53 protein-coding genes and 1 other RNA gene (1 of these 54 running past the window's edge) are annotated in these 57,671 nt (G+C 59.1%); 20 read left to right on the top strand and 34 right to left on the bottom strand.

The window, feature by feature from the left end; all coding sequences use genetic code 11:
• From ALP40_RS00470 to ALP40_RS00500, 7 genes are all read left to right on the top strand, one after another.
• Positions 1-510: hypothetical protein (locus tag ALP40_RS00470; RefSeq protein WP_259640663.1), on the top strand; the 510-nt coding region annotated here is incomplete at its 5' end.
• Positions 511-865: 355 nt separating this feature from the next.
• Positions 866-1,579, top strand: coding sequence for a hypothetical protein (locus ALP40_RS00475; protein ID WP_310887062.1), 714 nt, complete (start codon positions 866-868; stop codon positions 1,577-1,579).
• 103 nt (positions 1,580-1,682) lie between these two features.
• Positions 1,683-3,110, top strand: a complete 1,428-nt coding sequence (locus ALP40_RS00480) for a di-heme oxidoredictase family protein (protein WP_122206371.1) — start codon at positions 1,683-1,685, stop codon at positions 3,108-3,110.
• Positions 3,111-3,143: 33 nt separating this feature from the next.
• On the top strand, positions 3,144-4,208 hold the full coding sequence (locus ALP40_RS00485; protein WP_122206372.1) for an imelysin family protein: 1,065 nt from the start codon (positions 3,144-3,146) through the stop codon (positions 4,206-4,208).
• A gap of 16 nt (positions 4,209-4,224) precedes the next feature.
• Entirely contained in the window at positions 4,225-5,328 is a 1,104-nt protein-coding gene (locus ALP40_RS00490; RefSeq protein WP_122206373.1) for a DUF1513 domain-containing protein, read from the top strand.
• Between the two features lie 262 nt (positions 5,329-5,590).
• The gene (locus tag ALP40_RS00495) at positions 5,591-6,742 is read left to right on the top strand and encodes an efflux RND transporter periplasmic adaptor subunit (RefSeq protein ID WP_122206374.1); all 1,152 of its coding nucleotides are present in this window, start codon (positions 5,591-5,593) and stop codon (positions 6,740-6,742) included.
• Between the two features lie 13 nt (positions 6,743-6,755).
• On the top strand, positions 6,756-9,800 hold the full coding sequence (locus tag ALP40_RS00500) for a multidrug efflux RND transporter permease subunit (RefSeq protein ID WP_122206375.1): 3,045 nt from the start codon (positions 6,756-6,758) through the stop codon (positions 9,798-9,800).
• A gap of 67 nt (positions 9,801-9,867) precedes the next feature.
• On the opposite strand, the gene ALP40_RS00505 is transcribed toward ALP40_RS00500, so the two are convergent.
• The 5 genes from ALP40_RS00505 to colR all read right to left on the bottom strand — a co-directional run bounded on the left by ALP40_RS00505 (position 9,868) and on the right by colR (position 13,644).
• Positions 9,868-10,095 carry a hypothetical protein gene (locus ALP40_RS00505; RefSeq protein ID WP_122206376.1) on the bottom strand — a complete coding sequence of 76 codons (228 nt, stop codon included), beginning with the start codon at positions 10,093-10,095 and terminating at the stop codon, positions 9,868-9,870.
• On the bottom strand, positions 10,092-10,811 hold the full coding sequence (locus tag ALP40_RS00510; protein ID WP_122206377.1) for a lipopolysaccharide kinase InaA family protein: 720 nt from the start codon (positions 10,809-10,811) through the stop codon (positions 10,092-10,094). The genes ALP40_RS00505 and ALP40_RS00510 overlap by 4 nt, the downstream gene beginning before the upstream one ends.
• A gap of 4 nt (positions 10,812-10,815) precedes the next feature.
• Complete coding sequence (locus tag ALP40_RS00515; RefSeq protein ID WP_122206378.1) at positions 10,816-11,496, bottom strand: class I SAM-dependent methyltransferase; 681 nt, start codon at positions 11,494-11,496, stop codon at positions 10,816-10,818.
• A 185-nt stretch (positions 11,497-11,681) separates the two neighbouring features.
• Entirely contained in the window at positions 11,682-12,971 is a 1,290-nt protein-coding gene (locus ALP40_RS00520) for a HAMP domain-containing sensor histidine kinase (RefSeq protein WP_122206379.1), read from the bottom strand.
• Complete coding sequence (colR, locus tag ALP40_RS00525; RefSeq protein WP_004881475.1) at positions 12,961-13,644, bottom strand: two-component system response regulator ColR; 684 nt, start codon at positions 13,642-13,644, stop codon at positions 12,961-12,963. The genes ALP40_RS00520 and colR overlap by 11 nt, the downstream gene beginning before the upstream one ends.
• A 178-nt stretch (positions 13,645-13,822) precedes the next feature.
• Here colR and ALP40_RS00530 point away from each other — a divergent pair, with 178 nt between their 5' ends.
• On the top strand, positions 13,823-14,554 hold the full coding sequence (locus ALP40_RS00530) for a phosphatase PAP2 family protein (RefSeq protein WP_122206380.1): 732 nt from the start codon (positions 13,823-13,825) through the stop codon (positions 14,552-14,554).
• A gap of 278 nt (positions 14,555-14,832) precedes the next feature.
• Here the strand turns inward: ALP40_RS00530 and groL are convergent, their stop codons facing one another.
• From groL to ALP40_RS00545, 3 genes are all read right to left on the bottom strand, one after another.
• A complete protein-coding gene (gene groL / locus ALP40_RS00535; RefSeq protein ID WP_004881478.1) occupies positions 14,833-16,476 on the bottom strand; it encodes a chaperonin GroEL in 1,644 nt (547 codons plus the stop codon).
• A gap of 49 nt (positions 16,477-16,525) precedes the next feature.
• Positions 16,526-16,819 (bottom strand): co-chaperone GroES, encoded by a 294-nt coding sequence (locus ALP40_RS00540; RefSeq protein ID WP_004881479.1) that lies wholly within the window; start codon positions 16,817-16,819, stop codon positions 16,526-16,528.
• A 255-nt stretch (positions 16,820-17,074) separates the two neighbouring features.
• The gene (locus ALP40_RS00545) at positions 17,075-17,569 is read right to left on the bottom strand and encodes an FxsA family protein (protein WP_122206381.1); all 495 of its coding nucleotides are present in this window, start codon (positions 17,567-17,569) and stop codon (positions 17,075-17,077) included.
• A 367-nt stretch (positions 17,570-17,936) separates the two neighbouring features.
• Here ALP40_RS00545 and ALP40_RS00550 point away from each other — a divergent pair, with 367 nt between their 5' ends.
• On the top strand, positions 17,937-18,695 hold the full coding sequence (locus tag ALP40_RS00550) for an SDR family oxidoreductase (protein ID WP_122206382.1): 759 nt from the start codon (positions 17,937-17,939) through the stop codon (positions 18,693-18,695).
• 57 nt (positions 18,696-18,752) lie between these two features.
• Here ALP40_RS00550 and ALP40_RS00555 read toward each other — a convergent pair whose 3' ends face one another.
• Positions 18,753-19,760, bottom strand: a complete 1,008-nt coding sequence (locus ALP40_RS00555; RefSeq protein ID WP_122206383.1) for a DUF481 domain-containing protein — start codon at positions 19,758-19,760, stop codon at positions 18,753-18,755.
• 161 nt (positions 19,761-19,921) lie between these two features.
• Between ALP40_RS00555 and ALP40_RS00560 the strand changes: the two genes are divergently transcribed.
• The 3 genes from ALP40_RS00560 to ALP40_RS00570 all read left to right on the top strand — a co-directional run bounded on the left by ALP40_RS00560 (position 19,922) and on the right by ALP40_RS00570 (position 22,267).
• Positions 19,922-20,290 carry an MGMT family protein gene (locus ALP40_RS00560; protein WP_122206384.1) on the top strand — a complete coding sequence of 123 codons (369 nt, stop codon included), beginning with the start codon at positions 19,922-19,924 and terminating at the stop codon, positions 20,288-20,290.
• Between the two features lie 42 nt (positions 20,291-20,332).
• A complete protein-coding gene (locus ALP40_RS00565) occupies positions 20,333-21,883 on the top strand; it encodes an AmpG family muropeptide MFS transporter (protein WP_122206385.1) in 1,551 nt (516 codons plus the stop codon).
• 72 nt (positions 21,884-21,955) lie between these two features.
• On the top strand, positions 21,956-22,267 hold the full coding sequence (locus ALP40_RS00570) for a hypothetical protein (RefSeq protein WP_122206386.1): 312 nt from the start codon (positions 21,956-21,958) through the stop codon (positions 22,265-22,267).
• A gap of 80 nt (positions 22,268-22,347) precedes the next feature.
• On the opposite strand, the gene ALP40_RS00575 is transcribed toward ALP40_RS00570, so the two are convergent.
• Together ALP40_RS00575 and ALP40_RS00580 are read right to left on the bottom strand one after the other, a co-directional pair.
• Positions 22,348-23,178 (bottom strand): mechanosensitive ion channel family protein, encoded by an 831-nt coding sequence (locus tag ALP40_RS00575; protein WP_122206387.1) that lies wholly within the window; start codon positions 23,176-23,178, stop codon positions 22,348-22,350.
• A gap of 119 nt (positions 23,179-23,297) precedes the next feature.
• Entirely contained in the window at positions 23,298-23,777 is a 480-nt protein-coding gene (locus ALP40_RS00580; protein ID WP_004881488.1) for a YajQ family cyclic di-GMP-binding protein, read from the bottom strand.
• A gap of 171 nt (positions 23,778-23,948) precedes the next feature.
• On the opposite strand from ALP40_RS00580, the gene ALP40_RS00585 reads away from it, so the two are divergent.
• Genes ALP40_RS00585 through ALP40_RS00595 form a run of 3 tightly spaced genes read left to right on the top strand, consistent with a single transcriptional unit; the run spans position 23,949 to position 27,544 of the window.
• A complete protein-coding gene (locus ALP40_RS00585; protein ID WP_122206388.1) occupies positions 23,949-24,869 on the top strand; it encodes a putative 2-dehydropantoate 2-reductase in 921 nt (306 codons plus the stop codon).
• A 44-nt stretch (positions 24,870-24,913) separates the two neighbouring features.
• Positions 24,914-26,950, top strand: a complete 2,037-nt coding sequence (locus ALP40_RS00590) for an ATP-binding protein (RefSeq protein WP_122206389.1) — start codon at positions 24,914-24,916, stop codon at positions 26,948-26,950.
• A 15-nt stretch (positions 26,951-26,965) separates the two neighbouring features.
• On the top strand, positions 26,966-27,544 hold the full coding sequence (locus tag ALP40_RS00595) for a cob(I)yrinic acid a,c-diamide adenosyltransferase (protein WP_122206390.1): 579 nt from the start codon (positions 26,966-26,968) through the stop codon (positions 27,542-27,544).
• Between the two features lie 199 nt (positions 27,545-27,743).
• Here the strand turns inward: ALP40_RS00595 and ALP40_RS00600 are convergent, their stop codons facing one another.
• From ALP40_RS00600 to secA, 4 genes are all read right to left on the bottom strand, one after another.
• Positions 27,744-28,691, bottom strand: a complete 948-nt coding sequence (locus tag ALP40_RS00600; protein ID WP_122206391.1) for a Nudix family hydrolase — start codon at positions 28,689-28,691, stop codon at positions 27,744-27,746.
• Between the two features lie 2 nt (positions 28,692-28,693).
• The gene (locus ALP40_RS00605; protein WP_122206392.1) at positions 28,694-29,320 is read right to left on the bottom strand and encodes a glutathione S-transferase family protein; all 627 of its coding nucleotides are present in this window, start codon (positions 29,318-29,320) and stop codon (positions 28,694-28,696) included.
• Between the two features lie 50 nt (positions 29,321-29,370).
• Positions 29,371-30,588: a bifunctional glutamate N-acetyltransferase/amino-acid acetyltransferase ArgJ gene (gene argJ, locus ALP40_RS00610; protein WP_122206393.1), complete on the bottom strand. Its 1,218-nt coding sequence runs from the start codon at positions 30,586-30,588 to the stop codon at positions 29,371-29,373.
• 109 nt (positions 30,589-30,697) lie between these two features.
• A complete protein-coding gene (gene secA / locus ALP40_RS00615; RefSeq protein ID WP_122206394.1) occupies positions 30,698-33,436 on the bottom strand; it encodes a preprotein translocase subunit SecA in 2,739 nt (912 codons plus the stop codon).
• 305 nt (positions 33,437-33,741) lie between these two features.
• Between secA and ALP40_RS00620 the strand changes: the two genes are divergently transcribed.
• Positions 33,742-34,197 carry a DUF721 domain-containing protein gene (locus ALP40_RS00620; protein WP_181114194.1) on the top strand — a complete coding sequence of 152 codons (456 nt, stop codon included), beginning with the start codon at positions 33,742-33,744 and terminating at the stop codon, positions 34,195-34,197.
• A 93-nt stretch (positions 34,198-34,290) separates the two neighbouring features.
• On the opposite strand, the gene lpxC is transcribed toward ALP40_RS00620, so the two are convergent.
• The 18 genes from lpxC to rsmI form a co-directional block, all read right to left on the bottom strand.
• Positions 34,291-35,202, bottom strand: coding sequence for a UDP-3-O-acyl-N-acetylglucosamine deacetylase (lpxC, locus tag ALP40_RS00625; RefSeq protein WP_122206396.1), 912 nt, complete (start codon positions 35,200-35,202; stop codon positions 34,291-34,293).
• A gap of 112 nt (positions 35,203-35,314) precedes the next feature.
• Positions 35,315-36,502 (bottom strand): cell division protein FtsZ, encoded by a 1,188-nt coding sequence (gene ftsZ, locus ALP40_RS00630; protein WP_024687125.1) that lies wholly within the window; start codon positions 36,500-36,502, stop codon positions 35,315-35,317.
• A 70-nt stretch (positions 36,503-36,572) separates the two neighbouring features.
• On the bottom strand, positions 36,573-37,829 hold the full coding sequence (gene ftsA / locus ALP40_RS00635; protein ID WP_004881500.1) for a cell division protein FtsA: 1,257 nt from the start codon (positions 37,827-37,829) through the stop codon (positions 36,573-36,575).
• Between the two features lie 14 nt (positions 37,830-37,843).
• Complete coding sequence (locus ALP40_RS00640; RefSeq protein ID WP_122206397.1) at positions 37,844-38,707, bottom strand: cell division protein FtsQ/DivIB; 864 nt, start codon at positions 38,705-38,707, stop codon at positions 37,844-37,846.
• A 3-nt stretch (positions 38,708-38,710) separates the two neighbouring features.
• Positions 38,711-39,670: a D-alanine--D-alanine ligase gene (locus tag ALP40_RS00645; RefSeq protein WP_122206398.1), complete on the bottom strand. Its 960-nt coding sequence runs from the start codon at positions 39,668-39,670 to the stop codon at positions 38,711-38,713.
• Positions 39,667-41,127, bottom strand: coding sequence for a UDP-N-acetylmuramate--L-alanine ligase (gene murC, locus ALP40_RS00650; RefSeq protein ID WP_122206399.1), 1,461 nt, complete (start codon positions 41,125-41,127; stop codon positions 39,667-39,669). Before murC ends, ALP40_RS00645 begins: the two co-directional genes overlap by 4 nt.
• Positions 41,120-42,190, bottom strand: a complete 1,071-nt coding sequence (murG, locus tag ALP40_RS00655) for an undecaprenyldiphospho-muramoylpentapeptide beta-N-acetylglucosaminyltransferase (RefSeq protein WP_122206400.1) — start codon at positions 42,188-42,190, stop codon at positions 41,120-41,122. Before murG ends, murC begins: the two co-directional genes overlap by 8 nt.
• Positions 42,180-43,394 (bottom strand): putative lipid II flippase FtsW, encoded by a 1,215-nt coding sequence (gene ftsW / locus ALP40_RS00660; protein WP_122206401.1) that lies wholly within the window; start codon positions 43,392-43,394, stop codon positions 42,180-42,182. The genes murG and ftsW overlap by 11 nt, the downstream gene beginning before the upstream one ends.
• Positions 43,391-44,737 carry a UDP-N-acetylmuramoyl-L-alanine--D-glutamate ligase gene (gene murD / locus ALP40_RS00665; protein ID WP_122206402.1) on the bottom strand — a complete coding sequence of 449 codons (1,347 nt, stop codon included), beginning with the start codon at positions 44,735-44,737 and terminating at the stop codon, positions 43,391-43,393. Before murD ends, ftsW begins: the two co-directional genes overlap by 4 nt.
• A gap of 5 nt (positions 44,738-44,742) precedes the next feature.
• On the bottom strand, positions 44,743-45,825 hold the full coding sequence (mraY, locus tag ALP40_RS00670; protein ID WP_122206403.1) for a phospho-N-acetylmuramoyl-pentapeptide-transferase: 1,083 nt from the start codon (positions 45,823-45,825) through the stop codon (positions 44,743-44,745).
• Complete coding sequence (murF, locus tag ALP40_RS00675; RefSeq protein ID WP_122206404.1) at positions 45,825-47,195, bottom strand: UDP-N-acetylmuramoyl-tripeptide--D-alanyl-D-alanine ligase; 1,371 nt, start codon at positions 47,193-47,195, stop codon at positions 45,825-45,827. The genes mraY and murF overlap by 1 nt, the downstream gene beginning before the upstream one ends.
• Positions 47,188-48,651 (bottom strand): UDP-N-acetylmuramoyl-L-alanyl-D-glutamate--2,6-diaminopimelate ligase, encoded by a 1,464-nt coding sequence (locus tag ALP40_RS00680; protein WP_122206405.1) that lies wholly within the window; start codon positions 48,649-48,651, stop codon positions 47,188-47,190. The genes murF and ALP40_RS00680 overlap by 8 nt, the downstream gene beginning before the upstream one ends.
• Complete coding sequence (locus ALP40_RS00685) at positions 48,651-50,378, bottom strand: penicillin-binding protein 2 (RefSeq protein ID WP_181114267.1); 1,728 nt, start codon at positions 50,376-50,378, stop codon at positions 48,651-48,653. The genes ALP40_RS00680 and ALP40_RS00685 overlap by 1 nt, the downstream gene beginning before the upstream one ends.
• Positions 50,378-50,671 carry a cell division protein FtsL gene (gene ftsL, locus ALP40_RS00690; protein WP_004881511.1) on the bottom strand — a complete coding sequence of 98 codons (294 nt, stop codon included), beginning with the start codon at positions 50,669-50,671 and terminating at the stop codon, positions 50,378-50,380. The genes ALP40_RS00685 and ftsL overlap by 1 nt, the downstream gene beginning before the upstream one ends.
• Positions 50,668-51,609 (bottom strand): 16S rRNA (cytosine(1402)-N(4))-methyltransferase RsmH, encoded by a 942-nt coding sequence (gene rsmH, locus ALP40_RS00695; RefSeq protein WP_122206407.1) that lies wholly within the window; start codon positions 51,607-51,609, stop codon positions 50,668-50,670. The genes ftsL and rsmH overlap by 4 nt, the downstream gene beginning before the upstream one ends.
• A gap of 2 nt (positions 51,610-51,611) precedes the next feature.
• Positions 51,612-52,067, bottom strand: coding sequence for a division/cell wall cluster transcriptional repressor MraZ (gene mraZ / locus ALP40_RS00700; RefSeq protein ID WP_004881513.1), 456 nt, complete (start codon positions 52,065-52,067; stop codon positions 51,612-51,614).
• Positions 52,068-52,373: 306 nt separating this feature from the next.
• An RNA gene (gene rnpB / locus ALP40_RS00705) (RNase P RNA component class A) lies at positions 52,374-52,731 on the bottom strand.
• An 88-nt stretch (positions 52,732-52,819) separates the two neighbouring features.
• Complete coding sequence (gene rsmI / locus ALP40_RS00710) at positions 52,820-53,689, bottom strand: 16S rRNA (cytidine(1402)-2'-O)-methyltransferase (protein WP_122206408.1); 870 nt, start codon at positions 53,687-53,689, stop codon at positions 52,820-52,822.
• A gap of 270 nt (positions 53,690-53,959) precedes the next feature.
• On the opposite strand from rsmI, the gene ALP40_RS00715 reads away from it, so the two are divergent.
• From ALP40_RS00715 to ALP40_RS00730, 4 genes are all read left to right on the top strand, one after another.
• Complete coding sequence (locus tag ALP40_RS00715) at positions 53,960-55,774, top strand: penicillin-binding protein activator (RefSeq protein ID WP_122206409.1); 1,815 nt, start codon at positions 53,960-53,962, stop codon at positions 55,772-55,774.
• Positions 55,771-56,145, top strand: a complete 375-nt coding sequence (locus tag ALP40_RS00720) for a YraN family protein (protein ID WP_122206410.1) — start codon at positions 55,771-55,773, stop codon at positions 56,143-56,145. The genes ALP40_RS00715 and ALP40_RS00720 overlap by 4 nt, the downstream gene beginning before the upstream one ends.
• Before the next feature lie 121 nt (positions 56,146-56,266).
• Entirely contained in the window at positions 56,267-56,860 is a 594-nt protein-coding gene (locus ALP40_RS00725) for a phosphoheptose isomerase (protein ID WP_083182593.1), read from the top strand.
• Entirely contained in the window at positions 56,857-57,435 is a 579-nt protein-coding gene (locus ALP40_RS00730; RefSeq protein ID WP_122206411.1) for a BON domain-containing protein, read from the top strand. Before ALP40_RS00725 ends, ALP40_RS00730 begins: the two co-directional genes overlap by 4 nt.
• A gap of 49 nt (positions 57,436-57,484) precedes the next feature.
• Here ALP40_RS00730 and ALP40_RS00735 read toward each other — a convergent pair whose 3' ends face one another.
• On the bottom strand, positions 57,485-57,671 hold the 3' end of the coding sequence (locus tag ALP40_RS00735) for a ClpXP protease specificity-enhancing factor (RefSeq protein ID WP_122206412.1). Its footprint extends 230 nt past the window's final position; 187 of the gene's 417 nt are visible here — the last part of the coding sequence; its start codon lies beyond the right edge, outside the window; the stop codon is at positions 57,485-57,487.

The following is a 57,671-nucleotide window of genomic DNA, read 5'->3' on the forward strand; positions in this document are numbered from 1 at the left end:
CAACAGAAGTTTGCACTGATGATCGGCCTGCGGGACGCATCAGACGGGCAGGTCGTATGGCTGACCGTACCGAGCTACACCCTCGGCATGGCGGTCGGTGAGTGGGAGGCGATTCGCGCCTACATGGAAGAAGGCCCCAGCGCACTGCCGTTGCCGATGATGGGCGAGAACATGGAAGAAGGCACCGTCGAGTTCTTCCACATGTGCCGCAAGGGCTACCGCTACGATCATGGGTATCTACGTTACTTGCTCGGCTTTCTGCTCATCCGGTTCTGCAGCGGCTGGACCCTGCCCTGTCGCATCGCCGCCTGGGTCGAGCGCCTGCCGAAGAAGGCTTTTCCCAAAGCAGTGCTTGACTGGTCAAAACCCTTACCGCCCGAGCAATGGCAACACCCCAGCGACGAGCTGATTGAACAGAGCAAGGCGGTGCGCAAGACGCTTCGTAAAGGACTGACGGTGTTCGATCACTTCGACTGGGTTGAAAAAAACAAGGTCAGCGAAAATGCCTGAGAACAAGTACGACCGACTGCCAACAGTGGGTGATACAGAAAACGAATCTGGCACTGAGGTTTTCTACCTTGCACCACGACCGGTGCCAACGGGTTTTGCAGCCTTCAGCTCACGCAGCCTTCATCAGCATGCCAGTGAAGTTTACTTGGACTTTGGACTAAGCTGCGCAACAGTAGAGTTTGCAGTCCGCGTTAGCATTGGTTCCGTAATCTCTATTGTTATTTTCTTTATACTTGCCTCCATAGCACTGGGGATTGATGATCATTTCAGATATGGAGCGCCTGTTTTTGAAATCTTTGTGACTTTGCTTCTGCCAAATTATTATCTCTGGGGGTTCGCGGGTGGTCTGGCACTCATGTATTTCTGCTGCTTCGTCCACGCCGTCTACCCCCACTCCAACATTCCCCCCACCCGCTTCAACCGCCAGCGCCGAGAAGTCGCCTACGTCGCCAAACGCGGCGAACCTGCCCGCTTCATCCCGTGGGAAGACGTCATCGCCTGCGTCAGCAGCAGCATGGTCGCGACCGAGTACGGCACTCAACAGAAGTTTGCACTGATGATCGGCCTGCGGGACGCATCAGACGGGCAGGTCGTATGGCTGACCGTACCGAGCTACACCCTCGGCATGGCGGTCGGTGAGTGGGAGGCAATTCGCGCCTACATGGAAGAAGGCCCCAGCGCACTGCCGTTGCCGATGATGGGCGAGAACATGGAGGAAGGCACCGTCGAGTTCTTCCACATGTGCCGCAAGGGCTACCGCTACGATCACGGGTATCTACGTTACCTGTTCGGCTTTCTGCTCATCCAGTTCTGCAGCGGCTGGACCCTGCCCTGTCGCATCGCCGCCTGGGTCGAGCGCCTGCCGAAGAAGGCCTTTCCCAAGGCAGTGCTCGACTGGTCAAAACCCTTGCCGCCCGAGCAATGGCAACACCCCAGCGACGAGCTGATTGAACAGAGCGAAGCCGTGCGCAAGACCCTCAATAAAGGGCTGACGGTGTTCGATCATTTCCGTCTTCAGACGGAAAGTGACGAGATCAAACACCTCATCACTGACCCGGAGAATTCGTAACAACACATTGCCTCAACGACGGCAAACGATAATCCCTCTTATTCAAACTGCACGAGGCTGATAAGCTTGCACGCCCTGATTTTCGGCTCTTTGCAGGATGTGTATGGCTACGCGGCTTCGTCTATCCCTTGCACTGCTCATGACGCTGGTCGTGAGCGGGTGCGATGACGCCCCGCGTTTCACCCACGCCGAACCGGGCGAAGCGCTGTCGGGCGGTAGCGCGACGGTCAGAAAGAGCGACCAGAATGCGTTTTCGATGCCGTCAGCCAATCTGTCTCCGGTGCGCCGCCTGGATTTCAGCGTGGGTAATAGTTTCTTCCGCAGCCCTTGGGTCATCGCGCCTTCGACGACGACGGCCCGGGACGGCTTGGGGCCGTTGTTCAATACCAATGCGTGTCAGAACTGCCACATCAAGGACGGCCGTGGTCACCCGCCTGAAGCCGGTGACACCAACGCTGTGTCGATGCTGGTCAGGTTGTCGATACCCGACAATCCTGAATTCGCCGACCTGATCCGGCGCAACGGTGTGTTGCCTGAGCCTGTCTACGGCGGACAACTGCAAGACATGTCCAACCCCGGCGTCGCGCCGGAGGGCAAGGTTCGGGTCGAGTACGACGCGATGAGCGTCAAGTTTCGTGACGGCACCGCTGTCGAGTTGCGCCAACCCACGTTGCGTATCACTCAATTGGGCTATGGCCCGCTGCATCCCGATACCCATGTTTCCGCGCGGATAGCCCCGCCCATGATCGGGCTCGGGCTGCTTGAAGCCATCCCCGACGAAGCGATTCTGGCCAACGCAGACCCGGATGACAAAGACGGTAACGGGATTTCGGGGCGCGCCAACTGGGTTTGGGACGATGCACAGCAAAAAGTGGTTATGGGACGCTTCGGTTGGAAGGCTGGACAGCCCAATCTGAATCAGCAAAACGTGCATGCGTTTTCCGGCGACATGGGATTGACCACCCGCCTGCGCCGCTTCGATGATTGCACCCCCGCTCAGACCGATTGCCTGGCAGCGCCAAACGGCAACGGCCCGGACGGCGAGCCCGAAGTCAGCGACAATATTTTGCGCCTCGTGGAGTTCTACACGCGTAATCTCGGCGTTCCAGCTCGCCGCAACGTGGAGGATCCACAGGTACTGGCAGGCAAGAACCTGTTTTTCCAGGCAGGCTGCCAACAATGTCACACGCCGACCTTCAAGACCCGGTCGGATGCTGCAGAGCCTGAGTTGGCCAATCAGCAGATTCGTCCCTACTCCGACCTGTTACTGCACGACATGGGTGAAGGGCTTGCCGATAATCGTACGGAATTCCAGGCGACCGGTCGTGAGTGGCGGACCCCGCCGCTCTGGGGGCTGGGTCTGACCGCTGCGGTCAATGGTCATACGCAACTGCTGCACGACGGTCGCGCACGCAATGCCCTTGAGGCGATACTGTGGCACGGCGGCGAAGCGCAGGCGGCGCAGCGACAGGTTCTGGCATTCAATGCCGAACAGCGCGAGGCACTGTTGGCCTTTCTGAATTCATTGTGAATCTTTTCCTTTTTCAAGCATAAGGAGCCGGACATGTTCCGACCCAAGTTGTTGCTGACCAGCCTTGCGGCGCTTGCGTTGGGAGCCTGCTCGCCAGCCGACCCTCAAGCCGTCACGTCTGCGGCCATCGCCAAACAGGTGATTCTGCCCACCTACAGCCGTTGGGTGGACGCCGACCGTCAATTGGCTAGCAGCGCGCTGGCGTTCTGTCAGGGCAAGACTGATCTGGCGACGGCGCGCGCCGACTTTCTGAAAGCGCAGAAGTCCTGGGCCGAACTGCAACCGCTGTTGATCGGGCCGCTGGCCGAGGGCAATCGCGCCTGGCAGGTGCAGTTCTGGCCGGACAAGAAAAATCTGGTAGGGCGTCAGGTGGAACAGCTGGTTACTGCGCAGCCGCAGATTAACGCCGAAGAGCTGTCCAAGGCCAGCGTCGTGGTACAGGGGTTGTCGGCTTACGAGTACATTTTGTTCGACGCCGAAATCGACATGGCCAATGCCGAACAAAAAGCCCGTTACTGCCCGCTGCTGATGGCCATCGGTGACCGCCAGAAAACCCTGGCCGAGGAAATCCTCAGCCGCTGGAACAGCAACGACGGCATGCTCGCGCAACTCAGTAAATTCCCGAACCAGCGCTACGCCGACTCCCACGAAGCCATTGCCGAGCTGTTGCGGGTTCAAGTAACGGCGCTGGACAGCCTCAAGAAAAAACTCGGCACTCCACTGGGTCGCCAGAGCAAGGGCCAGCCACAGCCGTTTCAGGCCGACGCGTGGCGCAGCAAATCCTCGCTCAGCAGCCTGGAAGCCAGTCTGGCCAGCGCAGAAACCGTGTGGGCCGGTGTCGACAACAAGGGCTTGCGTGGCCTGCTGCCCGCCGAGCAGAAACCGCTGGCTGACAAAATCGATACCGCCTACGCTGCCAGCCGCAAACAGCTGTCGGAGCTCAAACCGCCATTGGCTGATTTGCTGGCCACCGAAGCGGGACGCCAGCAACTCAATGCGTTCTACGACAGCCTGAACGTGGTTCATCGCCTGCACGAAGGCGAACTGGCCAAGGCGCTGGGTATTCAGTTGGGTTTCAACGCCAACGACGGCGATTGATCAAGAGGTAAGTGTGATGTTTCGACGTCAGATCATGGCCATTGGCAGTCTGTTGTTTAGCGCCTGTACGCTGGGCGGATGGACGCTGTTCAAGCACAAAGACCAAGGGCCATTGCTGCTCTCTGCCCGAGACGACGCCGAAGGCAGGCACTTCGCCGTGGGTTATCGGCTTGACGGCACGCAAGTGTTCGCCACCCAGGTGGGCCAGCGCTGCCACGACATCATCAACCACCCTTCCCTCCCGCTGGCGGTGTTCATTGCGCGCCGCCCCGGCACTGAAAGCTACCTGATCAACCTGAATGACGGCAGTCTGTTGCAGACCATCACCTCACGGCCAGACCGGCACTTCTACGGCCATGCCGTCATCCATCGCGATGGCGAATGGTTGTACGCCACCGAAAACGACACACGCGACCCCGGTCGCGGGTTGCTGGGCGTGTATCGATTCGTCGATAAGCGACTGGTGCATACAGCGGAGATTCCAACCCACGGCATTGGCCCGCATCAAGTGTCCTGGATGCCTGACGGAGAAACCCTTGTGGTTGCCAACGGTGGTATCCGTACCGAAGCGGAAAGCCGTGTCGAGATGAATCTCGATGCGATGCAACCCAGCCTGGTCCTGATGCAACGCGACGGTACATTGCTGAGCAAGGAAACCCTTACCCAGCAAATGAACAGCGTGCGCCATATGGGTATCGCCAGCGATGGGACCATCGTCTGCGGCCAGCAATACATGGGCGACTCGCACGAATTGTCCGAGTTGCTGGCCATCAAGCGACCGGGCCAGCCTTTTCAGCCCTTTCCTGTGGCCGAAGCGCAACTGCGTGCCATGAATCACTACACGGCCAGCGTAGCGGTACACAGTGACCTGCGCCTCGTCGCGCTCACCGCTCCCAGGGGCAATCGGTTTTTTATCTGGGATCTGGATAGCGGTGCCGTGAAACTGGACGCGCCCTTGCCTGACTGTGCGGGTGTCGGTGCCGTGACCGACGGTTTTATCGTGACCTCAGGCCAGGGCCGCTGCCGTTTCTACGATTGCCGCAAACCGGAACTGCTGGCCAAACCGCTGGATCTTCCGGCCGGGTTTTGGGATAACCATCTGCACCTTGCTCACGCTTAACCACCGCATGACGCCCTGTTTTAAGCGTTTCTGACTTGCTGTTATATAAATGGCTGCTAAACATACAAACAGCTATTTAAACGGCTGGTTATGCCAACTCAGCCAGGTTGAAAGTAGGAAACTTCCTGAAAAAAGTTGAGACCCTTCCGGTTCAATAGTTAGAGCTTTGCAAAACCTTGCAATACTCAATGAATTTGGAATACTGCGACTCACGCTGTGTTGGCGGAATCGTCCGCTTCAAACCTTCCCAAGGATGTGGAGTATGTTGCGTCGCCGCATGTTGATCATGCTGGGCGTTGTGTTGCTCGTGGTGCTTGCACTTGCGGGTTACAAAGCCTTTTCCGTTTATCAACAGATTCAGCAGTTCAGTGCACCCAAGCCGCCTGTCAGCGTCGCAGTGGTCACGGCGGTCGAGCAGCCGTGGCAAAGTCGGCTGCCCACCATCGGTACGTTGAAAGCGCTTCAAGGTGTAGACCTGAGCCTGGAAATTGCCGGCACGGTCAAAGCACTGCAGTTCGAATCCGGTCAAAAAGTGCGTGCAGGGCAGCCTTTGCTGCAGTTGGATAGCGACGTCGAACGGGCGCTGTTGGGCACAGCCGAGGCGGATCTGGGGCTGGCTCAGGTCGAGCATGGACGCGGCAGCAAGCTGGTCGGCGATCAGGCGATTTCCCGAGGCGACTTTGACAAGCTCGCGGCACAACTGAAGAAAGCCAGCGCCACGGTTGCCCAACTCAAGGCCTCGCTGGCGAAGAAACAGATTCTCGCGCCGTTCAGCGGCACCATCGGGATTCGACAGGTGGACGTCGGCGACTACTTGGCCAGCGGCACAGTGATTGCGACGTTGCAGGACCTGAGCAGCCTGTACGTCGACTTTTATGTGCCAGAACAGGCCGTGCCGAAGCTTGCCGTCGCGCAGCGTGTGCAAGTCAGTGTGTCCGCGTATCCGGGCCAGTCGTTCGATGCAATGGTCAGCGCGATCAACCCCAAGGTCGATGAAACCACACGCAATATTCTGATCAGGGCCACCCTCCCAAACCCCGAGAACACATTGTTGCCCGGCATGTTTGCCGACCTTCAGGTCATTCTGCCCGGCGCGCCTAGCCAGATCGTGGTTCCGGAAAGCGCGATCACTTACACCTTGTACGGCAACTCTGTGTATGTGGTGGTCCCCAAACGAACCGAGAAAGGCGAGCCCGAAAAGAATGCGCAGGGCGAACAGCAACTCATGGTAGAGCGCCGCTTTGTCGATACGGGCGAACATCGCGCAGGCAAGGTGGTGATCCGCAAGGGCATCAAGGCAGGCGATCAAGTAGTCAGCGGCGGTCAGTTGAAGCTGGCGAACGGTGCGCACGTTGCGGTCACACCGGATGCCACTCAGTCCGGCGACGCCAAAAGCCCAACACGCGCGGACTGATCAGGGAACCCTCATGGCCTTTACCGACCCGTTCATTCGCCGTCCGGTGCTTGCAACCGTCATCAGCCTGTTGATTGTGCTGCTGGGTGTTCAAGCGTTCAGCAAGCTGATCATTCGTCAGTATCCGCAGATGGAAAATGCCCTGATCACGGTGACCACCGCTTATCCCGGGGCCAACGCGGAAACCATACAGGGCTATATCACGCAGCCGTTGCAGCAGAGTCTGGCCAGCGCCGAGGGGATCGACTACATGACGTCGGTCAGTCGCCAGAACTTCTCGATCATTTCCATCTATGCACGAATAGGCGCCGACAGCGACCGGCTGTTCACCGAGTTGCTCGCCAAGGCCAACGAGGTCAAGAACAAGCTGCCCCAGGACGCTGAAGACCCGGTATTGAGCAAGGAAGCGGCAGATGCTTCCGCGCTGATGTACATCAGCTTCTACAGTTCGGAGCTGAACAACCCACAGATTACCGACTACCTGTCCCGGGTGATCCAGCCCAAGCTGGCGACGCTGCCGGGCATGGCCGAGGCTGAAATCCTCGGCAATCAAGTGTTCGCGATGCGTCTCTGGCTGGACCCGGTAAGACTCGCCGGCTTTGGCCTGACAGCCGCCGATGTCACCGACGCGGTACGTCGCTACAACTTTTTGTCTGCAGCGGGTGAGATCAAGGGCGAATACGTGGTCACCAGCATCAACGCGACCACCGAACTGAAGTCGGCCGAAGCCTTCGCGGCCATCCCGCTGAAAACCGACGGCGACAGCCGGGTCCTGCTGGGCGATGTGGCCCGGGTCGAAATGGGCGCAGAAAACTACAATTCGGTCAGCTCGTTCGACGGTATCCCTTCGGTATACATCGGCATCAAAGGCACGCCGAGCGCCAACCCGCTGGACGTCATCAAGGAGGTGCGCCGCATCATGCCGGAGCTGGAAAGCCAGCTACCGCCCAGCCTCAAAGTATCCATCGCTTATGACGCCACACTGTTCATCCAGGCATCGATTCATGAAGTCGTCAAGACGCTGGTCGAAGCCGTACTGATCGTGATTGTGGTGGTCTTCCTGTTTCTCGGCGCGCTGCGCTCGGTGCTGATTCCGGTCATCACCATTCCCCTTTCGATGATCGGCGTGCTGTTCTTCATGCAGTTGATGGGCTACTCGATCAACCTGCTGACACTGCTGGCGATGGTACTGGCCATCGGTCTGGTGGTGGACGATGCGATTGTGGTGGTCGAAAACATCCATCGGCACATAGAGGAAGGCAAGACGCCCTTCGACGCCGCCCTTGAAGGTGCCCGCGAGATCGCCATGCCCGTGGTGTCGATGACTATCACCCTGGCAGCGGTTTACGCGCCCATCGGCTTTCTGGAAGGGCTGACGGGCGCACTGTTCAAGGAGTTCGCCCTCACTCTGGCCGGCGCGGTGGTCATTTCCGGCATTGTGGCCCTGACGCTCTCGCCCATGATGTGTGCCCTGCTCTTGCGTCATGACCAGAACCCCAGCGGGCTGTCACACAAGCTCGACCATCTTTTCGGCGCGCTCAAAGTGCGTTATCAACGCGTACTGCATGCCACGCTGGACACGCGGCCGGTGGTTTTCGTCTTCGCCATCATTGTGTTGTGCCTGATCCCGATCCTGCTCACCTTCACCAAATCGGAGCTGGCACCGGATGAGGACCAAGGCATCATTTTCATGATGGCCACCTCGCCTCAACCCACTAATCTGAATTACATCAACACCTATACGGATCAGTTCGTGAAACTGTTTCGCGAGTTTCCCGAGTACTACTCATCGTTCCAGATCAACGGGTTCAATGGCGTGCAAACCGGCGTGGGGGGTTTTCTGCTCAAACCCTGGAATGAGCGCAGCCGGACGCAGATGGAGATCCTCCCGCACGTCCAGGCCAGGCTGGCTGACATCCCCGGTCTGCAGATCTTCGGTTTCAACTTGCCGTCGCTTCCCGGCACTGGCGAAGGCCTGCCGTTCCAGTTCGTGATCAACACCCCGAACGACTACGCGGCACTGCTGGAAGTGGCCGAACGGATCAAGACCCGCGCCACGGAGTCCGGTAAATTCGCGTTCATGGACATCGACCTGGCCTTCGACAAGCCGGAAGTGGTCGTCGACATTGATCGCGCCAAGGCGGCTCAGATGGGTGTCTCCATGCAGGACCTGGGCGGGACGCTGGCGACCCTGCTGGCCGAGGCAGAGATCAACCGGTTTACCCTCGAGGGCCGCAGCTACAAGGTGATCGCGCAGGTGGAGCGGCCCTATCGCGACAATCCGGGGTGGCTGAACAACTATTACGTCAAGAACAGCGAAGGCAAGTTGCTGGCGCTGTCGACGCTGATTACGGTCACTGATCGGGCACGACCGCGACAATTGAATCAATTCCAGCAGTTGAACTCAGCCATCATTCAGGGCTTTCCCATCGTCAGCATGGGCGAAGCGCTCGATACGGTCCGGCAGATTGCCAATGAAGAGGCACCGGAAGGTTTCGCCTACGACTACGCAGGCGCTTCGCGGCAATATGTGCAGGAAGGCAGCGCCCTGTGGGTAACGTTCGCGTTGGCGCTGGCGATCATCTTTCTGGTGCTGGCCGCACAGTTTGAAAGTTTCCGTGATCCGCTGGTCATTCTAGTGACGGTCCCACTGTCGATCTGCGGTGCCTTGATTCCGCTGTTTCTGGGGTTGTCGAGCATGAACATCTACACCCAGGTGGGACTGGTGACCTTGATCGGTCTGATCAGCAAGCACGGCATTCTGATCGTCGAGTTCGCCAACCAATTGCGCCGCGACAAAGGGTTGTCGGCAAGAGAGGCGGTTGAGGAAGCGGCGGCGACTCGCCTGCGTCCGGTCCTGATGACTACGGCCGCAATGGTATTCGGCATGGTGCCTTTGATAGTGGCAACCGGCGCCGGAGCGGTCAGCCGTTTCGATATCGGCACTGTAATCGCGACGGGGATGTCAGTCGGCACCCTGTTCACGCTTATCGTACTGCCGTGCGTCTATACGCTGCTGGCAACACCCGACAAAGCATTCATAAAGGTTCAGGGCTGATGCTTGCAGAATGATCCTTGCCCAACAAAAAAGGCCCCGACAGGGGCCTTTAAGATCAACGATGTGTTCAATTTTTCGATCCCGTGCCTTGGGCCAGGCTGTACATCAGGAGCAGCAGGTCGTGATCGGGCTTCACTGCCGCCTCACTTTTCGCCACACGGGGCAAAGGGCAATGCCCTTCACCATGCTGGGCACTAAGAATCTTGGTGCCCGGTTGTTCAAGCGCTGCCATAGCGACTGTTGCCGTCGCCAGCGCCGCAAACACGAACAAACCTCTAGCCATTTCGAGCTTCATGACTCTAAACCTTTGATAGAGCTGCCAAACGCCGCTTGATAAAAGTAGACCAATTTCTGCCAGTCTGCGGGGCTGAATGACGAATGGCGTTTTAGCTGCTTCATGTCATGTTGCGCAGCACCGTAAGCCGTCCAGCGGCGACGGCCCTTTTCGAGATCAAGCAGCGCGACTTCGGCCTTGGCGCTGGCACCCTCGCCCGTGACCCGGACAAAAATGTGCTTGCTATAGAGGCAACTGTGTTGCCAGCGCCCCAAATGCATGCGCGCCAGCGTTGTGCCCATTTCGCTGAGCATCTGCTCGTACAACAGCTCGCCGTAACGTTCGCGTCCGCCGCTGGCGACCCACTTGTCGAACTCTTCGAACCCCTCCAGGGCAACGGTCACCAGCAGTGCCCGCCACTCATTCTCGGTGCGTTCAGCCCCACAGAACACGATCTTCGGCACCGGCACACCGATTTTGCTCAGGCCTTCAAGGGCGTCACGCTCGCGCAGGACCGTGGGGCGTCCGAGCGGGTGCAACCAACTGCGGTAAATATGACCCGTCTGACGTTTGCTATAGAGCGTTTGCCCATCCTCGGTAAAAACCCTTTGCACGCCACTTTCGCCGCCACGACGCACGTTCGGCTCTTCAACCCACTCGCCGCGTTGGCTCCAAAAATGGCTGAATCCGTGTTTTCCCGGATTCACAACTGGTTCTTTCAAGGACTGCAAACCCATCTACTCACCTTTTACGTAATACATAGACTCGCCACATGGCGTACATCGGCAGGAAATCCATTCGCTTTTGAATGCGAAAACCTGCCTCTTCAAATTCTGCTTCTGCAGTCGCTACCGGTAACACAAAACGATTCTGGTAACTTTCCTGCCCATTTTCCTGATGGCGCTGGCGCTCAAGCTTTCGGCGCTTCCAGGCTTTGAAGTTGCCATCCACCCACAACGAGATAATCACACTGTCACGGGTGACACGCTGAAACTCACGCAATAGAGCCATACGATCACTGGCTTGACCGACATGGTGCAGCAGGCGCATGCAGAAGATGCTGTCGACGGCATTGTCGGAAAGATTGATCGCAAAGGCAGATGTCTGCAAGGGTTGTACCCGTTTCACGACATCGGCCGGTTGAGACTCGCATGCAATCCGCAGCATGTCGGCGGAGTTGTCCGCGCCAATGATCGAACGGTTCGGTTTTTCGGCCAACAGCGGCCAGAAGCGACCCGCCCCGCACGGCAGATCCAACACAAGTCCCGGGTCTCCGACCATGTGCAAAGCCTTTCGTGCCAACTGTTCATCACGGTGGTGAGACAGTTTGCGCCAGAGACCGTCCTGATGCTTTTCGAGGTACTGGCGGGCATGGTCTTTGTCGTACTTACGGGAAAACTCGAGTTCTATGCGGTCGCTCATGAGAGCATCTCCTGACGATAATGGCGACAAATTAGTCAGATCGCCGTCGTCGTCAGGTCATCTCAATGTGAAAAAAACGTCACATAACGCCACCAAGTGTTTCGAGAAATTTCAGAGACTTAGACGCGGCTTGTCGTCGCCACATCCGTATGACGACGGTTTCCAAGCGTATTACCGTCTGTCGCTCAAGGCTTGGGAACGTTCAGCGCGACCTTGAACCGGCAACCGTGAGGCTCCATCGGCGTCAGGCTCACGCTCCACCCCTGATTGGCGCAGATGCGCTGAACCAGCGACAGGCCCAGGCCCAAACCCTCGCCCCTCTGCTCGTTGCCGCGCACGAAGGGTTCGAACATGGCCTCGCGTTTTTCTTCAGGAATACCGACGCCGCTGTCTTCAACGACAAAGCTTTCAGCCTGCAGCGTCAGCGTGATGAAACCATGATCGGTGTAGTGCAGCGCATTGCGCAGCAGGTTGCCCATCACCGCGTGCAGGAACGTGGCGTTGTAGCGAATCTCGGAAACCTGCCCGTCCGGCGGCGGGTTGTACGTCAGCTTGAGCCCTTTGCCCTCGATAGGGTCACGCCATTGCGAGATGAGCTGTTCAGCAACGCCCACCAATGTCGCCTTGGGTGTCATGGCCGGGTCTTCGCGCTGGGTACGGGCGAGCATGAGGAACGTCTGCACCAGGTCTCGCATCTCCTCACAGGCGCGCCCGATGCGCTCTACCTGCCGGCGTGCGCGCTGGTCGAGCGCCGGATTTTCGAGCAATAGCTCACAGGAACTGGCCAACACCATCAACGGTGTGCGCAGCTCATGGCTGACATCACTGGTGAACATCCGCTCGCGAATCAACGCCTGCCGCAAACGGCCCAGCGTGGCATCGAAGGCCACTGCCAGCTCACCCACTTCGTCAGCGGCATAGTCAGGTGCCAAAGGGGGGGCAAGGCCCAATAGCTGATCCCGGTGGCGAACCTGTCTGGCCAGACGTACAACCGGCGCCATCACGCGGCGAGCCAATACCCAGCCCAGAAACACTGCCAGCGCCAGCGCCATCACGAACCCGACCAGCACCACGGCAAACAACACCCGCTCGCGCTCTTCGAAATCGCTCTGATCCTGCAGCAGCGCGTAGTGTCGACCGTCGACCACTTCAATCATGGCGTGGTAAGACAACGGCCCGCGAAACACCTCATGGAAGCCCGGCTCCAGATGCCGCAGGTCCTTGGGCAGATCGAAATCGCCAGGGCCATTGGTAAAGTAGAACAGCTGGTCAGGTTTGGGTCGGTGGCTCCAGTCGCTCACGCTGTCCATGAGCATGAGGCGATTGAGGTCACCCCCCAGGCCCGCAGAGATCAGTTTTTCTTCAACCAGGTGGACGGTGGAAATGATGCCGATTGCAAAGGATCCGGCGACCAGCGCACTCATCAGTGCAAACGCAATGATGATCCGCTGGGCAAGGCTCTGTTTAAACTCCATCCCGGCCCTCGGCCAAGCGGTAGCCCACACCATGCACGGTTTGCAGCAACGGCTTGGAAAACGGTTTGTCGATCACTTGACGCAATTGGTGCACATGGCTGCGCAGGCTGTCGCTGTCAGGGCAGTCATCGCCCCACAGCGCTTCTTCGAGAATTTCACGGCGTAACACATGCGGGCTCTTCTGCATCAGTACGGCAAGCAGCTTGAGGCCGACCGGGTTGAGTTTGAGCATGCGTCCTTCACGCGTCACTTCCAGGGTGTCCAGGTCGTAGATGAGATCGGACACCTGCAGCGTACGACGCCCTCCGCCCTGAGCGCGACGCAACACCGCCTCGATACGCGCCGCCAATTCAGACAGGGCGAATGGCTTGAGCAGGTAGTCATCGGCGCCCGAGCGGAAACCCTGCAAGCGGTCGTCCAGTTGGTCGCGGGCGGTCAGCATGATCACCGGCGTGTCGCGCCGAGCGTCTTCGCGCAGGCGTTTGCACAAGGTATAACCATCGATGCCGGGCAACATGATATCCAGCACGATCAGGTCGTAATGCTCGGTGGCAGCCAGATGCAGTCCTGAGAGGCCATCCTGTGCGCAATCGACGGTATAGCCTTTCATGCCCAGGTAGTCGGCCATGTTTGCCAGGATATCGCGGTTGTCTTCAACCAGAAGAATTCGCATGGAGCACTCTCATATGCAGTTTGGGCTGGCGCAGCTTAAGACGAAGTGGGCGTGAGGGCCAGCGCCGAGATGGACTAACGATTTTTTCATCTATAATTCACAATCCACATGACACACTCCGAAACAATTTGCCGTGCGTTCAAGACTGCGGCCTATGTTCCCTCGATCTGGATTTGCCATGTTGAAAGACGCATCCCCTCCTCATTCCCGCCCGCTCAACTTCTGGATATGCCTGGGCTTGCCTGCCCTCACCGCGCTGATACTGGTCCTGCTGGAACTGACCCCGGTGGACATGGACATTGCCAAGCTGGCCTTCGATCCCGCAAGCGGCGCGTTCATCGGCAGACACAGCTACTTCCTGGAGGATGTGCTTCACGATCGCGCCAAGCAGGTGGTGATGGTCATTGGGGTCGTGGCGATGATCAGCTTCGCAGCCTCGTTCAAGGTCGAGCGCCTGATACCCTGGCGTCGAGAACTGGGGTGTCTGGTGCTGTCGATGGCCCTCGCCACCGGTTTCGTGACACCGCTCAAAGTGGCGACCTCCGTGCAGTGCCCGTGGAGCCTGACCGAGTTTGGCGGAAAGGAAACCTACAGCGAACTGCTCAGTCCGCGCCCGGCCACAGACAAGCCCGGCCGTTGCTGGCCTGGCGGTCATGCCGCAACCGGCTTTACCCTGTTCGCGCTGTTCTTCATGTTCCGCGACCGCAAACCAAAGCTGGCCAAAGCCGGGCTGATAGCGGCGTTCAGTCTGGGAACGATCTTTTCCATAGGACGCATGCTTCAGGGTGCACACTTTCTGTCGCACAACCTCTGGACGGCGGTGTTCTGCTGGTTGATTTGTCTGGGGGTTTATTACTTCATTCTGTACAGGCCTGAGCGCCGCGAAGCGGCAGTCCAGCTCTCGCGCTGACCTTTCAACAACATACTCAGGTTATCTGATGCCTCAGTACGCCAGCTGAGCCGGGACCGCAACCGGAGCGAAGGAGCGTGCTTACTTGGCTCACCGAGCCCGCAATCTGTGCCATTTGCGACGCGGAGCGTCACGGGATGCATGCCCACGCGCAGCGATGGGCACGACCAGTGCAGAGGTTGTGTACAACAATGAGCCTCGACCTACAGATAAGCCCATAAAAAAACCCCGCACAAGGCGGGGTTCTTTATGGGTGTCGCTTAAGGGGTAAAGCCGGCTTACATCATGCCGCCCATACCACCCATGCCGCCCATGTCCGGCATGCCGCCGCCTGCTGGCTTGTCGTCAGGCACGTCAGCGATCATCGCTTCGGTGGTGATCATCAAGCTGGCGATCGAGGACGCCGCCTGCAGAGCAGAGCGAGTGACCTTGGCCGGGTCCAGGATACCCATTTCGATCATGTCGCCGTATTCGCCGGAAGCAGCGTTGTAACCGAAGTTACCCGAACCCTGCTTGACCTTGTCGACTACAACGCTTGGCTCGTCGCCGGAGTTGGCAACGATCTGGCGCAGAGGCGCTTCAACCGCACGACGCAGCAGAGCAATACCGACGTCCTGATCGGCGTTGTCGCCTTTCAGACCTTCGATAGCCTGCAGGGAGCGAACCAGAGCAACGCCACCGCCAGGAACCACGCCTTCTTCGACGGCTGCGCGGGTTGCGTGCAGGGCGTCTTCAACGCGGGCCTTCTTCTCTTTCATTTCAACTTCGGAACCGGCACCGACCTTGATCACTGCAACGCCGCCCGACAGCTTGGCCAGACGCTCTTGCAGCTTCTCTTTGTCGTAGTCGGAGCTGGTGTCACCGATTTGCTGGCGGATCTGAGCGATGCGCGAGTCGATGTCGGTTTTAACGCCAGCACCGTCGATGATGGTGGTGTTTTCTTTGTTCAGCACGACGCGCTTGGCATTACCCAGGTGTTCCAGGGTAGTGGTTTCCAGGCTCAGGCCGATCTCTTCGGAGATAACGGTACCGCCAGTCAGAACAGCGATGTCCTGCAGCATGGCCTTGCGACGGTCGCCGAAACCTGGAGCCTTGACGGCTGCAACTTTCACGATACCGCGCATGTTGTTCACAACCAGAGTCGCCAAGGCTTCGCCTTCAACGTCTTCGGCAACGATCAACAGTGGACGACCTGCCTTGGCGACTGCTTCCAGAACCGGCAGCATTTCGCGGATGTTGGAGATCTTCTTGTCAACCAGCAACAGCAGCGGGCTGTCCAGCTCGGCAACCATAGTGTCCGGCTTGTTGATGAAGTACGGGGACAGGTAACCACGGTCGAACTGCATGCCTTCAACGACAGACAGTTCGTTCTCCAGACCCGAACCTTCTTCAACGGTGATTACGCCGTCTTTGGTCACTTTTTCCATCGCTTCGGCAATGATGTCGCCGATGGAGTGATCAGAGTTGGCCGAGATGGTGCCGACCTGGGCGATGGCCTTGGTGTCGGTGCATGGCTTGGACAGCGCCTTGAGCTGAGCAACGATGGCGATGGTCGCCTTGTCGATGCCGCGCTTCAGGTCCATCGGGTTCATGCCGGCAGCGACGGCTTTCAAGCCTTCGTTGACGATAGCCTGAGCCAGAACGGTAGCGGTGGTGGTACCGTCGCCAGCGTCATCGTTGGCACGGGAGGCAACGTCTTTGACCAGCTGCGCGCCCATGTTTTCGAAACGATCTTTAAGCTCGATTTCCTTGGCGACCGATACACCGTCTTTGGTGATCAGCGGAGCACCGAAGCTCTTCTCGATGATGACATTACGGCCTTTTGGGCCCAGGGTCGCTTTTACTGCGTCAGCCAGGACGTTTACACCGGCGAGCATTTTTTTGCGGCCAGAATCGCCGAATTTAACTTCTTTAGCAGCCATGATCATTATTCCTTGAATACTTTGTAGTAACGGAAATCAGCGCGAGCACTCAGCCTTCGATAACAGCAAGAATCTCGTTCTCGCTCATCACCAGCAGGTCTTCGCCGTCTACTTTCACAGTGTTGCTGCCGGAATAAGGGCCGAACACCACCTTGTCACCCACTTTCACGGCCAGCGCACGTACTTCACCGTTGTCCAGCACACGGCCGGTACCTACAGCGACGATCTCGCCACGGTTTGGCTTTTCGGCAGCCGAACCTGGCAGAACGATACCGCCAGCAGTTTTGGTTTCTTCTTCGCTGCGACGGATTACGACGCGGTCATGCAGAGGACGAAGCTTCATTGTCGATCTCCTGATTATGGTTGTTGAGCGTCCGGTGAATGCACCGGCCTGTTATAAACGCCGGACTTGCCGGTTACGGTTCGACGTGCGAACCGCAGAATACGGTCTGGCGTTCAAGCCAGAAACCTTGCGGTGACCCATACATAAGGGCGCACAAGGCTATTACAAGGCTTGGGCAAGAAAATTTTTTGCAGTCGGGCTTGCTGACAAAACGAAAGCGGCACCCGAAGGTGCCGCGCAAAGAGGTCAGGCGAATCACTTGTCTCGGTGTTCGAACTCGCCTTCGATCACATCAGGCTCGCGGGTCGGCTGATGGATCGCGTGGGGACGGCTGCTGGCCGTTTCCTGGTGGGCGCGAGTTTGCAAATCGTCGGCAAAGGCACGCTGACGCATGGCCTGAGCCTCGGCACGATCTCGTACCTTGTTGATTAACAACCGGCGAGTGAAGGGCAACAGGCAGATCACGCCCAGAATGTCACTGATGAAGCCAGGCAGCAGGAGCAGGCCACCGCCTACTGCAATCATCAGGCCTTCGAGCATCTGCTGCGCAGGCAGCTCACCACGCGCCAGGCTTTCGCGCGCTCGCAGTGCCGTCGCAAAACCCGCCACACGCATGACAAAAAGGCCCAGCATCGAGGTGGCCAGGACCAATAGGAATGTCCAAAGGAAACCAATGGACATGCCGACCCGAACCAGAAGAAACAGTTCGAGTACCGGAAAGAGTAAGAACATCAGAAAAAAAACACGCATCAAATCAGTTCCTCAGCGCAAGAGTGCCTTGCAAGTAGACCGTATGTGATGTCAGAAAGTCGTTAATTCAAGCGCCCGCCCCTTCGATCACAGGTCATTTTTAAACACGAGCCAGCTGAATCAGGGCTTAACGCACGTGTTTCCGTGTATTTCAGAGGCTGCAAAAATGAGCCCGCGATGCCGGTCGTTACTCAAACGAGCCACCACGGCCAAGCCATTCGCTTTCGCCTTATGCCACCTCATAACCCGTGCGTGGAGTTGAAGACGCACGCGGTGAAACAGCCTATAACGTGCTCTGGCAATGGCATCTGAACGCGTATCGCGGCTTCGATGCCATGAAGACGAACAATACTGATTGGGCAAACACATGGAATTGAAAGACAAGCTGATCATCGTAACCGGCGGCGGCCAGGGCCTGGGTCGAGCGATGGCCGAATATCTGGCTGGCAAGGGCGCCAATCTGGCATTGCTGGACCTGAACCAAGAGAAACTCGACCAGGCCGTTGCGGCGTGCGAGGCACTGGGTGTGAAGGCCCGGGCCTATCAGTGCAACGTCGCCGCTGAAGATCAGGTCGTGGATACCGTGAACAAAGTCGCTGAAGACTTCGGCACCCTTCATGGCCTGATCAACAACGCAGGCATCCTGCGCGACGGCATGCTGGTCAAGGTAAAAGATGGCGTCATGACCAAGCTCAGCCTGGCGCAGTGGCAGTCGGTCATTGACGTTAACCTGACCGGCGTTTTTCTCTGCACCCGCGAAGTGGCTGCGAAAATGATCGAGCAGAAGAGCCAGGGCGCGATCATCAATATTTCGTCGATTTCACGGGCAGGCAATATCGGGCAGACCAACTACTCGGCAGCCAAGGCCGGTGTCGCGGCAGCCACCGTGACATGGGCGAAAGAGTTGGCGCGCTACGGTATTCGTGTCGCAGGCGTTGCTCCGGGCTTTATCGAAACCGAAATGACCGGCGGCATGAGGCCAGAAGCACTGGAAAAAATGACGTCGGCCATTCCGCTCAAGCGCATGGGCAAGCCGGACGAGATCGCTCATTCCGTAGCATATATTCTGGAAAATGATTATTTCAGCGGGCGCATCCTGGAGCTGGATGGCGCAATGCGAATGTAAGACGTGAGAGCAATGGTCAGCGACGCGCTCTGATGAGTACGTCGCATGACCCTTGCCTTACCAGGCGACGCCGAAGCCTGCGGTGTAACGAGTCTTGTCGACATCGCCATTGCTGGAGCCGCTGATGACGTCCTTCTCGGCTTTGAGGTTGAGCGAAGCCCATTCGGTGACTTTATAGCGCAGCCCCGCCTCGACATCCAGAGAGTAATCGGCAACGCCACTCAACGGCTTGCCCAGCTCGCCGTTGGTGAAGAACTCGACTTTCTTGCCGATCAGGTAGCGGTTGTAGTCCCAAGTACCAGCGACCGAGTAGAAGTTTTCCTTCTCGTCGTTGGAAAATTCGAAATCCGTACGGTTGAGCAGCGCTCCGACCTTGAACGCACCCAGTTCGTCATCCCAGAACTGATAACCAGGACCGGTACCCACGACACGCTGACGGGACAAGTCTTCGATCTTGTCGCGCTTGTAAGTCACGCGTGCATCCCAGAAGAATTTGTCGGTCAGGAAGCGGTCGATGGAGTACTCGGCGCTCCAGTTGTCGGTGCCGACCACGTCGTCTGTCGTTTCGCGGTTGTACTCGCCTCTGGCGTTATGACGCCATTGGCCATGACGCGCCGACGTCTTAAACGCGACGTTGTAATCATTGGTGTCGTTTTCAGCTTGCTGGAAATCCAGCGCGGCATCGATGTTGCCCTTCCAGACCAGATCGGTGATGACCGGCTTGGGCTTGATGATCTGCTGGATGCTCGCCAGTTCGACCGTCTTGGGTGCATCGCCATTGGCCAGCACCACCTTGCCGTCATCGGACGCTTTGAGCGATTTGGCGACTTCACCGGTGTACTGATCCTGTTTGACCAGCAAGGGCTGATCACTTTCCAGGGTCTTGACCTGTTTCCAGTCGAGCGGAATGGCGCCACCGTATGCGGTCTGAAGCAGCAACTTGCCGCCGTCGAAAACCTTGATGGTCCCGGTCAATCTATCGCCGTTCTTCAGCCAGACGGTGTCGGCAAGCAAGGGAGTGGAAGCTGTGGTGATGGCAAGGCACAGAAGAGTTCTGGACAACATAAGCGACTACTAGGCTCTAGTTTGGCGGGAAATCGGGCATCATCCCGCTGAAAAGACGTCAAGGCAATCCAAGGACCCCTGAATACAGCAATCAAAGACCGTAAGATCCGTCCGTAGTTCCAGGAAACGACAATCAATCTCGTCTTATACAGGGTAAACATGTGATCGACCCGGTTTCAGCGAAAAACGACCCCTGCGGTCTTTCACCCGCCGACGTACGGCGTACGGCGCTTTATCTGACACTCGGTCAGGTGCCGGAGGGCAAGGTTGTGAGTTACGGGCAACTGGCGGAACTGGCAGGCTTGGGGCGCGCCGCACGCTGGGTAGGCCGCACGCTGAGCCAGTTGCCCAAGGGCTCTTCCCTGCCCTGGCACCGCGTCATTGCCGCTGGCGGCAAGCTCAGCCTGCCCGTTGGCAGCCCTTCAGGTGACGAACAGCGCGCCCGTTTGCGCGCCGAAGGCCTTACCATTCTGAACAATCGGGTGGATATGCAGCGTCATGGCTGGCGCCCTATGTCGTTCAACGGTTAGAGTGCGCCCTTTGTTTTCGTAACCTGAGGCAGATTCCAGCCCATGCCCCGTAAAACCTGGCGCGCCGCGCTCGCCGCATATGCCAGCCCATCGACTTTTGTGTTGCTGCTGCTCGGATTCGCTGCGGGCATGCCTTACATGCTGGTCTTTTCAACGTTATCGGTATGGTTGCGCGAGGCAGGTGTCGCTCGCGAAACCATTGGCTATGCCAGTCTTATCGGTCTTGCCTACGCGTTCAAATGGGTCTGGTCCCCGCTGCTCGACCAATGGCGCCTGCCGTTACTCGGAAAACTGGGCCGTCGGCGCTCTTGGCTCGTGCTGTCTCAGAGCCTTGTATTGCTGGGTCTCATCGGCATGGGTTTTTGTGATCCGCAACAGCACCTGTCCTGGTTGATTGCCATCGCGGTTATCGTCGCGTTCGCATCTGCAACACAAGACATCGCCATCGACGCCTATCGCCTGGAAATCGCCCACGACACCCAGCAAGCGGCCTTGGCGGCCAGCTACATGTCTGGCTATCGCGTTGCCGCGCTGCTGGCGACCGCAGGTGCGCTGTATTTCGCCGAAGGCTTCGGCTCCACAGGTTTTGCTTACAAGCACTCGGCATGGACCGGCACCTACGTGCTGTTCGGCCTGTTGATGCTTCCCGCACTCATCACCACACTGGTCATGCGCGAGCCGCCAGTGCCGCTGCGTACACAACTGTCGGCAGCGCGCTACGGCTTCACGCACCAACTGGCCTCGGTATTCGTGCTGATTGTGTTGCTGGTGTCCGTCCCTGCCATGTTCACCCAGCTTTACAACACCGACTTCGCCAGCGTGCTGTTCGAAGACACGAGCTGGATGGACCTGCTGCTGGAAGACCGTGCCTTCCTACGCTCGATTCTCTACACCCTGCTCACCATCGGCTGCCTGTCTTCGATGGGCCGCCGCGGCCTGGCACCGGTGCTGACGCCGATCAACGACTTCATCATGCGCTACCGCTGGCAAGCGTTGCTGCTGCTGGGCCTGATTGCGACCTACCGGATGTCGGACACGGTGATGGGCGTCATGGCCAACGTGTTTTACATCGATCAGGGCTTCACCAAGGACCAGATCGCCAGCGTCAGCAAGATTTTCGGCCTGGTCATGACCTTGCTGGGCGCAGGCGTCGGCGGCCTGTTGATCGTGCGCTTCGGCATCATGCCGATCCTGTTCATCGGCGGCTTGACCTCAGCGTCAACCAATATCCTGTTTCTGCTGCTGGCAGACATGGGGCCCAACATCAAAATGCTGATCCTGACCATCTCGCTGGACAACCTCAGCTCCGGCCTCGCAACGTCTGCGTTCGTGGCCTACCTGTCGAGTCTGACCAACCTCAAGTTCTCAGCCACCCAGTACGCCCTGCTTAGCTCGATCATGCTGCTGCTGCCACGCCTGATCGGCGGCTACTCGGGCGTGATGGTCGAGAAGTTCGGCTACCACAACTTCTTCCTGATCACGGCACTGCTCGGCGTACCGACCCTGATCATGATCATCCTGCAGTGGAGCAAAGAGGCTCGTATTGCGAAGGTTGAAGAGCCGGTCGAGGGTTCGGGTATCGAGAAGCCGTGATCACTACAAGGTTCTGTAATAACACCCAGCAGGCGAATAAGCCTGCGCCCCTTTGAACAGAAAGGAACGGAAGTGAACACCGCAAAAAAACCAAGCTTCAATCAATACCTGATGCTTGCCCTGATCGGGCTGGGCATCTGGATCCCTGTGATTTGGACCGCGCTGGCGTATGCCGCCTCAAGCGCCGCCGAGCCGATGACGGTTGGCAGTGCCGTCGTCCTGCTGGGCCAGCTTGAGATCTTCGCAATCATTTTTCTGATCATTTATGCGTTCTGCTTCAAGCCGTGGAGGCTCTCCACAGCGCTGCGCTTCGGTTTTTTCCTGAATGTGCTGGGCGCTGGCATCGCGGCGGTCGGTATCGTTGTGGCGCTGGCCAATCTGTAACGAATCCCGCCCATTAAAAAGCCCTGGCTCGTGAGAGTCAGGGCTTTTTCGTTTGTCACGCCGCAGCAGCAGCCGAAAGACTACTCCTGAACGACACGCATCATCCGCTGGGGAGCCGGGATGTCGATGCCTGCGTCTTTCAGGCGATCACGCGCTTCGATGTTGAACAGCGACACCAAGTCGCCAAAGTCACCGGTCTTGGTCCAGACCCGCAACGACAGGGTAATGGCGTTCTCGCCCAGCGCTGCAACCACAGCTTGCGGAGCCGGATCTTCGAGTACGCGAGGGTCTTTGGCCATGTCCAGCAGGACTTGCAAGGCTTGCTTGAGGTCCGCGTCGTGGCTGACACCGATATCGAACACGACCTTGCGGGTCGGCTGGCGATTGGTATTGGTGATGATGCCGTTGGACAGGTTGCCATTGGGCATGATCACGGTCCGGTTGTCGCCGGTCCGCAGCACGGTGTGGAAGATCTGAATGCTATCGACCGTGCCTGCCACGCCCTGCGCTTCAATCCAGTCACCGATGCGGAACGGGCGAAACAGCAGAATCAGCACGCCGCCTGCGAAGTTCGCCAGACTGCCCTGCAACGCCAGACCGATTGCCAGACCGGCAGCACCGATGGCCGCGACGAATGAAGTGGTTTCGACGCCGATCATCGACGCGACACTGACCACCAGCAGTATCTTCAGAATAATGTTGGCCAGGCTGCTGACGAAACCCTGCAATGCCAGGTCCGCGTGACGCAGTGCCAGCAATGCGCCAAGCTTGCCGGTCAATCTGTTGATCAACCACCAGCCGATACACAGGGTCACCAGGGCCAGAAGCAGGCGGCTGCTGTACTGCATGATCATCGGAATCCAGGCCTGCGACGCTTGCCACAGGTGACCGACTTCTGCGTTTAAATCCATCTTTCTCTCCTTAACCTGACGAACTGGCGTCGATGGACAGCGATGGCTGTCGTTTCAATGCACAGGGCGATTCGGACTGGCAGGAGAACCCACGGTTCCCCGGCACGTATTGCAAATCGTCAGTCACGGAAATTGTTGAATTGCAGCGGCATGCCCGAATCGTAGGCGCGCAGCGCTGCGATGGCTTCTTGCAGGTCGTCACGCTTCTTGCCCGTCACGCGTACCTGCTCGCCCTGGATGGCGGCCTGAACCTTGAGCTTGGCTTCCTTGATGTGAGCGACGATCTTCTTCGCCAGCTCTTTATCGATGCCTTCACGCAGCACGACTTCCTGCTTCATCAGCTTGCCGGAGGCGTAGGCGTCCTTGATCTCAAGGCACTTGGCGTCGATCTTGCGTTTGACCAATGCCAGCTTGAGGATCTCGATCATCGCTTCAAGTTGAAAGTCTGCTTCGGCGGTGAGGCTGACGGTCAATTCCTTGAACTCGAATGTCCCTTTACCTTTCAGGTCGTAGCGACGATCCAGTTCTTTGATGGCGTTGTCGACGGCATTCGTGACTTCGTGTTTATCCAATTCGGACACTACGTCGAACGAGGGCATGTATGTTCTCCAATTGAACGGCGCGCACGGCAATCAACGGCGCGCATGACTTGACGGTATGAAAGAACGCTCATTATAACGAGACTTTTCCGGCCTTCACTGTGAGCCTTTCATGTCGAATACTGATTTCACTGCTTCAGGGCCGCTTTTGTCCTTGAAGGCCGATCACTGATGGCGACGACCTGGCATGTATTGGGCGCAGGCAGCCTGGGCAGTCTGTGGGCCACGCGGCTGGCACGGGCGAATGTGCCGGTGCGTCTGGTGCTGCGTGACGCCGCCCGTGTAGACGCTTATCAGGCCAGCGGCGGCTGCCTGACCTTGATAGAAAACGATGCCGCCCGTTCGTTCCAAGTGCCTGCGCAAGCGCTGGACGATCAGGCGCCGATCGCTCGCCTGCTGGTGGCCTGCAAGGCTTATGACGCCGAACAGGCCGTGGCGCAACTGGCGCAGCGTTTGACGGCCGATGCCGAGGTGATCCTGCTGCAGAACGGCCTCGGCAGTCAGGACGCTGTCGCAGCACGAGTGCCGCATGCCCGTTGCATCTTCGCTTCGAGCACCGAAGGTGCGTTCCGCAAGGCCGACTGGCACGTGGTGTTCGCCGGTCATGGCTTTATCTGGATGGGCGATGTTGCGAATCCTGCTCCACCTTCCCTTTTGAAGGACTTGCACGCCAGCGCAATTCCTCACGAGTGGACGCCGGATATCCTCACCCGCCTGTGGCGCAAGCTGGCGCTCAATTGCGCGGTAAATCCCCTGACGGTGCTACACGACTGCCGCAACGGCGGGCTCTTGGAGCATCACTGTGAAGTCGCCACGCTCTGCGCCGAGCTGACCGACCTGTTGCATTGCTGCGGTCAGCCGGCGGCCGCTGCTGACTTGCACAGCGAAGTGTTGCGGGTCATCAAGGCCACAGCGGCGAACTACTCGTCGATGTATCAGGACGTGGCGCACCAGCGACGCACCGAAATCAGCTACCTGCTGGGCTACGCCTGTGCCGCTGCCAAGCGCCATCACTGCCCGGTGCCGCATTTGCAGCAGTTGCAGACGAGGCTGATCACGCATCTGGCAAGCAAGGGTTTGCGTACTGACTAGCCCGCGCTACCCTGCTTGCTCCACCTGCCATTGCGACCTGCCCCATGCCTTTGCGCCAACGCCTGGAAAACCTGCCTGTCGGCCAGAAGCTGCTCGCCGCCCTGCTGGTCTTGATGACCACCGTGCTGCTGGTGGCCAATCTGACCTTCATCAGCGCGGCCTACTACATCTCTCAGGAAGCAATGGCCCCGCAGGCGTTGCAGACCATTGGCCGCCTGATCAGCAGTGCCAACCTCAACGAAAATGCGCTGAACTCGCCCAACGACGCGCGCGCATTGCTGAGGGAGCTGAAAAGCTACGGCCCGTTGCGGGCAGCGGCGATCTACGACAACGACGGCGAACGACTGGGACAGGTTCAGCAAGGCGAAAGCCTCGAATTGCCTCATCACTTCAAAGACCTTGAAAGCTGGCGCCTGACCGAGTTTCGCAGCACGCAGGTCATCACCGTACCCAAGGGTGAACAGCCTCCGGGGCATCTGCTGCTAGTCGCCAGCAGTGAGTTGCCGCCAGCCTTCTACACCGGCACATTGACTGCCAGCCTCGGGATTCTGGTGTTCAGTGTGCTGTTGTGGCTGGTTGTGGCGCGGCAGATTCGTCGCCTGATCACCGAGCCCATTTATCAGTTGGAAGAACTTTCACGGCAGGTGACGCGCGAAGAAAACTACGCCTTGCGCGCCGAGCCCGGCAATGAGGACGAAATTGGCAGCCTCGCTGAGGCGTTCAACACCATGCTGTCGCGCATCGAAGCCCGCGAACAGCAGCTCAAGCGCGCCCGTGACGACTCTCAGGAAGCCTACGATCAGGCGCAGGGTCTGGCTGAGGAAACCCGGCATACCAATCGCAAGCTGGAGCTGGAAGTGCAGGTGCGCAGCAAGATCGAAAAGAAGCTCACCGGTTTTCAGAATTACCTCAACAGCATCATCGATTCGATGCCGTCGGCCATGATTGCGCTGGACGAACAGCTTTACGTCACCCAGTGGAATCAGGAAGCCAGCGCCTTGTCGGGCACCACGCTGGATGAGGCCATGAATCAACCGATCTTCATAGCCTTCGAACCGATGCGCTCGTTCCTGCCGCAGATCAAGCACACGGTAGAACGACACAGCGTCACCAAGATCGAGCGCGTGACCTGGATCAAGAACGACGAGCCACGCCATTATGCGCTGACGTTCTACCCGCTGACTGGCGATGCGGGCCGGGGTGTGGTGATTCGTATCGACGACATCACACAGCGGATCTCGCTGGAAGAAATGATGGTGCAGTCGGAAAAAATGCTCTCCGTTGGCGGCCTCGCGGCTGGCATGGCGCACGAAATCAACAACCCGCTGGGCGCGATCCTGCATAACGTGCAGAACATCCGGCGGCGCCTGTCGCCAGACCTGCCGAAGAACCTTGAACAGGCCGAAGCTGACGGTATTGACCTGGAGGTCGTGAACAACTACCTGGCCAGTCGCGAAGTGCCGCAATTGCTCGACGGTATTCAGCAAGCTGGCGCACGGGCGGCGAAAATTGTCAGCCACATGCTCAACTTCAGCCGCCTGAGCAATCGTCAGCTCTCGCCATGCGACCTGCCTGCATTGATTGATCAGGCCGTGGAAATCGCCAGCAACGATTTCGACCTGACCATCGGTTTCGACTTCAAGGGCCAGCACATCATCCGTCAGTTCGACCCGGAGCTGGGGCCTGTGCCGTGCATCGCCAACGAACTGGAACAAGTGCTGCTGAACCTGCTGAAAAACGCTGCGCAAGCCATTCACCAGCGGCCTGACGGCGAAGATCAGGGGCGCATCACTCTGCGCACCCGGCTCAACCCACCGTGGGCCGAGATTCAGGTAGAAGACAACGGCGTCGGCATGTCCGAAAGCGTGCGCAAGCGCACCTTCGAACCTTTTTTCACCACCAAGGAGATCGGCCAGGGCACCGGACTGGGCCTGTCGGTGTCGTACTTCATCATTACCAACAACCACAAGGGCCAGATGGAAGTGCAATCGTCCGTCGGCACTGGCACCTGTTTCACCTTGCGCCTGCCGCTGATCGCCAATCAGGTGAACGTGCAGCAACAGGTTATTTCCAAGCCATGACCAGGAGCCACTGAAATGGGCTTTCGTTTGTCGAAGATCTACACACGTACCGGGGACACCGGGGAAACCGGGCTGGGTGACGGCCGTCGCGTCTCCAAGGACCATCCGCGCGTCGAGGCCATTGGTGAAGTCGACACCCTGAACAGTCAGTTGGGCCTGCTGCTGGCCGGACTCATAGAGCTGGCACCTAATGTTTCCGGGCTCAACGAAGTGATCGAGGTTCTGGCGCCCTGTCAGCATCGACTGTTCGACCTCGGCGGCGAACTGGCCATGCCGAGCTACAAGGCGCTGAACAGCGCAGAGGTCGATCGCCTTGAAGCAGCGATCGACGTCTGGAACGAGGAATTGGGGCCGCTGGAAAACTTCATCCTGCCCGGCGGTTCAGCGCTGATTGCACAGGCTCATGTGTGCCGCAGCCTGGCGCGCAGTGCCGAGCGCCGCTGCCAGCATCTGAATGCGGTGGAACCGCTGGAAGGATCTGGTCTGGCGTACATCAACAGATTGTCCGACCTGCTGTTCGTCGCCGCACGGATCATTGCCCGGCGACAAGGCATCGCCGAGATCCTGTGGCAGCCTGCGCCGAAGCCGGAGTAAGGCTGCCTGGCAAGTTTGCCAGTGCATTTATCGAAGTGTGTCGCTTGAAATGCAGTCTTCGTGGACAAGTCCACTCCCACGCACGCAATTCAACAGTGGGAACGGACGTGTCCACGAAGGGCTGTTACAACCAATCGAAATGCGACGCTTGAAATACAGTCTTCGTGGACAAGTCCACTCCCAACGGGTCTAGCATGACTCAGAGCGCTTCAGGCCAAAACGCACGGATCCCTGCAACGCCCTGAGCGCCGCTTTCCCACGCTTTTTGCCTTTCGGCAGGCCCTACGCCCCCTAGCAGGTAAACAGGCTTGCTGAAGCCTGTGATCAGCTGCGTAGCCTGCTCCCAGCCCAGCGGGGCAGCACCAGGATGGGTCAACGTCGGCTGAACCGGCGACAGGGTGACGAAATCCACGCCCATCTGTTCCGCCAGCGCCAGTTCTTCGGCGTTGTGGCACGAAGCGGCCAGCCAGCGATCTTCCGGAAAAGGCCGTCCACGGCTCGCGTATTTACGCAACTGCTCAGCGGTCAGGTGCCAGCCGGCAGACGGGAAGTCTCCCAGCCATTCCAGCGGCCCTTTGAGCATCAGTTGCGCCTTGCCTGCGCACAGACCCGCAGCGTCAACCGCCATGTCGCGGTACTTGGGGTCATAGCCACCAGGGGCGCGCAACTGGACCAGTTTGATGCCGCCAGCAATGGCTTTCTGAATCCCCCTCAGGACCTCGATATTGTCCAGTCCTTCCGGGGTGATCAAGTACTCGCCCGGCAGACGTGCCGCAGCGACGATTGGTCGGTTGGCAGCCGGAAAGTCGTAGTTGGCCAGCTCGCGTGAACTCGCCCACACCAGCGGCTGCCCTTCGACACCCTGTGGCTCGCCGGTGAACGCCGAGACTTCCCACACATCCAGCAGCACGTGCTTGTCCGGGTAGTCATGCTGAATCTTGATCAGTGGACGCGCCGCTGTGACTACGATGCCCAACTCTTCCAGCAGCTCGCGCCCCAAGGCAGACTCGACCGCTTCGCCCTCCTCGACCTTGCCACCGGGAAACTCCCACAGGCCGCCCTGATGCTGACTGTCAGACCTTTTGGCGATCAGGATTTTGCCGTCGGCGCCACGAATGACGGCAGCGGCCACGTGAATGCGTTTCACGATCAGGACTCCTCTAGACCAGCCTGCTGCCAGCGCTGGAAGGCAGGCCATTGGTAGATGGTTTCGATGTAGGCCAGTGCCTCTTCAGGCAACGCCACGCGGTAGGTGCGCAGACGGATCGCTACCGGCGCAAAGAACGCATCGGCAATGCTCGGACGACCGAACAGGAATGGCCCGGCTTCTTTCGCGGCGCTGCGGCACTCGGCCCACAATGCGACGATACGATCAATGTCGGCTTGGGTATCGACCGGAATGACTTCCAGCGCCTGATCCTGGCGCAGGTCCATCGGCATGTTAGAACGCAGGCTCATGAAACCGCTGTGCATCTGTGCGCAGGCAGAACGGGCCTGGGCGCGAGCCGCAATATCTCGCGGCCACAGATCGACGTTCGGGAAGCGCTCGACCAGGTATTCGCAGATCGCCAGCGAGTCGATGATGGTGCCGTGCTCACACTGCAACGCAGGCACTTTACCGGTGGGCGAATACTTGAGGATGTTGTCGCGGGTGTCAGGCACGTTCAGGCGGATGACCTGATCGGTGAACGGCGCGCCGGTCATCTCCAGCACCAGCCAGGGGCGCAGCGACCAGGAGGAATAGCGTTTGTCACCGATAATTAGGTGCAGGCTCATGCTCAACTCCATTGAGTGGCGCGGATGGCTGGCATCCGCGCCGGAATGAATCAGGTGCGGTATTCCGCGTTGATTTTCACGTACTCGTGGGACAGGTCGGTGGTCCAGATCGTTTCGCTGCACTCACCACGACCCAGCTCAATGCGGATGGTGATCTCTTCCTCGGCCATGACCGCAGAGCCCTGCTCCTCAGTGTAGGTCGTGGCGCGGCAGCCTTGGCTGGCAATGCAGACGCCACTCAGGAACACATCGATCCTGCTCACATCCAGGTCAGGCACACCTGCGCGGCCAACAGCTGCCAGGATACGACCCCAATTCGGGTCGGAAGCGAACAGCGCGGTTTTGATCAGAGGCGAGTGGGCAACGGCGTAACCGACGTCCAGGCATTCTTGATGATTGCCCCCGCCGTTCACCTCAACGGTGACGAACTTGGTTGCGCCTTCGCCGTCGCGCACGATGGCCTGCGCCACTTCCATGCAGACGTCGAACACGGCTTTCTTCAGCGCATCGAACAGCGGACCTTTCGCTTCGGTGACTTCAGGCACATTGGCCTGACCGGTGGCGATCAGCATGCAGCAGTCGTTGGTCGAGGTGTCGCCATCGATGGTGATGCGGTTGAACGATTTGTTGGCACCGTCGCGGATCAGGTCTTGCAATACGCTCTGGGACACTTTGGCGTCGGTCGCGATGTAACCCAGCATGGTGGCCATGTTCGGACGAATCATGCCCGCGCCCTTGCTGATGCCGGTCACCGTGATGGTCACGCCATCGTGCTGGAACTGACGGCTCGCGCCTTTGGGCAACGTGTCGGTGGTCATGATGCCGGTCGCCGCAGCCGCCCAGTTATCCACAGACAGGTCATCAAGGGCCGCTTGCAGCGCGCCTTCGATTTTTTCCACAGGCAACGGCTCACCGATCACGCCAGTGGAGTAAGGCAGCACGGCAGAGGCGTCGACACCCGTCAGTTCGGCAAGCTTTTCGCAGGTGCGACGCGCTGCGGCCAAGCCAGGTTCGCCAGTACCGGCGTTGGCATTACCGGTGTTGGTCAGCAGATAACGTACCGCGCCCTGAACACGCTGCCTGGCCAGAATGACTGGCGCGGCGCAGAACGCATTCAGCGTGAACACACCGGCAACGCTTGAGCCTTCGGCGCAGCGCATGACCACAACATCCTTGCGACCCGGGCGTTTGATGCCGGCAGAAGAGATGCCAAGTTCAAAACCGGGAACCGGGTGCAGCGTAGGCAACGGACCAAGACCAACAGCCATCGGGGTGCTCCTCAAGGAGTGTGTGCGCCGTCCACAACGGTACGGCCGTCAATGAAAAAACGCCGCGACGGGCAAGCCGGTCGCGGCGCGGTATTACAGTGTCAATGCCTTAGTTGATCTGGCCGTGACAGTGCTTGAATTTTTTACCCGAACCACACCAGCACAGCTCGTTGCGACCCAGTTTCTGGTCATTGCGAACGGGTGTCGATGCCACGGCAACGGGCTCGCCTTCCTCCTCGATCAGCGCAGGCTGGTCGATTCCAGGGGCTTCGGCGTGTTCGAACTGCATGCGCTTGGCCAACTCCTCGGCTTCCTGACGCTGACGCGCCTCTTCTTCCTCGGGGTCTTCGCGGCGCACCTGAACGTGCGACAGAACGCGAATGGTGTCGCGCTTGATCGAGTCCAGCAGTTCCTGGAACAGGGTGAACGACTCGCGCTTGTATTCCTGCTTCGGGTTCTTCTGAGCGTAACCGCGCAGGTGGATACCGTGACGCAGGTGATCCATCGTCGAAAGGTGGTCTTTCCACAGGTCGTCCAGGACGCGCAACAGAATCTGCTTCTCGAAGGAGCGCAGCGCTTCGGCACTGGCCTGATCTTCCTTCTCGTTATACGCGACCAACAACTGCTCCATGATTTTGGTGCGCAGGCTGTCTTCGTGCAGGTGATCGTCTTCGTCGAGCCACTGTTGAATCGGCAGTTTTACCGCGAAGTCGGTATTCAGTGCAGCTTCAAGGCCAGGTACATCCCACTGCTCAGGCAGCGATTGCGGCGGAATGTGCTGGCTGATGAGGTTGTTGAGCACTTCAGCGCGGAAGTCCGCGATGGTGTCACCGATGTTTTCGGCGGCCAGCAAGGTGTTGCGCATGTGATAAATCACTTTGCGCTGCTCGTTGGCCACGTCATCGAATTCCAGCAACTGCTTACGGATGTCGAAGTTACGACCTTCCACTTTGCGCTGCGCTTTTTCGATGGCGTTGGTCACCATGCGGTGTTCGATGGCTTCGCCGGACTGCATCCCCAGCGCCTTCATGAAGTTCTTCACCCGGTCAGAGGCGAAGATGCGCATCAGGCTGTCTTCCAGCGACAGGTAGAAACGGCTTGAGCCGGTATCGCCCTGACGACCGGCACGACCACGCAGCTGGTTGTCGATACGGCGCGATTCGTGGCGCTCGGACGCGATCACATGCAGGCCGCCGGCTTCGATCACCTGCTGATGGCGTTTCTGCCAATCAGCCTTAATCTGCGCGATCTGCTCAGGGGTCGGGTCTTCGAGGTTGGCAACTTCAACTTCCCAGTTGCCACCCAGCAGAATGTCGGTACCACGACCCGCCATGTTGGTAGCGATGGTCAATGCGCCCGGACGACCGGCCTGGGCGATGATTTCCGCTTCCTTCTCGTGGAATTTGGCGTTCAGAACCTTGTGGTCGATGCCTTCCGCGTTAAGCAGACGAGACATGTGTTCGGAGGTTTCGATAGTTGCCGTACCGACCAGCACCGGACGGTTCTCCGCCAGACAGGCCTTGATATCGGTCACGATGGCGGCGTACTTCTCTTCCGCCGTCAAATAGACGAGGTCGTTGAAGTCCTTGCGCGCCAGCGGCTTGTTCGGCGGAATGACCATCACGGCCAAATTGTAGATCTGGTGGAACTCGAACGCTTCGGTATCGGCTGTACCGGTCATGCCGGACAGTTTGTTGTACAGACGGAAGTAGTTCTGGAACGTGGTCGACGCCAGGGTTTGGCTTTCGGCCTGAATGTTCAGGTTTTCCTTGGCCTCGATGGCCTGGTGCAGGCCTTCGGACAGGCGACGGCCCGGCATGGTACGACCGGTGTGTTCGTCGACCAGCAGTACCTGACCGTCCTGGACGATGTACTCAACGTTGCGGTTGAACAGCTTGTGCGCACGCAGACCGGCGTAAACGTGGGTCAGCAGGCCCAGGTTGTGTGCCGAATACAGGCTCTCGCCCTCAGCCAGCAGGCCGACTTCAGTGAGCATCTCTTCGATGAACTGGTGACCGGCTTCGTTGAGTTCGACCTGACGGGTCTTCTCGTCGACGGTGAAGTGACCGGCCTTGGTAACCTGACCTTCCACTTCCTCGATGTGTTGCTCGAGCTTGGGGATCAGCCGGTTGATTTCGGTGTACAGCTTGGAGCTGTCTTCAGCCTGACCGGAGATGATCAGCGGCGTACGCGCTTCGTCGATCAGGATGGAGTCGACTTCGTCGATCACGGCAAAATTGAGTTCGCGCTGGAACTTGTCGTCCATGCTGAACGCCATGTTGTCGCGCAGATAGTCGAAGCCGTATTCGTTGTTGGTGCCGTACGTGATATCAGCGGCGTAGGCTGCGCGCTTTTCTTCCGGCGGCTGGAATGGCGTAACGATGCCTACGGTCAGGCCGAGGAATTCGTAAAGCGGGCGCATCCAGTTGGCGTCGCGGCGTGCCAGGTAGTCGTTCACGGTTACGACGTGAACGCCCTTGCCCGACAGCGCATTGAGGTAGACCGCCAGGGTACCGACGAGGGTTTTACCTTCACCGGTACGCATCTCTGCGATCTGACCTTCGTGCAGGGTCATGCCGCCGATCAACTGAACATCGAAGTGGCGCATGCCCATGACACGCTTGCCCGCTTCACGCGCGACAGCGAACGCTTCAGGCAGCAGTTGATCGAGGGTCTCGCCTTTGGCTATGCGGGCCTTGAACTCTTCGGTCTTGGCGCGCAATTGCTCGTCCGAAAGGGCCACCATTTGCTCTTCGAAGGCATTGACGAGTTGAACCGTCTTGAGCATGCGTTTGACTTCACGCTCGTTCTTGCTTCCAAAAAGTTTTTTTAACAAAGGCGCAAACATATCGACAGGATCTTCCACACATAGGAATGGAGGGCGGCCCCGTGAGTCGCCCGTGCAGCCCTGATGGCTGCATGCGAACGAGCATTCTACCCGGAAACGATGGTGAGGAAAGTGGCGTTATTCCACGATGCTGGCACAGCGCTGTGACGGGGCAGGTTTACAATGGGGCCATTTTCAAGCACTTCAACCCATAATCAGGGGAAGTTACTCATTGATTTGCATATGAAAGCACGGAAACGACTTCGAAAGCAGCCGTAACAATGCTTTCTGTTAAGATGAGGACCTTGTCACACAGGCATATTTCCATGGCTTTTCGTCCTCTGAATGCTCGCGCCCCCTCGGTTCTGCTGCGCGAAGCCAAGCCCTTGAAGGCTATTTTCAGGCACGCCGAACGCCTGAGTCACTTGCAGCGCCTGCTCGAAAGCCAGCTGCAGCCGGCCGCACGCGAGCATTGCCGTGTGGCCTCCTGGCGCGAGGGGAACCTGCTGCTGATCGTGACGGACGGCCATTGGGCCACCCGCCTACGCTATCAACAGAAGCGATTGCACCGACAACTCATCGCTTTCGATGAGTTCATCAACCTGACCCGTATTCAGTTCAGAGTCCAGCCGCCGGATGCGCCCCGCGGTGCAGCCACGCATACCATTGATCTGTCCACGGTAGCGGCCGAAAACATCCAGGCCACCGCCGAAGGCATCACCGACCCCAAATTGCGTGCGGCGCTGGAGCGCTTGGCGAGCCATGCCAAAGATCGCAAATAAACTGCCTGCTGCGCCCGCCTTTGGCCAGCCCCATAAAAAAAGGCCACCCGAGGGCAGCCTTTAAAGAACAAAAGGAAAGAGAGTAAAGCTTGCTTACACGGCCGCGACAGGGCGCATGTAAGAAATAGGTGCCGTACTGGCATCCTCGAAGGTCACCACTTCCCAGGCGTCTGTCTGCTCGATCAATGCGCGCAGAAGACGATTGTTCAGTGCATGCCCCGACTTGAAGCCCTTGAACTCACCGATCAGGCTATTGCCCAGCAGGTAGAGGTCACCGATGGCATCCAGGATTTTATGTTTGACGAATTCGTCCTCGTACCGCAGGCCGTCTTCGTTCAATACGCCATCCTTGTCGACCACGATGGCGTTTTCCACACTGCCGCCGAGCGCGAGGTTGTGCTTGCGCAGGTACTCGATATCGCTCATGAACCCGAAGGTCCTGGCACGGCTGACTTCTTTCACGAAAGAAGTGCTGGAAAAGTCCACGCTTGCACTTTGGGTGCGGTCACGGAAGACGGGGTGATCGAAATCGATCTCGAAACTGACCTTGAACCCTTCGAAAGGCACGAAAGTAGCGCGTTTACCGCCCTCTTCCACTGTGACTTCCCGCAGGATCCGGATGAATTTCTTCGGCGCGTCCTGTTCTTCAAGACCTGCCGATTGAATCAGGAATACGAAAGGGCCTGCGCTGCCGTCCATGATAGGAACTTCGGAGGCAGAGAGCTCGACGTAGGCGTTATCGATGCCAAGGCCAGCCATGGCCGAAAGCAGGTGTTCCACCGTGTCGACTTTGACATCACCATTGACCAGTGTGGTCGACAGCGTGGTGTCACCGACGTTTTCCGCACGCGCAGGGATCTGCACGACAGGATCAAGGTCGGCTCGGCAGAAAACAATGCCGGTATTCACAGGTGCGGGCTTGAGGGTCAGGTAAACCTTCTCCCCGGAGTGCAGGCCTACACCTGTGGCACGGATAATATTTTTCAGGGTGCGTTGTTTAATCATGGCATGGGCCGCTTCAGCGCAAGTTGCGAACTGGTATCAACAAAGGCTGGCGATGATAGCAGACCATGCCTTTGCTGAACACCAATCACCCTAATACCCCTGATACATTTCATCAATCGGCCTGACGACGAAGGAAAGCCGGGATGTCCAGGTAGTCCAGATCATCGTTAGGGTTCATCTTCGCTGCTGCGGTGGCGCCTGCGTGTGCCTGATTGCGCATCACGGTAGGACGGTCCAGATCGCGGTAGTTGACCGAAGGCGCTTCCTGACGGGCCGCTGGCTGAGCCGAAGCCTGCTGAGTGGTCTGCAGGGTGTTGTCGATCACCTTCACAGGCTTCTCGATTTTCGCGCCCAGACCGGTCGCAACCACGGTGACGTGCAACTCGTCACGCATGTCCGGATCGATAACGGTACCGACCTTGACCATCGCGTGCTCGGAAGCGAACGCTTCAATGATGCTACCCACGTCCGAGTACTCACCCAGCGACAGGTCGGGACCGGCTGTGATGTTGACCAGGATGCCGCGAGCGCCCTGCAGGTTGACGTCTTCGAGCAGCGGGTTACGGATGGCTGCCTCAGTCGCTTCACGTGCACGGTTAGGACCGCTGGCGCAGCCAGTGCCCATCATCGCCATACCCATTTCGCTCATCACGGTACGTACGTCGGCGAAGTCGACGTTGATCATGCCCGGACGCTTGATGATGTCGGAGATACCGCGAACGGCACCGGCCAGTACATCGTCCGCCTTGGCGAAAGCCGACAGCAGGCTGGCGTCCTTACCGAGGATGGTCAGCAGCTTCTCGTTGGGGATGGTGATCAACGAGTCGACGCTTTCGGACAGCATGCGGATGCCTTCATCGGCGATCTGCATACGCTTGCGGCCTTCGAACGGGAACGGACGGGTCACGACTGCGACCGTCAGAATGCCCATTTCCTTGGCCACTTCAGCAATGATCGGCGCTGCACCAGTACCGGTACCGCCGCCCATGCCGGTGGTGATGAACACCATGTTGGTGCCTTGCAGGACTTCTGCAATGCGCTCACGGTCTTCCAGTGCGGCCTGACGACCGACTTCAGGGTTGGCGCCAGCGCCAAGACCTTTGGTCACGCCTGTGCCCAATTGCAGAATGGTGCGCGCGCCGATGTTTTTCAGCGCTTGAGCATCGGTGTTGGCGCAGATGAATTCCACGCCTTCGATGTTGCTCTTGACCATGTGATTGACAGCGTTACCGCCACCACCGCCTACACCGATGACCTTGATTACCGGGCTCTGCGGGACGTTGTCTACGAGTTCGAACATTTTCTCTCTCCTTCCGCTCTCTAGTTAGTTTGCCTACTGCCTACCGCTATTGCTTTTGAAACGTTAAATCTTAAAAATTGCCCTGGACCCAACGCTTGATACGCTCAAGCACCGGGGCCTTGGGTTCGTCGCCGTAACTGCTGTTGCCGACAATCCCCGACAGCGAAATGCCATCGGATTGTTTTTGCAGCCCGTACAGCAACAGGCCTACGCCTGTGGAGTAGATCGGGTTGCGCACGACATCAGCGAGCCCTTTGACGCTATGCGGAACGCCCAGGCGCACCGGCATGTGGAAGATTTCCTCGGCAAGTTCCACCGCACCTTCCATTTTCGACGTACCACCGGTCAGCACGATGCCGGCCGGGATCAGGTCTTCATAACCGCTGCGACGCAGCTCGGCCTGAATCAGGGTGAACAGCTCGTCGTAACGAGGCTCCACCACTTCGGCCAGGGCCTGGCGCGACAGCTCGCGAGGTGGACGGTCGCCCACGCTCGGTACTTTGATGGTTTCGCCAGCACCGGCCAGTTTGGCCAGGGCGCAGGCATAACGAATCTTGATTTCTTCGGCGTACTGGGTCGGTGTACGCAACGCCATCGCGATGTCGTTGGTCACCTGATCACCGGCAATCGGGATCACCGCGGTGTGCCGGATCGCGCCTTCGGTGAAGATCGCGATGTCGGTGGTGCCGCCGCCGATGTCCACCAGGCAGACGCCCAGCTCTTTCTCATCGTCGGTCAGGACCGAATAGGCCGAGGCCAGTTGCTCCAGAATGATGTCGTCGACTTCCAGACCGCAGCGACGCACGCATTTCTCGATGTTCTGCGCAGCGTTCACTGCACAGGTCACGACATGCACCTTGGCTTCCAGACGTACGCCCGACATGCCCAGCGGCTCACGAACGCCTTCCTGGTTGTCGATCACGTAGTCCTGAGGCAGCGTGTGCAGCACGCGCTGGTCGGCAGGGATGGCAACGGCCTGTGCAGCGTCGAGCACGCGCTCCAGGTCCGCAGAGCTGACTTCACGATCGCGGATGGCCACGATGCCGTGGGAGTTCAGGCTGCGGATGTGGTTGCCCGCAACACCAACGAACGCCGAGTGAATGCGGCAGCCAGCCATCAGCTGAGCCTCTTCCACGGCGCGCTGGATCGACTGCACGGTCGACTCGATATTCACCACCACGCCCTTCTTGAGGCCGCGGGAGGGATGGGTACCGATGCCCACGATTTCCAGCGAGCCATCGGCCGCGACTTCGCCTACCAGGGCCACCACCTTGGAGGTCCCGATATCCAGCCCGACGATCATTTTGCCGCTTTGCACATTTGCCATGGTCCTGCCTCTTATCAATTCTTCGCGACGGCGGGTTTGTCCGTCGTCGGCGCTGCCTGTTCACGCCAGCCAACCGCAAGGCCGTTGGCGTAACGCAGGTCGATGCGCGCAATATTCGTGATTTGGTCTTTAAGCGTTTTGTCGTAAATCGCGATGAAGCGGCGCATTTTTTCGACGAGATGGTCGCGTCCCAGCAACAACTCGATACCCGGCCCAGCACTACCGGCGCCTGTTGTCAGGAACCAGCTGCCACGCTCGCGCAATTCCAGGCGCACGATGGAGAAGCCCATTGGGCGCAACATCTGACTCAACACCTGGTACTGCTGCATCACCTGCTGCTGGGCCCGCTGTGGGCCGAACAACTGGGGAAGATGTTCATAATTGGACAGTTCACGCGGCGTGAAAGCCTGCCCCTGGTTGTTCAACAGCGCCTCATCACCCCAACGGGCGACCGGCAACTGCTCTTCCAGGCGAATCACTACCTGGTCCGGCCACACGCGCCTGACTTCGGCGTGTGCAATCCAGGGCATCTGCTCAAGCTCGGTGCGCATGGCGGCAAGGTCGATCTTGAAGAAGCTCGACGCCACGAACGGTGCAATCCGCTGCTGCACGGCCTGCTGACTGATGTAGCTCAGATCACCCTGCACGTTGATGCGGGTAATCGGGCGGTCGGCGTACGGCATGATGCGCAGCGCGGCTTCATAAGTGCCAAACCCCAGGACCACCAGCATCACAGGCCAGAACAGACGCTTCAGAAAACCGAAGCTCGGCTTGGGCATGCGCGCAGACAGCGGCTCCTTGGCCACCATCCGGCTGGCGCCACGAGGCACAGGCTTGCGACTGGAGGCGGGTGGCTGATGGCGTGCCGAAGCGTTCATGCCTTAACCCCTCGCCTGAACGCTGTCGGCCAGAATCGCCAACACCAGTTGTTGAAAATCCAGACCCGCTGCACGTGCGGCCATCGGGACCAGACTGTGATCGGTCATGCCGGGCACTGTGTTGACTTCAAGCAGCCAGAATTTGCCGTGTGCGTCCTGCATGACATCCGTGCGCGCCCAACCCGCGATGCCAATGGCTTCGCACGCACGCGCTGTCAGTTGTTGGAGTTCGTGCTCACGCTCGTCGCCAAGCCCGCAGGGAATCCGGTACTGAGTATCGGAAGCCAGGTACTTGGCGTCGTAGTCGTAGAAACTGTGGGGAGTGCCCAGGCCGATGGCGGGCAGCATCTGGCCGCGCAAAGACGCCACAGTGAACTCTGGCCCCTGAATCCACTGCTCGACCAAGACTTGAGAATCGTAGGTACTGGCGGTTTTCCAGGCGGCGATCAATTCTTCGACGCTGGTCACCTTAGCCATACCGATACTTGAGCCTTCATGGGCCGGTTTGACGATTAAAGGGAAGCCCAGTTCCGTCGCGGCAGAAATACAATCCTGCTCGCTGCCAAGTACCGCATGCAGTGGCGTTGCCAGGCCCAGACTCTGCCACACCTGCTTGGTGCGCAGCTTGTCCATTGCCAGTGCCGAAGCCAGTACGCCGCTGCCGGTGTACGGGATTTCCAGGCACTCCAGCAGCCCCTGCATGGTGCCGTCTTCACCGCCACGGCCGTGCAGCACGATGAACGCACGATCAATCTTTTCGCTGACCAGTCGCTGCAGAAAATCGTCGCCCACGTCGATACCGAAGGCATCCACCCCGGCGCTCGACAGTGCCTCAAGCACTGCCTGACCGGATTTCAGGGACACTTCCCGCTCGGCACTCTTGCCGCCAAAAAGCACGGCAACGCGGCCGAAGCTTTTCGGCTCAAGTGTCGAGCGCAGGGAAGACGGGGCGACGGCTGTCATTTCAGCTTACCTTCGGTTGAAGCCACTGTTGCGCCCACGAACAGCGGACTCTTGAGCAGTTGCGGGGCCAGGCCACCAATGTCGCCCGCGCCTTGGCACAACAGGATGTCGCCAGCACGCAGCAGCGGCTTGACCAGCGGTGCCAGCTCAACGCCACGCTCGATGTAAATCGGATCGAGCTGACCACGTTGACGAATGCTGTGGCACAAATTGCGGCTGTCCGCGCCAGGGATCGGTTCTTCGCCGGCCGGATAAACTTCCATCAGCAGCAGCACATTGGCATCGGCCAGCACCTGCACGAAATCGTCGTACAGATCGCGGGTACGACTGAAACGGTGTGGCTGGTAAACCATGACCAGACGACGATCCGGCCAGCCGCCACGTACGGCATTGATCACAGCGGCGACTTCACGCGGGTGGTGGCCGTAATCGTCGACCAGCATCACGTTGCCGCCTTCCACCGGCAATTCGCCGTAGACCTGGAAACGACGCCCCACGCCCTGGAAGCCAGACAGACCCTGAACGATGGCCTCATCACTGACGCCTTCGTCGGTCGCAATGGCAATCGTCGCGAGCGAGTTGAGCACGTTGTGGTTGCCCGGCATGTTCACGGACACGTCCAGCGGCTCGCGGTCGCGACGCAGTACGGTGAAGAACGTCAGCATGCCGTCCTGGCGCACATTGATTGCGCGCACGTCGGCTTCTTCGCTGAAACCGTAGGTCAGGATCGGGCGCTTGACCTGCGGCAGGATTTCACGAACCACCGGATCATCGATGCACATCACTGCCAGGCCATAGAACGGCAGGTTGTGCAGGAACTCGACGAAAGTTTTCTTCAGTTTGTTGAAGTCGCCTTCGTAGGTCGCCATGTGGTCGGCGTCGATATTGGTGACCACCGCAACCAACGGCTGCAAGTGCAGAAAGCTGGCATCGCTTTCGTCGGCTTCGGCAATCAGGTAGCGGCTGGTGCCCAACTGAGCATTGGTGCCAGCGGCGTTCAGACGGCCACCGATCACGAACGTCGGGTCCAGGCCACCGGCCGCGAATACCGAAGCAATCAGGCTGGTGGTGGTGGTCTTGCCGTGGGTGCCGGCAACCGCGATGCCGTGGCGATAGCGCATCAGCTCGGCCAGCATTTCGGCACGGGGTACGACCGGAATGCGGCGTTCAAGCGCGGTCGCCACTTCCGGGTTGGACGTGTTGACTGCGCTGGACACCACCAGCACATCGGCGCCCACGGTGTTTTCGGCGCGATGGCCAAGGAAAATCTGTGCGCCGAACGACTCGAGACGTTCGGTAACCGCGGAACTCTTGAGGTCGGAGCCCGACACTTCATAGCCCAGGTTCAGGAGAACCTCGGCAATGCCGCACATGCCGACGCCGCCGATCCCGACGAAGTGGATACGACGGATGCGGCGCATTTCGGGTTGCGGCATGGCGCGTTGATTCTCAACCATTGGCCACCTCCACACAGACATCGACCACGGTGTTGGTTGCATCGGGCTTGGCCAGGCGACGTGCCGTGCGGGCCATGCTGTTCAATTGTTCGGGTTGCATCAAAACCTCTTTCAGGCGTGCAGCCATCTCGGCTACGCCGGTTGTCGCTTGCGGCATGACGAAGGCTGCGCCTTCGCGGGCCAGATAGTCAGCGTTACGTGACTGATGGTCATCGATCGCATGGGGCAACGGGATCAGCAGCGACGGCAGACCGGCGGCCGCCAGTTCGCTGACGGTCAGTGCGCCTGCGCGGCAGACCACCAGATCGGCCCAGCTATACGCTTGAGCCATGTTCTGGATAAACGGCGCCACTTGCGCCTCGACGCCCACGTTGCGATAACGCTCGGCGGTAATTTCGTCGTGATTCTTGCCCGCCTGGTGGAACACTTCAGGACGGATATCCACAGGCAGTTGCGCCAGTGCTTCGGGCAGCAATTTGTTCAGCGGCTCGGCACCCAGGCTGCCGCCCAGCACCAGAAGACGCGCCTTGCGACCGGCCAGGGCCTGACGCGGCGTTTCAAGGAACAGCTCGACACGCACCGGATTGCCGGTGGTGCGGCGCTTGCTCGACGTCGCGAACGTGTTCGGAAATGCTTCGCACACGCGGCTGGCGAACGAGGCCAGGCTGCGATTTGCAGTCCCTGCGACAGCGTTCTGCTCGTGGATGATCAACGGCACACCCGCCAGCTTCGCCGCCAGACCACCAGGGCCTGTGACATAGCCGCCGAATCCGACCACGCAGACTGGCTTGAGCTCGCGCACAACCTTACGCGCCTGCATCAATGCTTTGAGCAGCATCAACGGCGCCTTGAGCAGGGACAAACGGCCCTTGCCGCGCAAACCGGTGACATTAATCAAGTGCAGCGTCAAACCGGCCTGAGGCACCAGTTCGTTCTCGATGCCGCGTGGCGTGCCTAACCAATGAACCTTGTAGCCACGCGCCTGGAATTCGTGCGCACAGGCCAGCGCCGGGAACACATGCCCGCCGGTCCCGCCCGCCATGATCAGCACATTAGCGTCCATGAGGCGTCTCCTCGGCGAAGTCGCTCTCTTTGAACTCGGCCTCTTCACTGCCCATGTTGTTGCGCGATTCCCATTCGATGCGCAGCAGCAGGCCCAGGCTGGCACAGCAGATCACCAGCGAGCTGCCGCCATAGCTGAGGAACGGCAGGGTCAGGCCCTTGGTCGGCAGCAGGCCCACGTTCACACCGATGTTGATCAGGAACTGGCCGATCCACAGGAACGAAAGGCCGTAGGCCACATAAGCGCCGAAGAACTGTTTGGCTCTTTCTGCCCACATGCCGATGTACATGCCGCGAATACTGACGAACAGGAACAGCGCGACGGTGAGCAGCGAACCGACGACGCCCAGTTCCTCAGCGAGCACAGAGAACACGAAGTCCGTATGCGCTTCCGGCAGATAGAATTGTTTCTGGACACTGTTGCCCAGACCGACACCGAACCATTCGCCACGACCAAAGGCGATCAGCGCCTGGGTCAACTGGTAACCGGAACCGAACTGGTCGGCCCACGGGTCGGTGAAGTTGGTCAGACGCGCCATCCGGTAAGGCTGGGCTTGAACCAGCACCACCACCGAGGCGACCGCCAGCACGACCATCAGCGAGAAGCGGAACAGCCCCACGCCGCCAAGAAACAGCATCGCGGCGGCTGCGCCCATCATCACGACGGTGGCACCGAAGTCAGGCTCCATCAGCAGCAGGCCCGCCATAGGCAGCAGCACGATGAACGGTTTAAAGAAGCCCATCCAGCTTTCACGCACTTCCTGTTGGCGACGAATCAGGTAGCCGGCCAGAAAGATCACCACGAACACCTTGGCGATTTCGGACGGCTGCACGTTGAACGCGCCGAAGCCAATCCAGCGCATCGACCCGTTGACCTCTCGGCCGATGCCCGGCACCAGCACCAGCAGCAACAAGCCGAACGCACCGATCAGCATCAGCCAGCCCAGACGTTGCCAGGTGGCGACCGGAATCATCATGGTCACGCCACACGCGCCCAGGCCGATCAACAGGTACACCAAGTGGCGCGTCATCATGTACAGCGTGTTGCCCGACTGCACGGCGGCCACTTCCGACGATGCGGACGTAATCATCACCAGACCCAGGCCCAGCAACGCAAGACAACCCACCAGCATCGGGAAGTCGAGGTCGATGCCCCGTCCGCTGATCAGGGGCGATGGATACGGCTTGATCACACCGAAGATCATGACAAGCACTCCACTGCCTGCGCGAACACTCGTCCGCGCTCTTCATAATTCTTGAACATGTCCAGGCTCGCGCAGGCTGGGGACAGCAATACTGCATCGCCGCTTTGCGCCAGCTCGGCGCTGCGTTCAACCGCGGCCTGCAGCGTGTCGACACGCACCAGCGGCACAGCATCGCCCAGCGCCTCGGCGAGCCGTCCGGCGTCACGTCCCAGCAGCACGACGCTGCGGCAATGCGCAGCAACCGCTGTACGCAGGCCACTGAAATCGGCGCCCTTGCCGTCGCCACCGGCGATCAGCACAAGCTTGCCCGGAATATCTGCACCCAGGCCTTCGATAGCGGCTAGGGCAGCGCCCACGTTGGTGGCTTTGGAATCGTTGTAGTAATGAACGCCGTTCAGCTCACGGACCCACTGACAGCGATGCTCCAGGCCCGTGAACTGACGCAAGGCCGACAACATGGCGTCGAACGGCAGACCGACCGCATGGCCCAGCGCCAATGCTGCCAGCGCGTTGGCCTGATTGTGGGCACCGCGCATTTTCAGGTCGCGTACCGGCATCAGGTTGTCGAACTGGAAGGCCAGGTATTTTTCGCCGTTCTCTTCGCGCAGGCCGAAGCCGTGGAAGTCCGGTTTGTTCAAACCAAACGTCCAGCACGGCAGACCCTCGCCAATCAAAGGACGGGACAGCGCGTCCTGACGGTTGACCACCACCTGCCGCGCGCCCCGGAAAATCCGGTGCTTGGCCAGGTGATAGGCAGGCAGACCGCTATAACGGTCCATGTGGTCTTCGCTGATGTTCAGCACGGTGGCCACTTCAGCGTTGAGCTGATCGGTGGTTTCCAACTGAAAGCTGGACAGCTCCATCACGTACAGCTCGACGTCATCGCTGAGCAGATCCAGCGCTGGCGTACCCAGATTGCCGCCCACTGCGACGCGCTTGCCTGCCGCTACGGCCATTTCGCCCACCAGCGTGGTCACCGTGCTTTTCGCATTGGAACCGGTGATGGCGATGATCGGCGCTTTTGCGTAACGCGCGAACAATTCGATATCGCCTGCCATCTTCACGCCACGCGTCTGAGCCTGTTGCAAGGCAGGGGTCGCAAGGGCAAGGCCGGGGCTGACGTACAGTTCGTCGGCACGGCAGAGGAATTCCACGTCCAGCTCGCCACAACGCACTTCCACCTGCGGGTAATCCCGACGCAAGGTCGCCAGTTCCGGCGGATTCTCCCGCGTGTCGGCCACAGCAAAGGACACGCCCCGGCTCGCCAGAAAGCGAACCAGGGACATGCCGCTTTTGCCTAGACCCACGACAATGCGGAAGCGGTCGGAAACGATCAGGGACACTCGCGTTACCTCAGTTTCAGCGTGGCAAGGCCGATCAGCACCAGAATCACGGTGATAATCCAGAAACGGACGATCACGCGTGGCTCGGGCCAGCCTTTGAGTTCAAAGTGATGATGAATGGGCGCCATGCGGAAAACCCGGCGACCGGTCAGTTTGAAAGACGCAACCTGAATGACCACTGAAAGGGTTTCCATCACGAACACGCCGCCCATGATGAACAAAACCATTTCCTGACGAACGATCACGGCCATCGTGCCCAGCGCCGCGCCGAGCGCCAATGCACCGACGTCACCCATAAAGACCTGGGCCGGATACGTGTTGAACCAGAGGAACCCCAGCCCTGCCCCGATCAGTGCCCCGGAGAACACAATCAGCTCGCCCGCCCCCGGTACGTAGGGAATCAGCAGGTATTCGGCAAATTTCACGTTGCCCGAGAGGTAGCAGAAGATGCCCAGCGCGCCCCCGACCATCACGGTCGGCATGATCGCCAGGCCGTCCAGGCCGTCAGTCAGGTTGACTGCGTTGCTGGAGCCGACGATCACGAAATACGTCAGCACCACAAAGCCGATGCCCAACGGGATACGGACATCCTTGAGCATCGGTACGATCAGTGTGGTTTCAGTCGCCGACGGCGCGGTCGTGTACAGGAAGATCGCCGCGCACAGGCCGAACACCGACTGCCAGAAATACTTCCAGCGGCTTGGCAGACCACGCGAGTTCTTCTCGATCACCTTGCGGTAGTCATCGACCCAGCCGATGGCACCAAACAGCAGCGTGACGAGCAGTACAACCCACACATAACGGTTGCTCAAGTCAGCCCACAGCAAAGTGCTGATACCGATGGAGGAAAGAATCAGCGCGCCGCCCATCGTTGGCGTGCCCGATTTGGACAGGTGCGACTGCGGACCGTCGTTACGCACGGACTGGCCAATCTGACGCATCTGCAGGGTACGAATCATCCACGGGCCCAGGCACAGCGAAAGGGTCAACGCCGTAAGCACGCCAAGGATCCCGCGCAATGACAAGTACTGAAAGACTGCGAAGCCTTTGTAGAACTGTTGTAAGAACTCAGCCAACAGCAGCAGCATCAATGTTTCTCCAGGCTAGAACCGCACAAAGCAGCCACGACGTTTTCCATCGCGGCACTACGCGAGCCCTTGATCAATAAAGTGGTGTTTTTGTCTTGCTCAGCGCCGAGCGCTTCGATCAGCTCGGCCTGAGTGATGAAATGGCGTGCGTGCGGACCAAACGCGCTGACTGCGTGCGTCATCAAAGGGCCGACAGCGTACAAAGCCGAAACCTTGCCTGCAGCGTAAGCGCCCACATCGTGATGGCCCTGCTCTGCCCATTCGCCCAGCTCGCCAATGTCGCCCAGCACCAGAACGGTTCGTCCGGCAAAGCTGGTCAACAGGTCAACCGCTGCGTTCACGGACGAGGGGTTGGCGTTGTAGGTGTCGTCAATCACGCGCATGCCATTGCTGGCAATGTGCGGCACAGCGCGGCCCTTGACCGGCTGTACGTTGTTCAGGCCTTCGACGATACCGTCCAGACTGACACCCAGTGCGCAGCCTGCAGCGGCGGCGGCCAGGGCGTTCGCCACGTTGTGCGTGCCCAACAGATTCAGCTGGACCTGCGCAGAACCCTGCGGGCTGTGCAGCGTGAAGCCCGGGCATCCGCGCTCGTCGCGATGCACATCGCTGGCATGCAGGTCCGCCGCTTCGTTATTCAGTGCAAACGTCAGGACCTTCCGATCACCGGCACGCTGGCGCCAGATCGGGAAAGCCTTGTCGTCCAGATTCAGCACGGCAACGCCACTGGCAGAGAGGCCGTCAATGATTTCGCCTTTGGCTTCGACGATGCGCTCAGGACCGCCGAACTCGCCCACATGCGCGGTACCCGCATTGGTCAGCACGGCAACATGAGGCTGGGTAAGGCTCACGGTGTAAGCAATTTCGCCAACACGGGACGCGCCCAGCTCGATAACGGCCGAGGTGTATTCAGGCGCCAGCTCAAGCAGCGTCAACGGCGCACCGAGATCGTTATTCAAGTTGCCACGGGTCGCGAGAACGGGACCGCGCGTGCGCAGAATGCTGGCGAGCATTTCCTTGACCGTGGTTTTGCCACTTGAACCTGTGACGGCCGCAACCGGACGGTCAACAAACGCATTGCGGTTGAGCGCCCCCAGTTGCCCCAGCGCCTTGCGGGTATCCAGCACAACCAGTTGCGCAAGGCTCGCGCCCGGCACTTCACGCTCGACCAGTGCACCAACGGCCCCCTTGGCCGCGACCTGATCAAGGTATTCGTGACCATCGAAACGCGGGCCAGTCAACGCAACAAACAACTGGCCAGGCACGATGGCGCGGCTGTCGGTGCTCACGCCGTCAAAACTGCAATCGCTGCTCACCAGACGGGCGTCGAGCGGTGCAACCAGTTCACTGAATGTCAGAGGCTTAAGCATGCGCAGGCTCCCAGGCAGACAGGGCCTTGGCGGCCTCATCGAGGTCGGAGAACGCGTGGCGCTGGCCGTCGATTTCCTGATAGTCCTCGTGACCTTTGCCGGCCAGCATGACAACGTCGTCGGCCTTGGCACTGGCAATCAATTGCGCGATGGCCTGACCGCGACCTTCCACAAACATCACGTTATCCGCCGCAACGAAGCCGGCACGGATGTCATCGAAAATCTGCGCAGGCGCTTCTGTGCGGGGATTATCGTCGGTCACGAGTACGCCGTCGGCCAGACGCTCGACCACTTCGGCCATCAGCGGACGCTTGCCACGATCACGATCACCGCCACAGCCGAACAGGCACAGCAATCGGCCCTTGGCGTGCGGGCGCAAGGCTTCGAGTACTTTTTCCAGCGCGTCTGGCGTATGGGCGTAATCGACCACGACCAGTGGTTTGTCAGCACCACCCAGACGCTGCATGCGCCCGACCGGACCTTCGAGTTTCGGCAGCACTTTGAGAATTTCGTCCAGCGCGTAATCCAGCCCCAGCAAGGCACCGACCGCAGCCAGCACGTTACTCAGGTTGAAGCGACCCAACAGGCTGCTGCGCAGGAAGTGCTGACCTTGCGGGGTGACCAGCGTGGCGCGTACGCCATCGTCGTCGAATTTGGCATCGCGGCAATACAGATAAGCCGAGCTGTCGAGCAGGCTGTACGTGATCAGCCGTGATTCATGCTTGTGGGTCGCCAGCTCGCAGCCAAACTCGTCATCCAGATTGATGACACGGCAGCGCAAATCAGGCCAGGCGAACAGCTTGGCCTTGGCCGCGCCGTAAGCTTCCATCGTTCCGTGGTAATCCAGATGGTCGCGGGACAGATTGGTCAGCACAGCGACATCGAAGGCCAGCGCAGTCGCTCGGCCCTGGTCGAGGCCATGAGACGACACTTCCATCGCCACAGCACGGGCACCGGCCTTTCTCAGGTCAGTGAGCGTCGCCTGAACGGCAATCGGGTCCGGCGTGGTATGACGTCCACTTTGCAGTGCGCCATAGAAACCGGTGCCCAGGGTGCCGACGATGCCGCAATGCTGGCCCAGCAAGTCCAGCGCCTGTGCCACCAGTTGGGTGACGCTGGTCTTGCCGTTGGTGCCTGTCACGCCGACCAGGTTCAGGCTGCGGCTGGAGTCCCCATAAAAACGACCTGCGATGGCGGACAGTTGTGCAGCCAGGCCCTTGACCGGGATCAATGGCACGTCGGTGATCGGCAACACGGTCGAGCCTTCGGCTTCGTACGCAACAGCCGCCGCGCCACGCTTGAGCGCATCGGCGATGTGCGCACGGCCATCGACCTTGAGGCCGGGTATCGCCAGAAACAGGTCACCCGGACGCACATTACGGCTGTCCAGGGTCAATTCGCGAATCAGTGCATCGCGATCGGTTTGGGCAAAAAGCTTGCTCAGATTAAAGGCCATTAACCACGCCCTCCTTTGACGACTGCAGGGGCAGTGTTGACTTGCTCAGGCGCGAGGTTGTCAGGCGACACGTTCATCAAGCGCAACGTGCCGGACATGACCTTGCTGAATACCGGAGCCGAAACCAGACCGCCGTAGTAACCACCCTTGCTCGGCTCGTCGATCACCACAACGATGGCGTAGCGCGGGTTGCTCATCGGGCCGAACCCGGCGAACAGCGAGCGGTAGGAGTTCTCGGCGTAACCCTTGGTGCCGATGGACGTCTTGCGCGCCGTGCCGCTCTTGCCGCCAACGTGATAGGACGGCACTCGGGCGCGATACACGCCACGAGGGTCTTCAATCACTTGTTGCAACATGCCTTGCAGCGTTTTGGCAGTCGCTTCCGGAATCGCTTGAACCGCTGTCGGGGCCGCGTCGCTTTTCAGAATGGTCAACGGCACGATGCGGCCGTTATTGGCCAGCGCGCCGTAGGCATGCACCAGTTGCAGCGCGGTCACCGACAGGCCGTAGCCGTAGGACAGCGTGGCCGTTTCGGCCTTGCGCCATTCACGATAGTTCGGCAGGTTGCCCACGCGCTCGCCCGGGAAACCCAGACCGGTGTACTGACCAAAACCTACGCGCTGCATGGCGCGGAAAATCGACTCGCCGCCCACATCGAACGCGACCTTGCTCATGCCGACGTTACTGGAGTTGATCAGGATGCCGGTGAGGTCGAGCACCGGGCCTTCGGTCTTGGTCACGTCACGGATGGTGTACTTGCCGATCTGCAGGGTGCCCGGATACACCTCAACCTTGTCGGTCGGCTTCCAGCGGCCACTGTCCAGCGCCGCCGTCATCGAAATCGGTTTCATGGTCGAACCCGGCTCGAACACGTCGATGATCGCCCGGTTACGCATGGCGGCAGGCACCATCGTGCGGCGGTTGTTCGGGTTGTAGGTCGGTTGGTTCACCATCGCCAGCACTTCGCCGGTCTTGACGTCCATGATCACCAGACTGCCCGCCTTCGCTTCGTTCTCGACAATGGCGTTGCGCAGTTCACGGGTTGCCAGATATTGCAGGCGCAGATCAATAGACAAAGCCAAGGTCTTGCCGGCCTTGGCGTTCTTGGTGACCTGTACATCCTTGATCAGTCGTCCGCGCCGGTCCTTGATGACCTGACGCTTGCCGGGCACTCCGGCGAGCCAGTCGTCATACGCCAGCTCGACACCTTCGCGACCGTGATCATCAAGGTCGGTAAAGCCGACCATGTGCGCGGTCACATCGCCTGCCGGGTAGAAACGACGAAATTCCTCGATGCCGTAGACACCGGGAACCTTGAGATCAAGCACCGACTGGCCCTGCTCAGGCGTCAGCCCGCGAACCAGATAAATGAATTCTTTCGTCGCCTGCGAATCGAGACGCTCGGTCAGCGCCTTGAGGTCCTGACCCATCGCAGCGGCGAGCATCGGCCACTTCGATTTGTCCTGCTGCATTTCACGCGGGTTGGCCCACAGGGTGGTGACGGGCGTACTGACAGCGAGTGGCTCACCGTTGCGGTCAGTGATCAGGCCGCGGTGAGCCGGAATAGGAATATGACGAAGGCTGCGCGCATCGCCCTGCTCCTTGAGAAAGGTGTGGTCAATGACCTGAAGGTCCACGATGCGCCAGCAGATGGCGAGGACCAGGCTGACCAGTAATCCCACGACAACCCGAAAACGCCACGGGTAAAGAGCGCCCTCAAGCTTCATCATGGCGCCACCATCCGGACTTCGGCAGCGTTGGGAATGCGCATTTTCAATTGTTCGGTCGCCAACTGCTCGATACGGCTGTGGGCGGTCCAGGTGCTTTGCTCAAGAATCAGCCGGCCCCACTCGGCCTGCGCTTTGTCGCGCACGCTCATTTCCGAATACAGCGAGTTGAGCAATTGACGATTCAAATGCGCGCTATAGGAAACGCCAATTGCCGAAACGAGGACGGCAATGAACAGCAGCAGCATAATGAAGCTGCCACCGGGCAAAGGTTTCAGGAAAAGACGGCTCACCTGAGCTTCTCCGCTACACGCATGACAGCGCTGCGCGAGCGTGGATTGGCCTTGGTTTCATCGTCGGATGCAAATTGAGCCTTGCCGTGAATCTTGATCTTCGGCTCGAACGCCTTGTACTGGATCGGCAGGTTGCGGGGCATGTTGTCGGCTTCGCCCTTGGCGAGCTTGCGCATGAACAATTTGACGATCCGGTCTTCCAGCGAATGAAAGCTGATCACGACCAGACGACCGCCAATTTCCAGTGCATCCAGCGCAGCTTCGAGGCCAGCTTCAAGGTCGCCCAGTTCGTTGTTGACGTGGATACGCAGACCTTGAAAGGCCCGCGTCGCAGGATTCTTGCCTTTTTCCCAGGCGGGGTTGGCGACCTTGAGGACTTCTGCCAGATCGGCAGTTCGCTCGAAAGGCTGGATTTCGCGGCGCTGCACGACTGCGTTGGCCATGCGCTTGGCGAAACGCTCTTCACCGTACTCTTTGAAGACTCGGGCAATTTCCTCGGCTGGCGCCGTGGCGATGAACTCGGCCGCACTCACGCCACGCGTCGGATCCATGCGCATGTCCAGCGGGCCGTCGTTCATGAAACTGAAACCGCGCTCAGGGTCGTCAAGCTGTGGAGAAGACACACCCAGGTCCAGCAGGATGCCACTCACTTTTCCCGCCAGGCCCCGTTCTTGAGCCTCCGAGCCCAATTCGGCAAAGCTGCGCTGCACAATGACAAAGCGGCCGTCTTCGGCCGCTAGCGTTTGCCCCGTGGCAATCGCTTGAGGATCCTTGTCAAACCCGAGTAACCGGCCATTAGGGCCAAGGTGACTGAGAATAAGCCGACTATGACCGCCACGCCCGAACGTTCCGTCCATATAGCAGCCATCCGCGCGCAACGCGAGAGCCTCCACGGCTTCTTCGAGCAGTACGGTGATGTGGGTAAAGCCGCTATTCATAGTCACAGGATCAGGTCACGTAATTCATCAGGCATCGCGCCAGGTTGTTGAATGGCAGCAAGGTCCGCATCAGCAAGAGCGTTCCAGGCGTCCTCGTCCCACAGTTGAAACTTGTTGAGTTGCCCCACGAGCATCACGCGCTTATCCAACTTGGCATATTCACGAAGGCGCGGAGGAACCAGAAAACGCCCGCTGCCATCAAGCTCCAGATCGACTGCATTACCAATCAAAAGCCGCTGCAAACGGCGGTTTTCTTCACGAAACGTAGCCAGCTCACGAAGTTTGGCTTCAATCAGTTCCCACTCGGACAGCGGATAAAGACACAAGCAGGGGTCAACGGCATCTATGGTCACGATCAATTGCCCCGCGCTACGCGAATCCAACTCGTCACGGTACCGACTCGGCATAGCGAGACGGCCCTTGGCATCGAGATTGATCGCGTTGGCACCACGGAACACAGGCGCATTCTCCAAATATTAGCTTTTTGCGCTCAAAAAACCCACTTCGTGCCACTTTCTGCCACTTGCGCACACTATAGGAATGCGCCTGCCACACCGTCAAGGAGCGCTCTCAAGGAAAAGCCTTACATTTCGCAGATTTAGGAGTGGTATTGGAGGGTTTGACGCAAATCGAAGAAGGTTCTGACGGACAAATTCAATTCAACTCAATCCGCTAGGGTTTGAAGTTAAAGTGATTTGTGAAGTGTAAGATTTTTTTGGTATTACGAAGGGGTTTTGCTGCTTAAAAGCGAGGGGATGAAAAAGGTGGAGAGTCGATCTGTAAGCCGGGTTCTGTCGAGGACAGTCATTCCTCTACGACGGCCATCACTGGACGTCTTTAGCAACCTACCCGGTTCCAGCGCGGGCCACGCCTAGGAACCCTATTTGGTCTTGCTCCGAGTGGGGTTTACCTTGCCACGAACTGTTGCCAGACGTGCGGTGCGCTCTTACCGCACCTTTTCACCCTTACCGGCACCGAAGTGCTTAGGCGGTTATTTTCTGTGGCACTTTCCGTAGGCTCGCGCCTCCCAGGTGTTACCTGGCACTCCGCCCTATGGAGCCCGGACTTTCCTCCCCCCTTTGTTGCGGAACAACAAAAGGCAGCGACTGTCCAATCGACTCTCCGCCGACAAGGTTAGCGGCACACGCCATCGAGAACAAGCTTTAAAAGCTTGGGCGGCTTGTGTGAGCCTTTGAAAAACAGGCACTTCTCACTCTTGCTGCTTGTCCAGCGCCACCTGATAAAGCAGGTTCTTGCGCACCCCTGTTATCTGCGCAGCCAGCGCAGCCGCACGTTTGAGCGGCATTTCCTCAAGCAACAGGTCCAGAATCCTGCGAGCCTCGGCACCGATGACATCCTCATCCTCAGGTGGCGTCCAGCCTGCGACCAAGACCACGCATTCGCCACGCTGCTGATTACTGTCCGACTCGACAAAAGCGCGCAGCTCGCCCAAGGGAAGACCTTTGAGCGTTTCGAAAGTTTTGGTTATTTCACGCGCCAGCAATGCAGGACGCTCCGCGCCGAACACCAGTTCCATGTCCTGCAGGCATTCAAGAATACGGTGCGGCGCCTCATAGAAGATCAGCGTGCGCGGCTCTTCCTTGACCTGCTCAAGCCGGGCTCTTCGCCCCACCGCTTTTGTAGGCAGAAAGCCCTCGAAGATAAACCGGTCCGAAGGAAGCCCCGCTGCCGATAACGCAGCGATCAACGCACAGGCACCGGGTACAGGAACCACCGGCACACCGGCTGCGCGTGCCTGGCGCACCAAGTGGTAACCGGGATCGGAAATCAGCGGCGTGCCTGCGTCGGAGATCAGCGCGACGTCATCCCCGGCCAGCAGACGAGTGATAAAGCGGCTACCCTCATCACGCTCATTGTGTTCATGGCACGCCGCCAATGGTGTCGATATGCCAAAGTGCTGCATCAAACGCGACGAGTGCCGTGTATCTTCTGCGGCAATCAATGCAACCTCGCGCAGCACCTTCAATGCGCGCACGCTCATGTCATCCAGATTGCCGATAGGCGTAGCCACCACATAAAGCGAGCCAGTGGTGGAATTCGAAGCAACCGGGACAGTCAAAGCGCAAACCTCATGTTCATTAACGTGATGTGAATAAAACCAGCATTGTACAGGCTACGGCCCGAATCATTGGCCTGGGCATCAGGGAAGCTTAAAAAGGAATAAAAAGCATGGTAATTCTTCAGCGCCGCACACCGCGGCAAGCTGTAATAGAAAGAATTGTCCGATAGAAGACACTATCACAATCAATATCACACCTTCGAAGTCGCGCCCCGGCCAGTGCTTGGGTACAATTCCCCGTTAATTCGCTTGAGTATCAGGAACACATCAATGATCGCTTGTCTGCGGCTGTTCTCTGCCCTCTGCCTCGCTGCCCTTCTTGCAGCCTGTGCCAGCTCGCCCTCGTCCAGCCTTGGCGAGCTTCCTCGCACTCCTGATGCCAGCATTGAGCAATTGCTCGATCAGGCCTCGGCTGCCAAAACACCTGAACAGGCCGCCACATTGCGCCTGAGCGCCGCCGACCTGGCCAACCGCCAGAACGATGCGGGTCGCGCTGCGCAGATTCTTGCCCAGGTGCAGATGGATCAACTCAAGCCCGGCCTGCAGGTCTTCGCCAGCACGCTGTCCGCCGAACTGGCGATGGGCCGTAACCAGCCCAAGGCCGCCCTGACCGCCCTGAACCACCCAAGCATGCAACGCCTGGGCGAGCTCTCGGTCGAGCAGCAGGTGCGCACCCACATGGTCAAGGCCCGCGCCCTGGAAGCTGACGGCCAGATCCTGCCCGCTGCCAACGAGCGCGTCTTCGCAGGTCCGCTGCTGAAAGATGCCGACGCCGCTGCCAACAACGATGCCATCTGGAAACTGGTGTCCTCGCTGCCCGCCGAACAACTGCAGGCCAACGCGAGCGGCGACATGGGTGGCTGGCTGAGCCTTGCGCGCTCGGTGAAAGGTGCAGGCACGCTGGAACAGCAGCAGGCCGCCATCGACACTTGGAAAGCCCAGAACCCGCAGCACCCTGCTGCACTGCAACTGCCAACGACGCTTGCCCAACTGCGCGCCCTGACCAGCGAACCGCTGACCAAGATCGCCCTGTTGCTGCCACAGGACGGCCAACTGGCTGCAGTTGCCAAGGCGCTGCGTGAAGGCTTTATGGCCGCTCACTATCAGGCCCAGCAGGCAGGTCAGAACCCTCCTGCCATCCAGGTTTTCGACAGCTCGCGCCTGACTTCGATGGACGAATTCTATCGTCAGGCCCAGGCGGCCGGTGTGCAGTTGGTGGTCGGTCCGCTGGAGAAAAATCTGGTTAAGCAATTGAACAGCCGTGAGCAACTGCCTATCACGACCCTGGCGCTCAACTACAGCGATGCGGGCAACGAAGGCCCTCCACAGTTGTTCCAGTTCGGCCTCGCCGCAGAAGATGAAGCACGCGAAGTCGCACGTCGTGCCTGGGCGGATGGCAAGCGCAGCGCTGTTGCAATGGTGCCGAAAGGCGAATGGGGCGACCGCGTACTGGATGCTTTCCGTAAAAGCTGGCAGGCCAAGGGCGGCACCCTGATCGCCGCCGAACATGTCGACCAACCGGTTGAGCTGGCCCAGCAGGTTGCCGACCTGTTCCAGTTGCGCAAAAGTGAAGGCCGCGCCCAACGCCTGCAAAGCACTGTCGGCACCGATGTGTCGGCACAGCCGAGCCGTCGCCAGGACATCGACTTCATGTTTCTGGCGGCCACCCCTCAGCAGGCCCAACAGATCAAACCCACAATGGTGTTCCAGTACGCCGGTGACGTTCCCGTCTACGCCACGTCGCACCTGTTCACCAACAGCAATGATCACGCCCAGTACATGGACCTGAACGGTGTGCGCTTCTGCGAAACACCTTGGCTGCTCGATGCAAACGACCCTCTGCGCCAGCAAGTGACCGCTCAATGGCCACAGGCCGCAGGCAGCCTGGGCCGCCTGTACGCGATGGGCATTGACGCTTACCGCCTGGCACCGCGTCTGGGCCAGCTCAAGACCATGCCCGACAGCCGCATCGACGGGTTGTCCGGCAGCCTGAGCATGAACCCCGGTCGTCGCGTTGAGCGCCAACTGCCGTGGGCAGAGTTCGTGGACGGCAAAATTCAGCGCCTCCCGGACACAGCACCTTGATTGAACGCAACACCCGGCAACAAGCAGGGCGCGAGGCCGAAGCCTACGCCCTGCAGCATCTACAACAGCAGGGCCTGCGCCTGATTGCACAGAATTGGTTATGCAAACGTGGCGAGCTTGATCTAGTCATGCTCGACGGCGATACAGTAGTATTCGTCGAAGTTCGCTACCGCCGCCATTCCGGCTGGGGTGGCGCGGTGGAAAGTGTCGATTTTCGCAAGCAGGCGAAGCTCGTCACCGCTGCACAGCTTTTCCTGCAACAAGAGTCAGACTGGGCCCGCTATCCTTGTCGTTTCGACGTGATTGCGGTTGAAGGGGCACCGGGCAACGCGGCGCCTTTGAACTGGATCAAGAACGCTTTCGACAGCTGACAGGCACGCAGCACAGTCATGACCGGCAGACGCCACCACCACTACCGATTTCGCTATTGCTTTGCGGGCTGCACACCGGCATGCCGGGCAGCCGCCGTACGCTCTAATTAAGGTCACATTGATGGACATGCAATCCCGAATTCGCCGGCTGTTTCAAGCCAGCATCGACACCAAGCAACAGGCGATGGAAGTCCTCGCCCCCTTTATCGAGCAAGCAAGCCAGGTCATGGTCAACGCCCTGCTCAATGAAGGAAAAATGTTGTCGTGCGGCAATGGCGGTTCGGCCGGCGATGCGCAGCATTTCTCGTCCGAACTGCTTAACCGGTTCGAACGCGAGCGCCCCAGCCTGCCTGCCATCGCACTCACCACCGACAGTTCGACCATCACCTCGATCGCCAACGATTACAGCTACAACGAGATCTTCTCCAAACAGATCCGTGCACTGGGTCAGCCAGGTGATGTGCTGCTCGCCATTTCCACCAGCGGCAACTCGGCAAATATTATTCAGGCCATCCAGGCCGCACATGATCGCGAAATGATTGTCGTAGCATTGACGGGACGAGACGGTGGCGGCATGGCTTCGCTGCTACTGCCGGAGGACGTGGAGATTCGCGTACCGGCCAACGTCACGGCACGTATACAAGAAGTCCATCTGCTGGCGATCCATTGCCTTTGCGATCTAATCGACAGCCAACTGTTCGGGAGTGAAGAATGACCCCTAATCGTCTTAGCCTACTGGTTCTGACACTGTGCCTGAGCGTGACTGGATGCAGCTCGATTATCACCGCCAGTCGCGACAAGCCGATCGAGGATGATCGTGGCACGCGCACGTTTGGCAGCAAGATCGACGACTCACTGATCGAAACCAAAGCGGCTGTGAACATCTCCAAGGCCAACCCTGACCTTGCAGAAGGCTCCCACATCGTCGTGACGAGCTTCAACGGCATCGTGCTGCTGGCGGGGCAGGTTCCGCGCGCAGACCTCAAGGCGATCGCTGAACAGGCTGCAAGCTCCGTACAGCGCGTCAAGAAGGTCAACAACGAGTTGCAGGTCATGGCGCCCTCCTCGCTGTTGGCTCGCAACAATGACGCCTGGCTGACCACCAAGGTTAAAGGCCAGATGATTGCCGATGCCTCCATCCCCGGCTCACGCATCAAGGTCGTGACCGAGAACGGCATCGTGTTCCTGCTGGGTCTGGTAACTCAAGAGGAAGCCAACCGCGCGACCAATCTGGTTCAGGGCGTGTCAGGTGTACAGAAAATCGTCAAACTGTTCGAATACATCGACTGACAGCCAGACGGCAGACATGAAAAAGGCGATCCTTGCGGATCGCCTTTTTTTATTTCACCACTTTAAGGCTTGGCCTGCCTGTCGGACGAGGCGGCTCGCTGTCCGGCGGCGTATCGTCGCCGTCATCCAGCTCGATCTCTTCATCCTCTTCCAGAGAGGGCTCCAGATCGAAAACCATACCCTGCCCATTCTCGCGGGCATAGATTCCAAGAATCGCGGCGACAGGGACGTAAAGC

Source organism: Pseudomonas viridiflava, assembly GCF_003702045.1.
Lineage (GTDB): Bacteria > Pseudomonadota > Gammaproteobacteria > Pseudomonadales > Pseudomonadaceae > Aquipseudomonas > Aquipseudomonas viridiflava_C.

Bases quoted from the DNA above. Each gene is read 5' to 3' on its own strand.
- ALP40_RS00475 (WP_310887062.1), top strand. From the start codon at position 866: ATGTATTTCTGCTGCTTCGTCCACGCCGTCTACCCCCACTCCAACATT.
- ALP40_RS00480 (WP_122206371.1), top strand. From the start codon at position 1,683: ATGGCTACGCGGCTTCGTCTATCCCTTGCACTGCTCATGACGCTGGTC.
- ALP40_RS00485 (WP_122206372.1), top strand. From the start codon at position 3,144: ATGTTCCGACCCAAGTTGTTGCTGACCAGCCTTGCGGCGCTTGCGTTG.
- ALP40_RS00490 (WP_122206373.1), top strand. From the start codon at position 4,225: ATGTTTCGACGTCAGATCATGGCCATTGGCAGTCTGTTGTTTAGCGCC.
- ALP40_RS00495 (WP_122206374.1), top strand. From the start codon at position 5,591: ATGTTGCGTCGCCGCATGTTGATCATGCTGGGCGTTGTGTTGCTCGTG.
- ALP40_RS00500 (WP_122206375.1), top strand. From the start codon at position 6,756: ATGGCCTTTACCGACCCGTTCATTCGCCGTCCGGTGCTTGCAACCGTC.
- ALP40_RS00505 (WP_122206376.1), bottom strand. From the start codon at position 10,095: ATGAAGCTCGAAATGGCTAGAGGTTTGTTCGTGTTTGCGGCGCTGGCG.
- ALP40_RS00510 (WP_122206377.1), bottom strand. From the start codon at position 10,811: ATGGGTTTGCAGTCCTTGAAAGAACCAGTTGTGAATCCGGGAAAACAC.
- ALP40_RS00515 (WP_122206378.1), bottom strand. From the start codon at position 11,496: ATGAGCGACCGCATAGAACTCGAGTTTTCCCGTAAGTACGACAAAGAC.
- ALP40_RS00520 (WP_122206379.1), bottom strand. From the start codon at position 12,971: ATGGAGTTTAAACAGAGCCTTGCCCAGCGGATCATCATTGCGTTTGCA.
- colR (WP_004881475.1), bottom strand. From the start codon at position 13,644: ATGCGAATTCTTCTGGTTGAAGACAACCGCGATATCCTGGCAAACATG.
- ALP40_RS00530 (WP_122206380.1), top strand. From the start codon at position 13,823: ATGTTGAAAGACGCATCCCCTCCTCATTCCCGCCCGCTCAACTTCTGG.
- groL (WP_004881478.1), bottom strand. From the start codon at position 16,476: ATGGCTGCTAAAGAAGTTAAATTCGGCGATTCTGGCCGCAAAAAAATG.
- ALP40_RS00540 (WP_004881479.1), bottom strand. From the start codon at position 16,819: ATGAAGCTTCGTCCTCTGCATGACCGCGTCGTAATCCGTCGCAGCGAA.
- ALP40_RS00545 (WP_122206381.1), bottom strand. From the start codon at position 17,569: ATGCGTGTTTTTTTTCTGATGTTCTTACTCTTTCCGGTACTCGAACTG.
- ALP40_RS00550 (WP_122206382.1), top strand. From the start codon at position 17,937: ATGGAATTGAAAGACAAGCTGATCATCGTAACCGGCGGCGGCCAGGGC.
- ALP40_RS00555 (WP_122206383.1), bottom strand. From the start codon at position 19,760: ATGTTGTCCAGAACTCTTCTGTGCCTTGCCATCACCACAGCTTCCACT.
- ALP40_RS00565 (WP_122206385.1), top strand. From the start codon at position 20,333: ATGCCCCGTAAAACCTGGCGCGCCGCGCTCGCCGCATATGCCAGCCCA.
- ALP40_RS00575 (WP_122206387.1), bottom strand. From the start codon at position 23,178: ATGGATTTAAACGCAGAAGTCGGTCACCTGTGGCAAGCGTCGCAGGCC.
- ALP40_RS00580 (WP_004881488.1), bottom strand. From the start codon at position 23,777: ATGCCCTCGTTCGACGTAGTGTCCGAATTGGATAAACACGAAGTCACG.
- ALP40_RS00585 (WP_122206388.1), top strand. From the start codon at position 23,949: ATGGCGACGACCTGGCATGTATTGGGCGCAGGCAGCCTGGGCAGTCTG.
- ALP40_RS00590 (WP_122206389.1), top strand. From the start codon at position 24,914: ATGCCTTTGCGCCAACGCCTGGAAAACCTGCCTGTCGGCCAGAAGCTG.
- ALP40_RS00595 (WP_122206390.1), top strand. From the start codon at position 26,966: ATGGGCTTTCGTTTGTCGAAGATCTACACACGTACCGGGGACACCGGG.
- ALP40_RS00605 (WP_122206392.1), bottom strand. From the start codon at position 29,320: ATGAGCCTGCACCTAATTATCGGTGACAAACGCTATTCCTCCTGGTCG.
- argJ (WP_122206393.1), bottom strand. From the start codon at position 30,588: ATGGCTGTTGGTCTTGGTCCGTTGCCTACGCTGCACCCGGTTCCCGGT.
- secA (WP_122206394.1), bottom strand. From the start codon at position 33,436: ATGTTTGCGCCTTTGTTAAAAAAACTTTTTGGAAGCAAGAACGAGCGT.
- ALP40_RS00620 (WP_181114194.1), top strand. From the start codon at position 33,742: ATGGCTTTTCGTCCTCTGAATGCTCGCGCCCCCTCGGTTCTGCTGCGC.
- lpxC (WP_122206396.1), bottom strand. From the start codon at position 35,202: ATGATTAAACAACGCACCCTGAAAAATATTATCCGTGCCACAGGTGTA.
- ftsZ (WP_024687125.1), bottom strand. From the start codon at position 36,502: ATGTTCGAACTCGTAGACAACGTCCCGCAGAGCCCGGTAATCAAGGTC.
- ftsA (WP_004881500.1), bottom strand. From the start codon at position 37,829: ATGGCAAATGTGCAAAGCGGCAAAATGATCGTCGGGCTGGATATCGGG.
- ALP40_RS00640 (WP_122206397.1), bottom strand. From the start codon at position 38,707: ATGAACGCTTCGGCACGCCATCAGCCACCCGCCTCCAGTCGCAAGCCT.
- ALP40_RS00645 (WP_122206398.1), bottom strand. From the start codon at position 39,670: ATGACAGCCGTCGCCCCGTCTTCCCTGCGCTCGACACTTGAGCCGAAA.
- murC (WP_122206399.1), bottom strand. From the start codon at position 41,127: ATGGTTGAGAATCAACGCGCCATGCCGCAACCCGAAATGCGCCGCATC.
- murG (WP_122206400.1), bottom strand. From the start codon at position 42,190: ATGGACGCTAATGTGCTGATCATGGCGGGCGGGACCGGCGGGCATGTG.
- ftsW (WP_122206401.1), bottom strand. From the start codon at position 43,394: ATGATCTTCGGTGTGATCAAGCCGTATCCATCGCCCCTGATCAGCGGA.
- mraY (WP_122206403.1), bottom strand. From the start codon at position 45,825: ATGCTGCTGCTGTTGGCTGAGTTCTTACAACAGTTCTACAAAGGCTTC.
- murF (WP_122206404.1), bottom strand. From the start codon at position 47,195: ATGCTTAAGCCTCTGACATTCAGTGAACTGGTTGCACCGCTCGACGCC.
- ALP40_RS00680 (WP_122206405.1), bottom strand. From the start codon at position 48,651: ATGGCCTTTAATCTGAGCAAGCTTTTTGCCCAAACCGATCGCGATGCA.
- ALP40_RS00685 (WP_181114267.1), bottom strand. From the start codon at position 50,378: ATGAAGCTTGAGGGCGCTCTTTACCCGTGGCGTTTTCGGGTTGTCGTG.
- rsmH (WP_122206407.1), bottom strand. From the start codon at position 51,609: ATGAATAGCGGCTTTACCCACATCACCGTACTGCTCGAAGAAGCCGTG.
- ALP40_RS00715 (WP_122206409.1), top strand. From the start codon at position 53,960: ATGATCGCTTGTCTGCGGCTGTTCTCTGCCCTCTGCCTCGCTGCCCTT.
- ALP40_RS00725 (WP_083182593.1), top strand. From the start codon at position 56,267: ATGGACATGCAATCCCGAATTCGCCGGCTGTTTCAAGCCAGCATCGAC.
- ALP40_RS00730 (WP_122206411.1), top strand. From the start codon at position 56,857: ATGACCCCTAATCGTCTTAGCCTACTGGTTCTGACACTGTGCCTGAGC.